General features: G+C 66.4%; 52 protein-coding genes, 1 pseudogene and 1 riboswitch (1 of these 54 cut by a window edge). Of the genes and pseudogenes, 28 read left to right on the top strand and 25 right to left on the bottom strand.

What is annotated here, in order from left to right; all coding sequences use genetic code 11:
- Positions 1-19 precede the first annotated feature (19 nt).
- On the bottom strand, positions 20-910 hold the full coding sequence (gene ypfJ, locus QT382_RS19240) for a KPN_02809 family neutral zinc metallopeptidase (protein ID WP_289255743.1): 891 nt from the start codon (positions 908-910) through the stop codon (positions 20-22).
- A 143-nt stretch (positions 911-1,053) separates the two neighbouring features.
- Between ypfJ and QT382_RS19245 the strand changes: the two genes are divergently transcribed.
- From QT382_RS19245 to QT382_RS19255, 3 genes are all read left to right on the top strand, one after another.
- Positions 1,054-1,863 carry a head GIN domain-containing protein gene (locus tag QT382_RS19245; RefSeq protein ID WP_289255744.1) on the top strand — a complete coding sequence of 270 codons (810 nt, stop codon included), beginning with the start codon at positions 1,054-1,056 and terminating at the stop codon, positions 1,861-1,863.
- Between the two features lie 83 nt (positions 1,864-1,946).
- Complete coding sequence (locus QT382_RS19250; RefSeq protein WP_289255745.1) at positions 1,947-2,597, top strand: DUF2306 domain-containing protein; 651 nt, start codon at positions 1,947-1,949, stop codon at positions 2,595-2,597.
- Positions 2,598-2,632: 35 nt separating this feature from the next.
- Positions 2,633-3,544, top strand: coding sequence for a sensor domain-containing diguanylate cyclase (locus QT382_RS19255; protein WP_289255746.1), 912 nt, complete (start codon positions 2,633-2,635; stop codon positions 3,542-3,544).
- A gap of 13 nt (positions 3,545-3,557) precedes the next feature.
- Here the strand turns inward: QT382_RS19255 and QT382_RS19260 are convergent, their stop codons facing one another.
- The 5 genes from QT382_RS19260 to QT382_RS19280 all read right to left on the bottom strand — a co-directional run bounded on the left by QT382_RS19260 (position 3,558) and on the right by QT382_RS19280 (position 9,711).
- On the bottom strand, positions 3,558-4,040 hold the full coding sequence (locus QT382_RS19260) for a hypothetical protein (RefSeq protein WP_289255747.1): 483 nt from the start codon (positions 4,038-4,040) through the stop codon (positions 3,558-3,560).
- A 64-nt stretch (positions 4,041-4,104) separates the two neighbouring features.
- Positions 4,105-5,823: an alkaline phosphatase family protein gene (locus tag QT382_RS19265; RefSeq protein WP_289255748.1), complete on the bottom strand. Its 1,719-nt coding sequence runs from the start codon at positions 5,821-5,823 to the stop codon at positions 4,105-4,107.
- A gap of 71 nt (positions 5,824-5,894) precedes the next feature.
- Positions 5,895-7,133, bottom strand: a complete 1,239-nt coding sequence (gene glcF / locus QT382_RS19270) for a glycolate oxidase subunit GlcF (protein ID WP_289255749.1) — start codon at positions 7,131-7,133, stop codon at positions 5,895-5,897.
- Entirely contained in the window at positions 7,133-8,215 is a 1,083-nt protein-coding gene (gene glcE / locus QT382_RS19275; protein ID WP_289255750.1) for a glycolate oxidase subunit GlcE, read from the bottom strand. Before glcE ends, glcF begins: the two co-directional genes overlap by 1 nt.
- Positions 8,215-9,711: an FAD-linked oxidase C-terminal domain-containing protein gene (locus QT382_RS19280; protein WP_289255751.1), complete on the bottom strand. Its 1,497-nt coding sequence runs from the start codon at positions 9,709-9,711 to the stop codon at positions 8,215-8,217. The genes glcE and QT382_RS19280 overlap by 1 nt, the downstream gene beginning before the upstream one ends.
- A 56-nt stretch (positions 9,712-9,767) precedes the next feature.
- Between QT382_RS19280 and QT382_RS19285 the strand changes: the two genes are divergently transcribed.
- Complete coding sequence (locus QT382_RS19285; protein ID WP_289255752.1) at positions 9,768-10,658, top strand: transporter substrate-binding domain-containing protein; 891 nt, start codon at positions 9,768-9,770, stop codon at positions 10,656-10,658.
- A 10-nt stretch (positions 10,659-10,668) separates the two neighbouring features.
- Here the strand turns inward: QT382_RS19285 and QT382_RS19290 are convergent, their stop codons facing one another.
- Positions 10,669-11,436: an IclR family transcriptional regulator gene (locus QT382_RS19290; protein WP_289255753.1), complete on the bottom strand. Its 768-nt coding sequence runs from the start codon at positions 11,434-11,436 to the stop codon at positions 10,669-10,671.
- Between the two features lie 75 nt (positions 11,437-11,511).
- Here QT382_RS19290 and QT382_RS19295 point away from each other — a divergent pair, with 75 nt between their 5' ends.
- Genes QT382_RS19295 through QT382_RS19315 form a run of 5 tightly spaced genes read left to right on the top strand, consistent with a single transcriptional unit; the run spans position 11,512 to position 16,456 of the window.
- Positions 11,512-12,345, top strand: a complete 834-nt coding sequence (locus QT382_RS19295) for an SDR family oxidoreductase (protein ID WP_289255754.1) — start codon at positions 11,512-11,514, stop codon at positions 12,343-12,345.
- Positions 12,338-13,666, top strand: coding sequence for a flavin-containing monooxygenase (locus QT382_RS19300; RefSeq protein ID WP_289255755.1), 1,329 nt, complete (start codon positions 12,338-12,340; stop codon positions 13,664-13,666). The genes QT382_RS19295 and QT382_RS19300 overlap by 8 nt, the downstream gene beginning before the upstream one ends.
- On the top strand, positions 13,666-14,592 hold the full coding sequence (locus QT382_RS19305) for a bile acid:sodium symporter family protein (protein ID WP_289255756.1): 927 nt from the start codon (positions 13,666-13,668) through the stop codon (positions 14,590-14,592). Before QT382_RS19300 ends, QT382_RS19305 begins: the two co-directional genes overlap by 1 nt.
- Entirely contained in the window at positions 14,589-15,557 is a 969-nt protein-coding gene (locus QT382_RS19310) for an SDR family oxidoreductase (protein ID WP_289255757.1), read from the top strand. Before QT382_RS19305 ends, QT382_RS19310 begins: the two co-directional genes overlap by 4 nt.
- A complete protein-coding gene (locus tag QT382_RS19315; RefSeq protein WP_289255758.1) occupies positions 15,554-16,456 on the top strand; it encodes an EamA family transporter in 903 nt (300 codons plus the stop codon). Before QT382_RS19310 ends, QT382_RS19315 begins: the two co-directional genes overlap by 4 nt.
- Here the strand turns inward: QT382_RS19315 and QT382_RS19320 are convergent.
- The 5 genes from QT382_RS19320 to QT382_RS19340 are packed head-to-tail and all read right to left on the bottom strand — an operon-like array spanning position 16,453 to position 20,640.
- Entirely contained in the window at positions 16,453-17,289 is an 837-nt protein-coding gene (locus tag QT382_RS19320; protein ID WP_289255759.1) for a transporter substrate-binding domain-containing protein, read from the bottom strand. The two genes, QT382_RS19315 and QT382_RS19320, sit on opposite strands and share 4 nt — an antisense overlap.
- Positions 17,290-17,303: 14 nt before the next feature.
- Complete coding sequence (locus QT382_RS19325) at positions 17,304-18,455, bottom strand: FIST signal transduction protein (RefSeq protein WP_289255760.1); 1,152 nt, start codon at positions 18,453-18,455, stop codon at positions 17,304-17,306.
- A gap of 23 nt (positions 18,456-18,478) precedes the next feature.
- Positions 18,479-19,156: a PhaM family polyhydroxyalkanoate granule multifunctional regulatory protein gene (locus QT382_RS19330; protein ID WP_289255761.1), complete on the bottom strand. Its 678-nt coding sequence runs from the start codon at positions 19,154-19,156 to the stop codon at positions 18,479-18,481.
- Between the two features lie 45 nt (positions 19,157-19,201).
- The gene (locus QT382_RS19335) at positions 19,202-20,137 is read right to left on the bottom strand and encodes a TraB/GumN family protein (protein ID WP_289255762.1); all 936 of its coding nucleotides are present in this window, start codon (positions 20,135-20,137) and stop codon (positions 19,202-19,204) included.
- Complete coding sequence (locus QT382_RS19340; RefSeq protein WP_289255763.1) at positions 20,134-20,640, bottom strand: retropepsin-like aspartic protease family protein; 507 nt, start codon at positions 20,638-20,640, stop codon at positions 20,134-20,136. Before QT382_RS19340 ends, QT382_RS19335 begins: the two co-directional genes overlap by 4 nt.
- Positions 20,641-20,725: 85 nt before the next feature.
- On the opposite strand from QT382_RS19340, the gene QT382_RS19345 reads away from it, so the two are divergent.
- The gene (locus QT382_RS19345) at positions 20,726-22,873 is read left to right on the top strand and encodes a M3 family metallopeptidase (RefSeq protein WP_289255764.1); all 2,148 of its coding nucleotides are present in this window, start codon (positions 20,726-20,728) and stop codon (positions 22,871-22,873) included.
- Between the two features lie 6 nt (positions 22,874-22,879).
- Here QT382_RS19345 and QT382_RS19350 read toward each other — a convergent pair whose 3' ends face one another.
- The 4 genes from QT382_RS19350 to QT382_RS19365 form a co-directional block, all read right to left on the bottom strand.
- Entirely contained in the window at positions 22,880-23,635 is a 756-nt protein-coding gene (locus QT382_RS19350) for a substrate-binding periplasmic protein (protein WP_289255765.1), read from the bottom strand.
- Between the two features lie 67 nt (positions 23,636-23,702).
- The gene (locus tag QT382_RS19355; RefSeq protein ID WP_289255766.1) at positions 23,703-26,003 is read right to left on the bottom strand and encodes an ATP-binding protein; all 2,301 of its coding nucleotides are present in this window, start codon (positions 26,001-26,003) and stop codon (positions 23,703-23,705) included.
- Between the two features lie 116 nt (positions 26,004-26,119).
- Positions 26,120-26,401 carry a BTH_I0359 family protein gene (locus tag QT382_RS19360; RefSeq protein WP_289255767.1) on the bottom strand — a complete coding sequence of 94 codons (282 nt, stop codon included), beginning with the start codon at positions 26,399-26,401 and terminating at the stop codon, positions 26,120-26,122.
- A 154-nt stretch (positions 26,402-26,555) separates the two neighbouring features.
- On the bottom strand, positions 26,556-27,503 hold the full coding sequence (locus QT382_RS19365) for a DUF3108 domain-containing protein (protein ID WP_289255768.1): 948 nt from the start codon (positions 27,501-27,503) through the stop codon (positions 26,556-26,558).
- A 27-nt stretch (positions 27,504-27,530) separates the two neighbouring features.
- Between QT382_RS19365 and QT382_RS19370 the strand changes: the two genes are divergently transcribed.
- From QT382_RS19370 to QT382_RS19385, 4 genes are read left to right on the top strand one after another with little or no spacing between them, the layout of a single operon-like run.
- A complete protein-coding gene (locus QT382_RS19370) occupies positions 27,531-28,532 on the top strand; it encodes a fumarylacetoacetate hydrolase family protein (protein ID WP_289255769.1) in 1,002 nt (333 codons plus the stop codon).
- The gene (locus QT382_RS19375; protein ID WP_289255770.1) at positions 28,529-29,464 is read left to right on the top strand and encodes a nucleoside hydrolase; all 936 of its coding nucleotides are present in this window, start codon (positions 28,529-28,531) and stop codon (positions 29,462-29,464) included. The genes QT382_RS19370 and QT382_RS19375 overlap by 4 nt, the downstream gene beginning before the upstream one ends.
- On the top strand, positions 29,461-30,138 hold the full coding sequence (locus QT382_RS19380; RefSeq protein ID WP_289255771.1) for a DUF4197 domain-containing protein: 678 nt from the start codon (positions 29,461-29,463) through the stop codon (positions 30,136-30,138). Before QT382_RS19375 ends, QT382_RS19380 begins: the two co-directional genes overlap by 4 nt.
- Positions 30,135-30,788 carry an MSMEG_1061 family FMN-dependent PPOX-type flavoprotein gene (locus QT382_RS19385; RefSeq protein WP_502929927.1) on the top strand — a complete coding sequence of 218 codons (654 nt, stop codon included), beginning with the start codon at positions 30,135-30,137 and terminating at the stop codon, positions 30,786-30,788. Before QT382_RS19380 ends, QT382_RS19385 begins: the two co-directional genes overlap by 4 nt.
- Here QT382_RS19385 and QT382_RS19390 read toward each other — a convergent pair.
- Both QT382_RS19390 and QT382_RS19395 read right to left on the bottom strand, forming a co-directional pair.
- Positions 30,782-31,597 carry an alpha/beta hydrolase gene (locus QT382_RS19390; RefSeq protein WP_289255772.1) on the bottom strand — a complete coding sequence of 272 codons (816 nt, stop codon included), beginning with the start codon at positions 31,595-31,597 and terminating at the stop codon, positions 30,782-30,784. The genes QT382_RS19385 and QT382_RS19390 overlap by 7 nt on opposite strands.
- Entirely contained in the window at positions 31,594-32,439 is an 846-nt protein-coding gene (locus QT382_RS19395; protein WP_289255773.1) for a prohibitin family protein, read from the bottom strand. The genes QT382_RS19390 and QT382_RS19395 overlap by 4 nt, the downstream gene beginning before the upstream one ends.
- A gap of 163 nt (positions 32,440-32,602) precedes the next feature.
- Between QT382_RS19395 and QT382_RS19400 the strand changes: the two genes are divergently transcribed.
- On the top strand, positions 32,603-33,280 hold the full coding sequence (locus tag QT382_RS19400) for a ProQ/FINO family protein (protein ID WP_289255774.1): 678 nt from the start codon (positions 32,603-32,605) through the stop codon (positions 33,278-33,280).
- On the opposite strand, the gene QT382_RS19405 is transcribed toward QT382_RS19400, so the two are convergent.
- Complete coding sequence (locus QT382_RS19405) at positions 33,237-33,632, bottom strand: rhodanese-like domain-containing protein (RefSeq protein WP_289255775.1); 396 nt, start codon at positions 33,630-33,632, stop codon at positions 33,237-33,239. The two genes, QT382_RS19400 and QT382_RS19405, sit on opposite strands and share 44 nt — an antisense overlap.
- A gap of 45 nt (positions 33,633-33,677) precedes the next feature.
- Between QT382_RS19405 and QT382_RS19410 the strand changes: the two genes are divergently transcribed.
- The gene (locus QT382_RS19410) at positions 33,678-34,739 is read left to right on the top strand and encodes a homocysteine S-methyltransferase family protein (protein WP_289255776.1); all 1,062 of its coding nucleotides are present in this window, start codon (positions 33,678-33,680) and stop codon (positions 34,737-34,739) included.
- On the opposite strand, the gene QT382_RS19415 is transcribed toward QT382_RS19410, so the two are convergent.
- On the bottom strand, positions 34,736-35,938 hold the full coding sequence (locus QT382_RS19415; protein ID WP_289255777.1) for an HD-GYP domain-containing protein: 1,203 nt from the start codon (positions 35,936-35,938) through the stop codon (positions 34,736-34,738). The genes QT382_RS19410 and QT382_RS19415 overlap by 4 nt on opposite strands.
- Positions 35,939-36,016: 78 nt before the next feature.
- Positions 36,017-36,103, top strand: a riboswitch (S-adenosyl-L-homocysteine riboswitch).
- Between the two features lie 53 nt (positions 36,104-36,156).
- Between QT382_RS19415 and metH the strand changes: the two genes are divergently transcribed.
- From metH to QT382_RS19430, 3 genes are all read left to right on the top strand, one after another.
- Positions 36,157-38,889, top strand: coding sequence for a methionine synthase (metH, locus tag QT382_RS19420; RefSeq protein WP_289255778.1), 2,733 nt, complete (start codon positions 36,157-36,159; stop codon positions 38,887-38,889).
- A gap of 108 nt (positions 38,890-38,997) precedes the next feature.
- Positions 38,998-39,522 carry a glycine zipper 2TM domain-containing protein gene (locus QT382_RS19425; protein WP_289255779.1) on the top strand — a complete coding sequence of 175 codons (525 nt, stop codon included), beginning with the start codon at positions 38,998-39,000 and terminating at the stop codon, positions 39,520-39,522.
- 197 nt (positions 39,523-39,719) lie between these two features.
- Positions 39,720-42,614: an MORN repeat-containing protein gene (locus tag QT382_RS19430; protein ID WP_289255780.1), complete on the top strand. Its 2,895-nt coding sequence runs from the start codon at positions 39,720-39,722 to the stop codon at positions 42,612-42,614.
- Between the two features lie 64 nt (positions 42,615-42,678).
- Here the strand turns inward: QT382_RS19430 and QT382_RS19435 are convergent, their stop codons facing one another.
- Complete coding sequence (locus QT382_RS19435; protein ID WP_502929928.1) at positions 42,679-44,058, bottom strand: YifB family Mg chelatase-like AAA ATPase; 1,380 nt, start codon at positions 44,056-44,058, stop codon at positions 42,679-42,681.
- A 25-nt stretch (positions 44,059-44,083) separates the two neighbouring features.
- Here QT382_RS19435 and QT382_RS19440 point away from each other — a divergent pair, with 25 nt between their 5' ends.
- The 5 genes and pseudogenes from QT382_RS19440 to QT382_RS19460 form a co-directional block, all read left to right on the top strand.
- Positions 44,084-45,937, top strand: coding sequence for a hypothetical protein (locus tag QT382_RS19440; protein ID WP_289255781.1), 1,854 nt, complete (start codon positions 44,084-44,086; stop codon positions 45,935-45,937).
- A 92-nt stretch (positions 45,938-46,029) separates the two neighbouring features.
- A complete protein-coding gene (locus QT382_RS19445) occupies positions 46,030-48,252 on the top strand; it encodes a site-specific integrase (RefSeq protein WP_289255782.1) in 2,223 nt (740 codons plus the stop codon).
- A complete protein-coding gene (locus QT382_RS19450; protein WP_289255783.1) occupies positions 48,242-48,898 on the top strand; it encodes a hypothetical protein in 657 nt (218 codons plus the stop codon). The genes QT382_RS19445 and QT382_RS19450 overlap by 11 nt, the downstream gene beginning before the upstream one ends.
- A gap of 6 nt (positions 48,899-48,904) precedes the next feature.
- The gene (locus QT382_RS19455; RefSeq protein WP_289255784.1) at positions 48,905-50,092 is read left to right on the top strand and encodes a site-specific integrase; all 1,188 of its coding nucleotides are present in this window, start codon (positions 48,905-48,907) and stop codon (positions 50,090-50,092) included.
- Positions 50,093-50,277: 185 nt separating this feature from the next.
- Positions 50,278-50,557 (top strand): annotated as a pseudogene (locus tag QT382_RS19460) (IS66 family transposase); the annotation flags it as partial.
- Here the strand turns inward: QT382_RS19460 and QT382_RS19465 are convergent.
- Complete coding sequence (locus tag QT382_RS19465) at positions 50,540-51,064, bottom strand: hypothetical protein (protein WP_289255785.1); 525 nt, start codon at positions 51,062-51,064, stop codon at positions 50,540-50,542. The pseudogene QT382_RS19460 and the gene QT382_RS19465 overlap by 18 nt on opposite strands.
- A gap of 220 nt (positions 51,065-51,284) precedes the next feature.
- Between QT382_RS19465 and QT382_RS19470 the strand changes: the two genes are divergently transcribed.
- Complete coding sequence (locus tag QT382_RS19470) at positions 51,285-51,584, top strand: hypothetical protein (RefSeq protein WP_289255786.1); 300 nt, start codon at positions 51,285-51,287, stop codon at positions 51,582-51,584.
- A 77-nt stretch (positions 51,585-51,661) separates the two neighbouring features.
- Positions 51,662-52,453, top strand: coding sequence for a hypothetical protein (locus QT382_RS19475; RefSeq protein WP_289255787.1), 792 nt, complete (start codon positions 51,662-51,664; stop codon positions 52,451-52,453).
- A gap of 878 nt (positions 52,454-53,331) precedes the next feature.
- Here QT382_RS19475 and QT382_RS19480 read toward each other — a convergent pair.
- From QT382_RS19480 to QT382_RS19490, 3 genes are read right to left on the bottom strand one after another with little or no spacing between them, the layout of a single operon-like run.
- Positions 53,332-54,090, bottom strand: a complete 759-nt coding sequence (locus QT382_RS19480) for a toxin (RefSeq protein WP_289255788.1) — start codon at positions 54,088-54,090, stop codon at positions 53,332-53,334.
- Positions 54,087-54,446, bottom strand: a complete 360-nt coding sequence (locus QT382_RS19485; RefSeq protein WP_289255789.1) for a hypothetical protein — start codon at positions 54,444-54,446, stop codon at positions 54,087-54,089. Before QT382_RS19485 ends, QT382_RS19480 begins: the two co-directional genes overlap by 4 nt.
- 58 nt (positions 54,447-54,504) lie before the next feature.
- A complete protein-coding gene (locus QT382_RS19490; RefSeq protein WP_289255790.1) occupies positions 54,505-54,711 on the bottom strand; it encodes a ribbon-helix-helix protein, CopG family in 207 nt (68 codons plus the stop codon).
- Positions 54,712-54,798: 87 nt separating this feature from the next.
- Here QT382_RS19490 and QT382_RS19495 point away from each other — a divergent pair, with 87 nt between their 5' ends.
- Together QT382_RS19495 and QT382_RS19500 are read left to right on the top strand one after the other, a co-directional pair.
- Positions 54,799-55,092, top strand: a complete 294-nt coding sequence (locus QT382_RS19495) for a multiubiquitin domain-containing protein (RefSeq protein ID WP_289255791.1) — start codon at positions 54,799-54,801, stop codon at positions 55,090-55,092.
- 11 nt (positions 55,093-55,103) lie between these two features.
- A protein-coding gene (locus tag QT382_RS19500; protein WP_289255792.1) for an E2/UBC family protein crosses the window boundary here: on the top strand, positions 55,104-55,363 show its 5' portion. The gene runs 136 nt beyond the window's last position; only the first 260 of its 396 coding nucleotides appear in the window; the start codon lies at positions 55,104-55,106; its stop codon lies beyond the right edge, outside the window.

The following is a 55,363-nucleotide window of genomic DNA, read 5'->3' on the forward strand; positions in this document are numbered from 1 at the left end:
ACAAGGGGGTTTTAGGGCCTCAGACCGCCCCGGACTTGAAACTGTCACAGGTCTTGATCTCGCCGGATTGCAGCCCGCGTTTGAACCAGCCCACCCGCTGGGCGCTGCTGCCGTGGGTGAAGCTCTCGGGCACGACCGAGCGGCCGGCCTCGCGCTGCAAGGTGTCGTCGCCGATGCGGGACGCGGCGTTCAGCCCCTCCTCCAGGTCGCCCTGCTCCAGCCAGCCCTTGCCGCGCTGCGAGTGGAAGGCCCAGACGCCGGCCAGGCAGTCGGCCTGCAGTTCCAGACGCACGCTCAGCGCGTTGTAGTCGCGCTCCGACAGCCGCTGGCGGGCCGCCTCCATCCTGGCGCTGGTGCCCAGCAGGTTCTGGATATGGTGGCCCACCTCGTGGGCGATCACATAGGCCTGGGCAAAGTCGCCAGGCGCGCCCAGGCGCTGGCTCAGCGTCTCGTTGAAGCTCAGGTCCAGGTAGACCTTGCGGTCGCCCGGGCAATAGAACGGGCCCATGGCCGACACGCCCTGCCCACAGGCCGTGGCCTCGCGGCCGCTGTAGAGGACCAGCGTCGGCGGCTCGTAGCGGCGCTGGGCCCGTTCGAAATAGGCGCCCCAGACATCCTCGGTATCGGCCAGCACCACCTTGGCGAAGCGGGTGGCAGGGTCATTGGCGGTCTCGCCCGCCGGTTGCCGAACTGCCGGTGCCTGGGCCAGGCCGCCGCCACCATCCATCGCCCCCAGCAAGCTCATGGGGTTGACCCCCAGGAACCAGGACAGCAGCAGCACGACGACGATGCCGCCCACACCCAGGCCACGCCCGCCTAGGGCCCCGAGGCCGGGCAGGCCGCCCCCACCACCACCGTTACCGCGGTGGTCCTCGACGTTCTCGCTCTCGCGCTGGCCTTCCCACTTCATGCTGAGCTGCTCCTGATGCTGCTGGCGGCCCATCGTAGCGGGATGCGTCCTGTCCGGGCCATCCCGCAATCCGTCGACCCGGCGCTTGGCCCGACCGGGCACCGGGCGCACACTGCGCGGCACTCGAAATCAGGAGCCCCGCCATGCCCCGCATCCGCCATGTCCTCGCCCTCCCCTTCGCCCTGCTGCTGGCCACCCAGGCCGCCACCGCCGGCAACGACAACGACTGGCGGCTGCGCATCAAGAAAGACGTCAACGGCTGGTCCGCCAGCCTCAGCGGCCCCAGCGAATACGGTCCCTCGAACCGCCGCACCAAGGGCTCGGGCCATGTGGTCGAGAAGGCCCGCGCCATCGCTCCGTTCACCAAGTTGCGCCTGGAAGGCCCCATCGACGTGCGCCTGAACCAGGCCGGCAGCGAGTCGCTGAAGATCACGGCCGACGACAACATCGAGCCGCTGATCGAGTCCAAGGTCGAGGGCGACACCCTGGTGCTGCGCGTGCAGCAGGGCGCCGGCTACAGCACCCGCCACTCGCCGGTGGCCTGGCTGGACTTCAAGCAACTGCAGGCGCTGACCATCAGCGGCTCGGGCGATGCCACGCTTGACCGGCTCAAGGGCGACAGCCTGGCCCTGACGCTGTCGGGCTCGGGCGATCTGCGCATCGGCCTGCTGGAGGTCAAGCAGCTGAGCGCCACCTTGTCCGGCTCGGGCGACCTCAGCCTGGCCGGCAAGGCCGATCAGCAGACCTGGGCCTTGCACGGCTCGGGCGATGTCGATGCCCGCAGCCTGGTCGGCAATTCCTGCAAGGCCCAGCTGAGCGGCTCGGGCGATCTGGAGCTGGGCGTGGTCGAGCTGCTGGACGTCAGCCTCAGCGGTTCGGGCGACCTGAGCTATGCCGGCCGGCCCAAGCTGACGCAGCGCGTCAGCGGCTCGGGCGAGGTCAGCGCGCGCTGACCGTAGAAATGGCGGCAATCAGGGGCAGGCAAAGATCCGCCCCGGGGCCGCGGCGATAGAGATTCAGACGGAGAGGAGGAGACATGGAGCGCTTGCACCTGGCTTCGCTGGCTGTGCACATAGCCGCAGGCAGCATGGCCATGCTGATTGGCTTCGTCATGCTGGCCCGGACCAAGGGCACGGCCAGGCACCGCGCCTGGGGCCGCGTTTTTGGCGCCCTGGTCCTGGTGGTCTGCTTCACGGCCACGCTGGGCACGCTGCTGTTCCGACCCCAGCCCTTGCTGGCCGTGCTGACCGCCACCGTGCTGTACCAGCTGGTCGGTGGCTGGCGCGCTGTCTACACGCGGGAGCGCGGACCCAACACGCTGGATGCGCTCTGGACGCTGCTAGGCCTGGCCGCCAGCGTGGGCCTGCTGGCCTGGCTGCCGGACGCACCCGGCACACGCGCCAATCCCACGGTCAGCTACTCGACGCTGGCGGCCCTGATGAGCCTGGTCGCCTACGACCTGGCCCGCTGGCGGTTCCCGCCACGCTGGCATGCCACGCTCTGGCGCTACGAGCATGCCTACAAGCTGATCGCGGCCCAGTTCGCCATGCTGTCGGCACTGACCGGCAATCTGATGCGCTTCTGGTATCCCTGGCCGCAGCTGCTGCCTTCCCTGCTCGGCTTGCTGGCGATCGCCTGGACCTTCTGGCGCCTCTCCCGGCCCGGGCTGGCGCTGCGGCCCCAATAGTTCAGAATGCCGCCGGAGGAGTCCCGCCCCGGCCCATGAGCGAATCCCCCTTGCCGCAGACCCTGCTGGCCTTGCACGAGGCCGGCCCCAATCCCGCGGCCCTGTTCGATGTGAACGATGTGCTGCGCTGGGCCAACAAGGCCTTCTGCGAGGCCTTCAAGGTGCAGCCGGACGGCCGGCTGGGCTGGGCCGACATGGTGCGCGCCAACCATGCCAGCGGCCAGGGCGCAGTGATCGAGACCGACGACATCGAGGCCTGGCTGGCCGCCACCGGCACGCGCCGCGGCAAGCTGCCCTACCGGGCCTTCGAATCCGACCTGGCCGATGGCCGCTGGCTGTGGGTCAGCGAAACCCTGCTGCCGGACGGCTGGATGCTGCTGCTGGCCATGGACATCACCGCCCTGCGCCAGGACGCCCGTTCGCTGCGCCAGGCCCATGTCAAGGCGCTGCGCGCCGCCGAAACCGACTCGCTCACCGGCCTGGCCAACCGGCGCCAGGGCATGAAGCTGCTGCAGCAGGCGCTGGGCGCGGCCGACCAATGGCCGCTCAGCATCGCCATGCTGGACCTGGACCATTTCAAGCAGGTCAACGACCAGCTGGGCCATGCGGCCGGCGACCAGGTGCTGGTCGACTTCGCCCGCCAGCTGCTGGCCGGCACCCGGCGCGAGGACGGCTGCGTGCGCCTGGGCGGCGAGGAGTTCCTGCTGATCTTGCCGGCCGCGGCCCTGGGCCAGGCCGGCGTCATCGTCGAACGGCTGCTGGCCAAGGTCAGGCTGAGCCGGCCCCTGGCCGAGCAGCCGGAGTTCGGCTACCGCTGCTCGGGCGGACTGGTCGAGGCGCGCTGGGGCGAATCCGCCGAGGCCTTGCTGAAGCGGGCCGACGAGGCGCTGTACCGCGCCAAGGCCCAGGGCCGCGACCGGGTCGAGCGCGACGACGCGCCGGCATAGCCGGCCTAGCGGCTCACTGCGGAGCGCTCAGGCGCTCGCGCACCCAGGCCTCGGCCTCGGCCATGGTCTCGAAGGCGGCGAACTGCCGGCCATGCTGGTCGTAGAGGCGCTGCAGCAAGGGCAGCACCAGGCTGCGGCCCTCGACCTCGGCCGCCACCACATAGGCCACGGCCCGGGGCGCCGACTTGTTGGCGCTCATCAGGGCCAGGAACTGGCCGAAGGCATCCAGCGCCTCGGGCGAGATCATGATGCTGTGGCGGATCTCCAGGATGTCGGCAAAGACCGGCCCCAGCGAGGTGGAAGCGAACAGCTCGCGCATCGCCAGGCCCACGGCCTCGAAGGCCTCGCGGTTGAACGGGCCCTGTGCCTCGATACGGACCACCGGCCCTTCGGTCCAGAACTCGATCTGGCCATGCGGCTTGAAGGCGCCGCTGGCATAGGCGCGGATATTGCGCTTTCGCGGCTTGGCGGCGTGGGTCTTGGAGGGCGCGGACACGCAGCCATACTAGGCCGCCGCCCCCTGCCGCTTCAATGGGGATAGTTCACATCCGGCGCTGCGATCAGCGCGGCAGCGGCAAGGGCTTTCCCTGAGACTGGCGCGGCACGGGAATCTGGAACACGCCGGACAGCGTGGACGCAATGTCGGCCACCTCGACCCACTGCCTCACCTCGCCCTGGCCCACCCAGGCCGGGCCCCAGGCAAGGATCGGCACGTGGTGGTCGTAGGCATAGGGTGTGCCGTGCGAGCTGCCACTGGTACGGGTGCTGTAGAGCCGGCCCTGCTTGGGGATGACTTGCACAGGCGCGGCCCGGTCCGGATGCCAGGACTTGCGCATCGCCGCCAGGTAGGGCGTGCTCTCGTCGTTCGAACGCAGCTGGTCGGGCGTGAACACGGCCGCCACCTCGGGATGAGTCAGCAGCACCTGCTTGGCCGCCTGGTAGACGTCCTCACTCTTGAGGCCGCGCTGGGCGATCAGCTGCTCGTCGAACAACAGGCCCATGGCCGAGGTGGCCGTGGCCCACTTGCCTTCGCCGAAGCGCTGCACCAGGCCGGCATTGGTGTACTCAAGCATCTGCTTGCTGGACGCGCGCTTGGCATCGCGGCCCAGCGACTTGGCCCATTCCGGCGTGTCGGCAAAACCATGGTCGGCGGTCAGCATCAGCAGGTAGTTGCCCTTGCCGACGCGCTGGTCCAGGTACTGGAAGAAAGCCTGCAGGTGCAGGTCCAGCTGCAGCATGTGGTCGTGCGAGAGCTTGGACTCGGGACCGAAGGCATGGTTGACGTAGTCGTGGCTGGACAGGCTGACCGTCAGGATGTCGGGATGCTCGTCCAGGCCCAGCTGCTCGCCCTCGACGGCGGCGCGGGCAAAGGCCAGGGTCAGCTCGTCGCCATAGGGGCTGGGCAGGATGAGCTTGTAGAACTCGGCGCCCGGGCCGGACAGCTTGCCGCCGATCACCGCCGGCAGGGTGTTGCCGTTGACGCTCTTCTCGGTGCTCTGGAAGTCCTGGCCGTCGGCAGCCGAGCGGGCATAGGCGCCGCAGGCGTAGAGCGGCGCGCCGGGCGAGGCCTGCTGCGAAGTCTTGCCGTCCGCGCACTTGTCGGGCAGCAGCGGCGTCCAGACCTTGCCGTACAGCGCATCGGCCGGCTTGGCCGCATTGAAGGCCTCGGCCCAGGCCGGATGCTTGTCCATGTAATAGGTGCTGGACGCGAACTGGCCGGTGGCGCCCATGAACATATAGGCCTGGCCCTTGTGGCCGGCCGGCAGGATGGCGCCGCGGTCCTTGCCCGAGACGCCTATCACCTTGGATAGCGGATCCGCCGTGCGCAGCACGTCGCCCACGGTCTCGGCCTGCAGCATGCGTGGGCTGGTGCCGGCCATGCTGTCGGTCTTGTTGCCGATGTACTGGTAGTCCTTGTCCTGGGTGTTGTAGACCTCCTTGCGGGTCTGCGGATCCACCCATTCATTGCCGATGATGCCGGTGCGCTGCGGATGGGCGCCGGTCAGCATCACCGAATGGCCGGCGGCGGTCACCGTGTGGGCATGGCTGTAATGGGCCTCCAGGTAGGTGGCGCCTCGATCCAGGAAGCGGCGGAAGCCGTCCGGCGCGAACTGGTCGCGGTAGCCAGTCACCTGGCGCATCGGCAGGCCGTCGATCACGATGAAGACCAGCAGCTTGGGCTTGGTCGGCGCCACGGGCTTGGGCGGCTCGCTGGCGCAGCCGGCCAGCAGGGCCGCGGCCAGGGTGCTCAGGATCACGAGAGGACGGCTTGCTTTCATGGACTTCTTGTCAGTACGGCAGACGACGACTCTAACCGCCGTCTGTAAAGAAATGACAAGCCAGGCTCAGACTAGCTGGCCAGATGGCGGTCCAGCAGCTCGACCCAGTGCTGCACCGGCACGGCCGTGCCCGACTGCAGCTGCTGGATGCAGCCTATGTTGCCCGACAGGATGGTCTCGGCCTGCAGCGGCTCCAGCGCGCGCAGCTTGCGGTCGCGCAGCTGCTTGGACAGCTCGGGCTGCAGCACCGAGTAGGTGCCGGCCGAGCCGCAGCACAGATGGTTCTCGCCACCGGCGGTCTCCACGCTGAAGCCCAGTTCGCGCAAGGCCGACTCGACGCCGCCGCGCAGCTGCTGGCCATGCTGCAGGGTGCAGGGTGGGTGGTAGGCCACGGTGCCGCCGCTGCGCTTGCCGAGCCTGGACTTCAGCGCCGGCAGCATCGAGGGCAGCAGCTCGCTCAGGTCCCGCGTCAGGGCCGAGATGCGCGCCGCCTTGTCGGCGTACTCGCGGTCATGCTTCAGCGCCTGGCCGTATTCCTTGACGGTGACGCCGCAGCCCGAGGCGTTCATCACGATGGCCTCGATCTCCGGATGGGCCTTGACCACCGGCCACCAGGCGTCGATGTTGCGGCGCATGTCGGCCAGGCCGCCTTCGTGGTCATTGAGGTGGCTGCGGATCGCGCCGCAGCAGCCGGCGTCGTCGGCCACCAGGGTCTGGATGCCGGCGGCATCGAGCACCCGCGCCGTGGCCGAGTTGATGTTGGGCGCCAGCGTGGGCTGCACGCAGCCCAGCAGCATCAGCACCTTGCGCTTGTGGACCCGGGTCGGCCACTGGTGGGCACGCTTGTCGGCACGCGGCGGAATCTTGTCCTTGAGCGCCGCCGGCACAAAAGGCCGGAACCACTGGCCCAGCTTGATCGCTGGCGCAAAGGCGCGCGAGGTCAGGCCCTCCTTCAAGAGCCAGCGCTGGCGCGCCTCGGCCTTGGGCCGCGGCACCTTGGCCTCGACGATGTTGCGGCCGATTTCCAGCAGCTGGCCGTACTGCACGCCCGAGGGACAGGTGCTTTCGCAGTTGCGGCAGGTCAGGCAGCGATCCAGGTGCAGCTGGGTGGCACGCGTGGGCTGCTCGCCTTCCAGCACCTGCTTCATCAGGTAGATGCGGCCGCGCGGGCCGTCCAGCTCGTCGCCCAGCAGCTGGTAGGTCGGGCAGGTGGCGGTGCAGAAGCCGCAGTGCACGCAGCGGCGCAGGATCTCCTCGGCGGTCTTGCCTTCGGTCGTGCCTTGGAATTCGGGGGCCAGTTTCGTCTGCATCAAAGATCCGGGTAGAGCCGGCCGGGGCTGAACAGGCCCCTGGGATCGAAGGCCAGCTTGAGCTGCTTGTGGATGCGCGCCAGCGGCGGCGACAGCGGGGCGAACACGCCGGGGCTCTTGTCCAGCGAGCGGTAGAGCGTGGCATGGCCGCCGACCGAGGCCGCAGCCTCGCGCAGCTGGCCGGCCGGCGCCGTGGTCGTGACCCAGCGCTGGGCGCCGCCCCATTCGATCAGCTGTTCGCCGCTCAGGCTGAGCACCGGCGCGGTCTGCGGCACCGAGAGCCGCCACAGCCGCGCGCCGGCGGCCACGGCTCGTTCGGCGCCGACAAAGAATTCGTCGCGCTGATCGCGCAGCCCCTGCCAGAACGGCTGGGCCAGGCTGTCGGGAATCAACTCGCCGCCCAGCTTGTGGAAGGCGCTGCGCACCGCACCCTCGCTGCCGGCCAGGCGCAGCACCAGGGCACCGTCCCACCAGGCACTGGCGCTGAGAGGCAGCGGCTGACCGCCCCAGCGGTTGAGTTGTTCCAGCGCCTTGGCCTGGTCCATCTCGAAGCGCAGCGTGGCCTGCACCCGCGGCAGCGGCAGCACCTTCAGCGAAACCTCGACGATCAGGCCCAGCACGCCCAGCGAGCCGGCCAGCAGGCGCGAGACGTCGTAGCCGGCCACGTTCTTCATCACCGTGCCGCCGAAGCTCATCAGCTCGCCCTTGCCGTTCAGGAGCGTGGCGCCGAGCACATGCTCGCGCACGCCGCCGGCATTGGCCCGCGAAGGGCCGGCCAGGCCCGCCGCCACCATGCCGCCCACCGTGCCGCGGCCCTCGAAGCGCGGCGGCTCGAAGGCCAGCTGCTGGCCCTGGCTGGCCAGCAGCATCTCCAGATCGACCAGCGGCGTGCCGGCCAGTGCCGTGACGACCAGTTCACTGGGCTCGTAGCTGACCAGGCCGTTCAGGCCCTCGGTACTCATCAGCTCGCCGCCGGGCGAGCCACCGTAGAAGCGCTTGCTGCCGTGGCCGGTGATCTCGAACGGCCCGCTGGCCGCGAGCACCCGCTGCTGCAATTGCTGGATCGCCTCGGTCTGCGTCATCAGAAACGCTCCAGCTCGGAGAAGGCGAGCAAGCCGCGCTTCACATGCATGCGGCCGTATTCGGCGCAGCGCTGCAGGGTCGGGATCACCTTGCCCGGGTTCAGGCCCTCGGTCGGATCGAAGGCGCGCTTGAGCGCCAGCATCTGGTTGCGTTCCTCGCTGGAGAACTGCACGCACATGGAGTTCAGCTTCTCTATGCCCACACCATGCTCGCCGGTGACCGTGCCGCCCATGGCCACGCTGGTCTCCAGGATCTCGGCGCCGAATTCCTCGCAGCGGCGCAGCTGGTCGGCGTCGTTGGCATCGAACAGGATCAGCGGATGCAGGTTGCCGTCGCCGGCATGGAAGACATTGGCGCAGCGCAGGCCGTACTTCTGCTCCATCTGCTGGATGGCCAGCAGGATGTCGGCCAGGCGTTTGCGCGGAATGGTCGAGTCCATGCACATGTAGTCGGGGCTGATGCGGCCCGAGGCCGGGAAAGCGTTCTTGCGGCCGCTCCAGAAGCGCAGGCGCTGGGCCTCGTCCTCGCTGACCGCGATCTGCGTGGCGCCGCTGGCGCGCAGCACCTCGCTCATGCGCGCGATCTCGTCCGCCACCTCCTCGGGCGTGCCGTCGCTCTCGCACAAGAGGATGGCCTCGGCCGTCAGGTCGTAGCCGGCATGGACGAAGTCCTCCACCGCGGCCGTCATCGGCTTGTCCATCATCTCCAGGCCCGCCGGGATGATGCCGGCGGCGATCACCGCCGCCACCGCCTCGCCGGCTTTTCGGATGTCGTCGAAGCTGGCCATGATGCACCGCGCCAGTTGGGGCTTGGGCGTCAGCTTGACCGTGACCTCGGTGATCACGGCCAGCATGCCTTCGCTGCCGACGATCAGGCTCATCAGATCGAGGCCGGCGGCGTCCAGCGCCTCGGAGCCGAATTCCACCGGCTCGCCCTCGACCGTGAAGCCCTTGACCCGCAGCACGTTGTGCAAGGTCAGGCCGTACTTGAGGCAATGCACGCCGCCCGAGTTCTCGGCCACGTTGCCACCTATCGTGCAGGCGATCTGGCTGCTGGGGTCGGGCGCGTAATAGAGGCCATGGCCGGCCACGGCTTCGGAGATCGCCAGGTTGCGCACACCGCACTGCACGCGCGCCGTACGCGCCAGCGGGTCGATGGCGAGGATCCTGTTGAACTTGGCCAGGGCCAGGGTCAGGCCTTGCTCATGCGGCAAGGCGCCGCCCGAAAGTCCGGTGCCGGCGCCGCGTGCCACCACCGGCACCTGCAGCTCATGGCAGACCTTGAGCACGGCCCCGACCTGCTGCTCGTTCTCGGGCAGGGCCACGGCCAGCGGACGCGTGCGGTAGGCGGTCAGGCCGTCGCATTCATAGGGCGTCGTGTCTTCCGATCGCCACAGCAAGGCGTGCGCAGGCAGCACATCCAGCAAGGCATCGACCAGGCGCGCTTGCGATGGGCGGCGCTGGGGCGAACTCTGGACGTCGGGGGCGTTGGACAACAGGCTTCTCCGAGGCAAGCCACGACTGTAGCGGTTCGATGGGCTCTAATCAGCGCATGCACCCCTGGCCTGCCCTGCCCCTGCGTTCGCTGATCGCCAGCCTGACGCTCGTCGCGGGGAGCCTGACGGTCCAGGCCGCCGAGCTGGTACTCACGCTGCGATCGCCCGAGGGCCTGCAGGACCAGCGCCAGACCTACGTCAACGCCGCCGTGAAGCTCGCGCTGGACAAGACCCTGGCCAGCCACGGCCCCTACAAGCTGCAGAGCGCGGCGCCCATGAACAAGCAGCGCGCCCTGCTCAGCGCGGGACGCAAGGCCTACGTCAATTTCGTCACCATCGCCGGACATTCCGAGACCAGGACGGCGCCCGAGCTGCGGCCGGTGCGCTTCCCGCTGATGCTGGGCATCACCGGCTACCGCGTCTGCTTCGTCGCGCCCGAGTCGCAGCAGAAGGTGGAACAGGTCCGCTCGCTGGACGAGCTGCGCCGGCAGTTCAGCGTGGTCCAGGGCGTGGGCTGGGCCGACGTGCCCATCCTGCGTGCCAACGGCTTCCACGTGATCGAGGCCGCCAGCTACGACGCGCTGTTCCGCATGGTCAGCAAGAACCGGGCGGACCTGTTCTGCCGCAGCATCCTCGAGGTGCTGCAGGAAGCCCAGCAGCATCCCGAGCTGCTGCTGGACCGCAGCTTCGCCCTGGCCTACGACATGCCGCAATTCCTCTACACCCACCGCGACAACCAGGCCGTGATCGAACGCCTGACCCTGGGCCTGCAGCAGGCTCATGCGGACGGCTCGCTGCAGGCGCTGATGATGAACTACCTGCAACCCGCCCTGCGCTTCGTGGGGCTGGGCAAGCGCCGGCTCCATCAGCTGCAAAGCCCGCAGGCCGACGACCTGGGCTTCGACTATCGCAGCTTCAAGCTGGATCCGTTCGTCGAGCTGCGCTGAACCCCGTTGATCAGAGGCTGCGCGCCAAAGCGGCCGCCGCCTCGCGCAAGCGCCCCACCAGGCCCAGGGCCTGAGCCAGCGGCAAGCGCGCGCTGGGCGCCTGCAAGGCCACGGCGCAGCGCACGGCGGCGGTCTTGCCACCGCCGGGTTCTCGCACCGGCACCGCCACGCAGTTCAGGCCTTCGACGAATTCCTGGTCGTCCACCGCCAGGTCTTCATGGCGGATGCGGGCCAGCTCGGCCTCCAGGCGCTCGCGGCTGTCGAGGGTCTGGGCCGTGTGGCGGGTCAGCCGCAGGCCGTCCAGCAGCTGGCGGCGCTGGCGGGCCGGCGCAAAGGCCAGGAACAGCTTGCCGCTGGCCGAGCAGTGCAGCGGCACGCGGGTGCCGGCGCGCAGCTCCAGGCGCAGCGGGAAGGCGGTCTCAACCCGGTCCAGGTAGATCACCTCGGCGCCCGACAGGGCCGTGAGATTGCAGCTCTCGCCAATGTCGGCCACCAGGGCGCGCAGCACCGCATGGCGCACGCCGGCCTGGGCGCTGCCCGACAGCGTGGCCTCGGCCAGCGCGCGGGCGCGGCCGGCCAGCACGTAGCGACGGCCGTCGGGCTCGCGCTGCAGCCAGCCGCCGGCCTCCAGTTGCTGCAACATGCGGTGCAAGGTCGGCTTGGGCCAGGGGCTCTGCGGCAAGAGCTCGGCCAGGCTCTGCGGCAGGCCGGCGCGGGCCAGCAGTTCCAGCAGCTCCAGCAGGCGCAGGCCCGGGGTCTCGTTGTCGGCGCTCGTCATCAAGAAATCTCGGAATCCGGGACGAATCGGCAAAAGAATCCGAGACGATTCTGACCGCTGGCTAAGCTCGCGGCCATGGCAATCACCCCTGCTCCGTTCGCCAACGCGGTCGTTACCGGCGCCTGCGGCGGCCTGGGCCAGGCCCTGGCTCGGCAGCTGCTGGCGAGCGGCGCGGCCGTGGCCCTGGTCGGCCTGGACCGCCAGCGCCTGCAGGCGCTGCAAGACCTGGCCCCCGAGCGCGCCCTCATCTACACGCCCGAGGTCAGCGACGGCGCCGCGATACGCGCCATGGCGCTGGACTGGATCAGCCGCCACGGCACGCCCGACCTGGTGATCGCCAACGCCGGCGTGGCCGGCGGCTTCGACACCGCCAAGGCCGAAGACCTGGCCGTGATGCAGCGCATGCTGGAGATCAACCTGCTGGGCGTTGCCGCCACTTTCCAGCCCTTCGTCGCCGCGATGCGCGAGCAGCGCCGCGGCGCCCTGGTCGGCATCGCCAGCCTGGCCGGACGCCGCGGACTGCCGGGCAACGGCGCCTACTGCGCCAGCAAGGCCGGCCTGATCGTCTACCTGCAAAGCTTGCGCGCCGAGCTGCGCGATGCCGGCCTGCAGGTCACGACGGTGAGCCCCGGCTACCTGCGCACCGCGCTGACCGCCGGCAACCGCTTTGCGATGCCCGGCCTGCTGGAACCGGACCAGGCCGCGGCCCGCATCCTGGCCGGCGTGGCCAGTGGCCGCGAGGACATCGTGCTGCCGCGCCGCCTCGGCTGGCTCTCCAAGGCCCTGGCCCTGCTGCCCGAACGCCTGCATGAACGCATCCTGCTGGGCCAGCCGCGCAAGCCGCGCGTCGGCGAGGCAGGCGCCACCGCCATTCCCGGATTGATGCCCAAGAAGACAAACGATGAGTAACGAGACCCGCCAGCAAATCGCCCTGATAGGCGCCGGCCCCTCGGGCCTGGCCGCCGCCCGCAACCTGCAGAAGGCCGGCCTGGCCTTCCAGGGCTTCGAGGCCTACAACGACGTGGGCGGGCTGTGGAACATCGCCAACCCGCGCAGCACGGTTTACGAGTCGGCCCACCTGATCTCGAGCAAGCGCATGACCGAGTTCGCCGAGTTCCCCATGGACGAGGACGTGGCCGACTACCCGAGCCACAAGGAACTGCAGCGCTACTTCGCCGCGTTCGCGGACCGCTTCGAGCTGCGCCAGCACTACCGGTTCGGCTGCCGCGTGCAGGCCGTGGAGCCGGTGGGCGATGGCCCTGCGCCGCTGTGGCGCGTCACCTGGCTCGACTCCGCCGGCAGCACGCACAGCGCCGAGTACAAGGCCGTGGTGATTGCCAACGGCACGCTGGCCGAGCCGAACATGCCGCGCTTCGAAGGCAGCTTCACAGGCGAAATGCTGCACACCAGCCACTACAAGAGCGCCGAGGTCTTCAAGGACAAGCGGGTGCTGATCATCGGTGCCGGCAACTCGGGCTGCGACATCGCCGTCGATGCTGTGCACTACGCCCAGGGCGTGGACATCTCGGTGCGCCGCGGCTACTACTTCGTGCCCAAGTACGTGTTCGGCAAGCCGGCCGACACCATTGGCGGCAAGCTCACGCTGCCGCCCTGGCTGAAGCAGAAGATAGACAGCCGCATCCTGCAGTGGTTCACCGGCGACCCGGTGCGCTTCGGCTTCCCCAAGCCCGAGTACAAGATGTACGAGTCGCATCCGGTGGTGAATTCGCTGATCCTTCACCATATCGGCCATGGCGACGTGAAGGTGCGGCCCGACATCGCCCGCTTCGAGGGCAAGACCGTGCACTTCAGGGACGGCAGCCAACGCGACTACGACCTGGTGATGGCGGCCACCGGCTACCAGCTGCACTACCCCTTCATTGCCCGTGAGCTGCTCAACTGGCAGGGCATGGCGCCCCAGCTCTACCTGAACATCTTTGCGCCGCGTTTCACCAACCTGGCCGTGATCGGCATGGTCGAGGCCAGCGGCCTGGGCTGGCAGGGCCGCTACGAGCAAGCCGAACTGGTGGCCCGACTGCTCAAGGCCCAGAGCGACGAGCCGGCGCGTGCCGCCGCCTTCGCTGCGAAGTTCAAGGGACCCATGCCCGACCTGAGCGGCGGCTACCGCTACCTGAAGCTGGAGCGCATGGCCTACTACGTCAACAAGGATGTCTACCGCCGCACGGTGCGCGAGGCTTCCGCCAGCCTGATGATTCCGGGAGGTCGCTGATGCTGCCCATCGACGAGGTCCGACTCAATTTCAGCCCCGCCTCGCTGCAGGCGCTCAATGCCGTGCTGGCCTTCCTGATGTTCGGCATCGCGCTGGACACCAGGCTGGAAGACTTCCGCCGCGTGGCCCGCATGCCCCTGGCCATGGGCGTGGCCATCGCGGCGCAGTTCCTGCTGCTGCCGGCCATCACCTTCGGCCTGACGCTGGCGATCAAGCCCACGCCCAGCATCGCCCTGGGCATGATCCTGGTGGCCTGCTGCCCGCCCGGCAATATCTCCAACATCATCACGCACCGGGCCGGCGGCAACGTCGCGCTGTCGGTCTCGATGACCGCGGTGTCCAACGCCCTGTCCATCCTGCTGATGCCGCTGAACGTGGCCTTCTGGGGCGGCCTGCATCCGCAGGCGGCGCCGCTCCTGCGGGCGATCTCGCTGGACCCGCTGGAGATGGGCCTGCACATCATCGCCATCATCGGCATCCCCTTCGTGCTGGGCATGGCCTGCGCGCGCTCGTTCCCGGCCCTCACCGACAAGGTCAAGAAGCCGGCGCGCATCCTCAGCTTCCTCTGCCTTGTGGTCTTCATCGTCGCCGCCATCGCCGGCAACTGGCGCTACTTCCTCGACTACCTGGGCCTGGTGCTGGGCGCGGTCATCGTGCATGACGCCCTGGCCTACGGCCTCGGCTATGGCTGCGCCGCGCTGGCGGGCCTGGCCGAGTACGAGCGGCGGGCCATGTCGGTCGAGGTCGGCATCCGCAATGCCGGCCTGGGCCTGGTGCTGATCTTTGGCTTCTTCGGCGGCCTGGGCGGCATGGCCGTGGTGGCCGGTGCCTGGGGTTTCCTGGACATCATCATCGGCATGGCCCTGGCCTTCTGGTGGGCCAGGCGGCCGGCAGCGCGGACGCGCTTCAAGGGCGAAGCTGCATGAGAGTGCTTGTCACGGGGGCTGACGGCTTTCTCGGCCGCTCCCTGGTCCAGGCCCTGGCCGCCACCGGCGAGGCCGAGCTGCTGGTCGCTCAGGATGTGCGCGAAGTGCCGCAGGAACGGCGCCTGAGCGGCGTGGTCTACGAGAAGCAGGACGTGCGTGACGCCAGCCTGGTCCATGCGCTGCAAGGCCATCGCATTGATACCGTGGTCCACCTGGCCTCCATAGTCACGCCGGGCCGCGACTCGAACCGCGAGCTGGAGTATTCGGTCGACGTGCTGGGCAGCAAGAACCTGCTCGATGCCTGCGTGGCCACCGGCGTGCGCCAGTTGCTGGTCAGCTCAAGCGGCGCGGCCTACGGCTACCACGCCGACAACCCAGACTGGATAGCCGAAGACCAGCCGGTGCGCGGCAATCAGGCCTTTGCCTACAGCCACCACAAGAAGCTGGTCGAGCAGATGCTGGCCGAGTACCGGCAAAGGCATCCGGCCCTGCAGCAGACCGTGTTCCGCATAGGCACCATCCTCGGTGAACGGGTGGACAACCAGATCACCGCCCTGTTCGAGAAGCGCCGTCTGCTGGCCATCCGCGGCAGCGCCAGTCCCTTCGTCTTCATCTGGGACGAGGATGTCTGCGGCGCCTTCCTGCATGCGCTGCGCCAGGGCCGCGCCGGCGTCTACAACCTGGCCGGTGACGGCGCCCTGCCTATCCGCGAGATCGCATCTCGGCTGGGCAAGCCGGTGCTGGAACTGCCGGCCGGCCTGCTACGCAGCGCCCTGGCGATTGGCTCGGCCTTGGGGATCAGCCGCTACGGCCCCGAGCAGCTGGACTTTCTGCGCTACCGGCCGGTGCTCCTGAACACCAGGCTGAAGAACGAGCTGGGCTTCGTCCCGGCCAAGACCAGCGCCCAGGCCTTCGAGGCTTTCGTCGCCGCCCGCGCGGCCCAAGGCCGGCCCCTCAAGCGATGAGCACAAGCACGCTGTCCCGCGGCGATGCGCTGCGTATCGCCGCCGTGGTCCTGATCTGGGGCCTGAACTTCGTCGTCATGAAGCTGGGCCTCAAGGGTCTCTCGCCCATGCTGCTGGGCGCGCTGCGCTTCTGCGTGGCGGCAGCACCGCTGCTGCTGCTGTGGCGAGGGCCGCCGCTGCCCTGGCGCTATCTGGCGGCCTATGGCCTGGCCCAGGGCCTGGGCCAGTTCGGCCTGCTGTTCACCGGCCTGCAGCTGGGCATGACGGCGGGCATGGCCTCGGTGGTGATGCAGACGCAGGCCTTCTTCACCCTCTTGCTGGCCGCGCCGCTGCTGGGTGAGAAGGCCCGCCCTGCCCAGTGGCTGGGCCTGAGTGTGGCGCTGGCCGGCCTGCTGGCGATAGCCCTGGCCCATGGCGAGGGCCCGGGCCAGATGACCCTGATCGGCTTCGCGCTGACGGTGGGCGCGGCCTTCATGTGGGCGGTGTCCAACCTGGTCGGCCGCATCGCCGCGCGGCATTCGGACTACGACCCGCTGGCCTTCATCGCCTGGAGCAGCCTGGTGCCCATAGGTCCGTTCTTCGCCCTCGCCTTCTGGCAGCAGGGCCATGACGCGATCCGCCACCAGATCCATGCGCTGCAGGGGCCGGCCCTGCTGGCCGTGCTCTACCTGGGCCTGCTGGCCACGCTGCTAGCCTACAGCCTCTGGACCCAGTTGCTGAAGCGCCATGCGCCCTCGCGGGTCGTGCCCTGGTCGCTGCTGGTGCCGGTGGTGGGCCTGTTGGCCGCCGCCGTGGCCTTCGACGAGCAGCCCAGCCCGCTGCAGTGGGCCGGCACCGGCGCCGTGCTGCTGGGCCTGGTCGTCAACCAGGGCCTGCTGAAGCTGGGGCGGCGCGGCTAGATCCCGAACCAGAGGTTCTTGCGCGCCAGCGGCGCGCTGGCCGGCAGCAGGGGATTGCGCAGGCTCAGCAGGCGGCGCGAACGCAGCTGGTAGCGCTCGATCACGTCGCCGAACTGGGCCAGCCAGAGCTTCTCCAGCATGCCGTCATGGACCAGCGACTCCAGCCCGGCCGTCAGGTCGGCTGCCAGCTGCGGCTTGGCCGGTGCCACGAAGAAATACATGGCCGCCGGGTAGTGCAGCAGCAGATGCGGCTCGATCACCAGGCCGCGCACGGCGTTGTCCAGCGCCTCCAGGCCGACCTCCAGCACCGAGCGCGGGAAGTAGTCAAAACGGCCCTCGGCCAGCCAGCGGAACAGGGTCTCGAAATGGGTGCCGGTCTGCACCTGCAGGCCGTTGGTCCGCATGATGGCGGTGTCCGGCCAGTCCGACATCGCTCCGGCCTTCAGCGCCGCCAGCTGCTCCAGCGTCTGCACGCCGGCCCAGCGCTCCAGCTCGGCAGCGCGCACCAGCAGCAGGCGCCAGCCCAGCAAGCCACGGTCCAGCGGAATGCGCACCGGCAGCAGGTCGCGTTCGCGCTCCGGGTTGGTCATGGTCCAGAACACGTCCAGCGACGGTTTGGCGCCGCCCAGCTCCAGCAGCGCGCGGCTCTGCACCATCACGTTCTTGCTCTGCTCCAGCTGCACCGTGTAGCCACTGCGTTCCAGACTCGTCCGCAACAGCAGCAGCACATAGCGGATCTGCGGGTCCTGCAGAGCCTCGTGGCGGGCCACCCGCACGGTCACGGTCTTGGCAGAAGCCGCGCCGGCGAGCAGCGCGGCGGAAAGGGCGAGCAAGGGGCGGCGCTGGATCATGAGCCTACGAAGACCGACAGCACGCCGGTATAGCCATAGAGTTGGTCGTGGGCGATCTCGCCACCCGCGAAAAATCCCACCAGCGGCACCTCGCCCAGCGCATGGCGGACGATGCGGGCCTCGGCCGAGGGGCTGCCGAAATGCGGTCCGCCGCGACCGGCGCAGCTCACATAGATCGCCCCCTGCATGGGCCGCTCGCCGGCCGCCTCGCGCAGCTCGCTGCAGATGCGCACCAGGTCGCGGCGCGCGGCCTCGCGGTTGCGCTGGCAGAAGCTCAGGTGGTCGCCCCGGCGCAGGCCCTCGCCTACGGCCACGCCATGGCGGGCCGGGTCGATACCGACCAGATGACGCACCATCACCTCGTCGCCAAAAGCATGGGGACGCGGCGTGCCGGACAGCGGAGCGCGGCGCAGCCCGGCCAGGGCCTGGCGCAGCCGAGGCAGCGCCTCGCGCCATTCCGAGGCCTCGGTCAGCACCGGCAGGGCCAGGTCCTGCAGCAGCAGGTCCAGCGCCGGCTCGCCATCCAGGCCCAGCAGCAGATTGCCCTCGCAGTCGCTGACCTCGCGTTCGCGACCCAGCGGCTGGCAACCCTGGCTGACACGCGACAGGATCTCGATGCCGGGCCCGAAGCCCACGCCCGACAGGCCGCCGCTCCACACGCCCTCGGCGATCTGCACGCCCCGCTCCGGCCGCACGCTGCTGGGCAGGCCGCCGAACAGATAGCCGTCGGCGGTCTTGCCGGCCAGCTCGCCCAGCAGCTCGACCAGGTCGGGCTGGGCCGCATCCGCATGGACCTGCGCCATCTGTGCCGGCCAGCGGCCCAGCGGCGCGGCACCGGAGAACACGCGGAATTGGTCAGTCGGCAATTCGGCCAGCAGCAGGGCCACGGCCGGTTCGCCGAAGTACTCGGCGTCTTCGGCGATCAGGCCCACGGCGCTGCAACCCACCCAGGCCACGCCGGGCCAGCGCTGGCGCGCCTCGTCGAGCAGAGCCTCGGCCGCGGGCGCGAAGGCGTCGCTCAGATAGAGCCAGCCCAGCGTCGGCCGCAGGCCGCTGCTGGCCCGCTGCGCATCGATCTGCGCAGCCGCCAGGGCCAGGGCCATCTGCGGCTGCGGATGGGTGGCATGGGCGGTGGCAAAGGGCTTCATGGCGGAGCGCCGGGCTTGGGTCCTCAGCGCTTGCGGGTTGTGGTCTTGGCGGCGGCCTTGGCGGTCGGCCTGGAGGCCGGCTTGGTGGCCAGGCCCTTGGCCACGCTGCTGGCCACGGCGCCGGGCATGGAGGCGGCCTTGCGCAGGGTCTCGCCGGCGGCATCGAAGCTCTGCTTGACCATGGCACCGGCCAGGTTCTTGGCAGCGTCGGTAGCCTGGTCCTTCATGGCATTGGCGGCCAGCTGGGTGAACTGCTGGCTGAGCGCGCCCCACCACTGCATCGGATCGACCGGCGGTGCCTTGGCCTCGGCCGCTTCCTCCTTGGCTGCGGGCTTGGCAGCGGTCTTGCGCGCCGGCTTCGGCTTGGGCATGCCCGGTACGCCGGGGAAGGTCGGCATCTGCGGCTCGGGCATCTTGAGGCTGTCGCGCAGCTCGGTCAGCGGCACGTTCATGGTCTTGAGCGTGGACAGCGTCATCCGCTGCACCTCCAGCGCCTGGATGGTGGCGTTGAGCATGCGGGCGTTCTGCTCCAGCCAGAACTGCACGGTGCGCAGCTCCTCGATGCGCTTCTCCAGCTCCTCGGGGTTCAGCGTGGGCGCCACCCACTGGCCGATGCCGGGCAGGGCCGCGCCGGCGTTCTTGACCAGGCCTTGCAGGAAGTCGAAGCCGGGGACGAACTTGGTGAAGCTGTTGTCGGCCATGCGCTGGGTCTCCGCTTTTGGGTGGGTGGGGGATGGGCCATCCTATTACGGCTGGCGCGGCTTGGGCAGCAGGGCCTCGACCTCGAAACCCTGCTGCCGGAGCAAATCAGGCAGCGCCTTGGACCCGCTCATGTGCAGTGCGCCCACGGCCACGAAGGCGCGCTTGCCCGAGGCATGCAGCTCGGCAATGCGCCGGGCCAGGGCGTCGTTGCGGCCTTCGTTGAGGCGCTGCAGCTGGAGCTTCTCGACCTCGTCGTCCGCGCAGCGGCAGGGCGGCTCCAGCCGCGTCAGGGCCGCCAGGTCGCCACGCTCCCAGGCCTCGGCCAGGCCCAGCAGCAGCGGCCGTACCCGACCCTTCTCCAGCTGATCCAGGCCCAGGGCCAGCTCGCGCCTGGCCGTGGCCTCGTCGGCCGGAACCAGGGCCGCCATCTGCTCGGCGGCCGATTCCAGCGCATGGACGGCGCGCCCCTCGCCGCGGGCACGGCCCAGCAGGGCCATCTCCTGGGAATAGCCCGGATCCAGCCCGTCGCCGCGGCCGGACAGGCTGGCCAGCGTCGCCAGCTTCAGCAGGGGGTGCAGGCCGGCGAGCTGCTGTTCGGTCAGGCAGGCCGCCTGGATCTGGGCCTGCAGCCGGCGCTCGTTGCGCAGGTCCAGGGCCAGGTCGGGCAGCGAGCGCAGCGCCTGCAGCGTCTGCGGATCGAACGGATCCAGCTCCAGGGCCAGCACCTCGGTGCGGGCCCAGGCCTCGCGCAGCGCCGGGCCCGGGAACAGCCAGGCCGGGCGGCCGATGTGGATGCTGCCGTACAGGTAGGACTCGTGGCCGTCGCGGCGGATGCGCCAGAGCATGCCGCGGTCGGTGGCCTCGGCCTCCAGCTTCTTGAGCTGGGCGCTGCCGGGCAGGGGAACACTGGGGCAGTCCTGCGCTGCGGCGACGCCGGCCCAGAACAGCAGGCCGGCAAACAGGGCAGCGAGGCGCCTCATCGGGGTCCTTTCAGGCGCAGCTCGTTGCCGTTCATCTGCATCTGCATGCGCGAGAGCATGTCCATGCCGAGCAGCGGCGCATCGAGATTGGGGAGCACGGTGACCGGCAGCCTTTGCGCCTCGACGCCGCCCTGCAGCTGCAGGTCGGCCCGCGCCAGCCAGCCGGTACTGAGGCCGCCCGCCGTGTTGGAGCGGACCTCGCCCAGCGCTTGCAGGCCGGCCCGCCGGGCCAGGGCTTCGGGCAGGGCGGTCGAAGTGGCCCCGGTATCGACCATGAACTCGACCTCGACGTTGCCCAGCTTGCCGGGCCAATGGAAATGCCCGTCCGCACCGCGTCTGAGCACGATTTCGCCGCCGGTCTCGACCCGGAAACGGCTGCTGCGCTGGTCGCGCTCCCAGGCCTTGAAGCCCAGGAACACCACCACCGTGACCAGCAGCCAGATGGTGACCAGCTTGAAGGTGTGCGGCAGCTCCCGGTTGCCGCCTTGCGCTCGGTTCGTCATGCCTCAACCATGCCATGGATTGGGGCCTTGGCGGATCGGTTAGCCTCCGCGCTTCGTTTTCGTCTTCTTCTTTCTGGAGCATCCCATGAGGATTTCCCGCGCGCTCGCCGCGTCGGCCACCCTGGCCGCGGCCTCGCTGACGCTGGCCCAACCGGCCGCCGATGCCGTCGGCAACCCGCTGCTCAAGCCCAGCACGCTGCCGCTGCAGTACCCGGCCTTCGACAAGATCCAGGACGCCCATTTCGGCCCAGCCCTGGACGCCGGCATGGCCGAGCAGCTGGTCGAGGTGGAGGCGATCGCCAACAACCCGGCGGCCGCCAGCTTCGAGAACACCATCGTCGCTATGGAACGCAGCGGCAGGACGCTCAGCCGCGCCAGCACCGTGCTGTTCTCGCTGCTGGGCGCCGACACCAACCCGGCGCGCCAGAAGCTGCAGGCCGAGTACGCCACCAAGCTCGCCGCCCACAGCGATGCGATCTCGCTGAACGCCAAGCTGTTCGCCCGCATCCAGTCGCTGCACGCCCAGCGCGACAAGCTCGGCCTGGACACCGAGTCGGTGCGCCTGATCGAGCGCTACCAGCGCAACTTCGTCCGCGCCGGCGCGCTGCTGGACGAGGCACAGAAGACCCGCATCAAGGCCATCAATGCCGAGATGGCCCAGCTCTCGACCCGCTTCAACCAGAACGTGCTGGCCGAGGTGAACGACTCGGCCCTGGTCGTCGACAAGGCCGAGCAGCTCGACGGTTTGAGCCCCGACCAGATCGCCGGCGCCGCCGCCGCCGCCAAGGCCCGCAACCTGGAGGGCAAGTACGTCATCGCCCTGCTGAACACCACGGGCCAGCCCTACCTGAACCAGCTGACCGACCGCGGCCTGCGCGAGCGCCTGTTCAAGGCCTCGGTGGCTCGTGGCAGCCGTGGCAACCAGTACGACAACACCGCCATCGTGTCGCGCGTCGCCACCTTGCGTGCCGAGCGCGCCGCACTGCTGGGCTATGCCACGCATGCGGACTTCGTGCTGCAGGTGGAAACCGCCAAGACCCCGCAGGCCGTGAACGAAATGCTGGCCAAGCTGGCCCCCGCCGCCGTGGCCTCGGCCAAGCGCGAAGCCGCCGAGCTGCAAGCCATCATCGACAAGGAGCAGGCCGCCAAGCAGCAGCCGACGTTCAAGCTCGAGGCCTGGGACTGGAGCCTGTACAGCGAGAAGCTGCGCGCCGCCAAGTACGGCTTCGACGAGTCGCAGCTCAAGCCCTATCTGGAGCTGAAGCACGTGCTGGAGAACGGCGTGTTCTACGCCGCCGGCCAGCTCTACGGCCTGAAGTTCAAGCAGCGCAGCGACCTGCCGGTCTACCACCCCAGCGTGACCGTCTACGACGTCTACAACGCCGATGGTTCGCAGCTGGCGATCTTCATCGCCGACATGTACTCGCGCCCCAGCAAGCGCGGCGGTGCCTGGATGAATGCCTATGTGCAGCAGAACAAGCTGCAGGGCACGCTGCCGGTTGTGGCCAACCACCTGAACATTCCGCCGCCGGCCGCCGGCCAGCCGACGCTGCTGACCTGGGACGAGGTGACCACGCTGTTCCATGAGTTCGGACACGCCATCCACGGCATGTTCTCGAACGTGATGTTCCCCAGCTTTGCCGGCACCAGCGTGCCGCGCGACTTCGTCGAATACCCCTCGCAGGTCAACGAAATGTGGGCCACCTGGCCCAGCGTGCTGGCCAACTACGCCAAGCACCACAAGACCGGCGAGCCCATGCCCAAGGCGCTGCTGGACAAGATGGCCGCGGCCAAGAAGTTCAACCAGGGCTTTGCCACGACCGAGTACCTGGCCGCCTCGCTGCTGGACCAGCGCTGGCACCAGCTGAAGGCCGCCGACGTGCCTGCCGCCGACCAGGTGATGGCCTTCGAAGCCAAGGCGCTGAAGGACGTCGGCGTCGACTTCGCGCCGGTGCCGCCGCGCTACCGCACGCCCTACTTCAGCCACATCATGGGCGGCTACTCGGCCGGCTACTACGCCTACATCTGGAGCGAGGTGCTGGACGCCAACACCGTGGCCTGGTTTCACGCCAACGGCGGCCTGAAGCGCGAGAACGGCGACAAGTTCCGCGCCACGCTGCTCTCGCGCGGCGGCTCTGAGGATGCGATGGTGCTGTTCAACAAGCTGACCGGCCACGCACCCAGGATCGAGCCGCTGCTGGAGAAGCGCGGCCTGGTGCCAGGCAAGAACTGAGCCCTACTAGGGCTTCCAGTCCTTCAAGCCGTAGCGGGCCAGGACCTTGGCCAGCTGCCCGCTCTCGCGCAGCCGGCTGATGCCCTGGTCCAGGGCCTTGCCTATCAGGCGGGACCGCTGTTCGTCCCGCCTGGTCAGGCCTACCGCCAGCTTCTCGGTGTCCAGGCAACCCACGGCCCGGAAGTTCGGGCCTATGTCGCCCCGGCTCTGGCCGTAGTCGAAGACGTCAGTGGTCAGGACGACCGCATCGGCGCGCTTCATGCCCAGGAAGCGGAACAGCTGCTTGGCGAAGTCGTGCGGTGCCGTGATCTGGGTGACGGTGACCGACGAGCGGTGAGTCCGGATGTAGTCGTCCACCGCCCCGAGGCCGGAATCCGCCAGCATCGCGATGTGGCGGTTCTGCAGGTCCTCGGGCTTGCTGTAGCGCCATGGGCTGGCCTTGTCGGCATAGAAGCAATACTGCTGGTAGCCCACGGCCTGGGCGTGGAAAAGGTACTGCGGAAAGCCGGGAACGGTTGGCGTCAGCAGGCCATCGGCCTCGCCGCGTTCGACCATGCGCATGGCGCGAGGCCAGGGAAAGTAGCGCAGGCTGAACGGCACGCCCTGCGATTGCAGGGCCTGGGTCACGATGTCGACGATGTAGCCGGGCTCCGTCTTGCTGGCTTCGCAGTGCTGCGGACACCAGTCGTTGGCCACCAGCGCCACCGGCTTCTTCTGCAGCTCCGGCCAAGGTTCGGTCGCACCGGCGGCTTGCAGCGCCATCAGGCCCATGAGGCCCAACAGCCATGTTCCAGCTCTTGCGCTGCGACCCGGTGCGCCTGCCATCGGTTCAGCGGAATCCCATGCTGCGCCGCTGCCGGACCTCTGGCTTGACCCGGTGCTCGGCTTCCAGCTGCGCCAGGTACTCATCCGGTGTGAACTGCTCACCGAGGATGGCCACCTGCTCGCTGACCGCAGCGAAGTCGCCATGGGTCAGTTGGTCGAGTGCCGCAAGGCGCTCGCGCTGCTCGCCCGAAAGCGGCGCGCCCTCCCCACCCAGGGCCTCGCGCGCGAACATGCGCTCGCGCTGCGTGGCCTTCAGCGGATGGAAGCGGATCTTGAAGGCGAAGCGGCGCAGCGCCGCCTCGTCCAGCTCGTCGAAAAGATTGGTGGTGCAGATGAAGAGCCCGTCGAAGCGCTCCATGCCGGCCAGCATCTCGTTGACTTCGGACACCTCGTAGTTGCGCTCGGCCATGCGGCGGCTGCGCAGGAAGCTGTCGGCTTCGTCCAGCAGCAGCACGGCGCCTTCGTGGTTGGCGGCCTCGAACATGCGGGCCATGTTCTGCTCGGTCTCGCCGACGAACTTGCTGACCAGGTCGCTGGCCAGCCTCACCATCAGCGGCCGATGCAGCTCGCGGGCGATGTGCTCGCCGAGCGCCGTCTTGCCGCTGCCCGGCGGGCCGTAGAAGCAGAGGTTGCCGCGGCCCCGGCGGCGCAGGGCCTCGACGATGCGCGGAATCTCGAAGCGCGATTCGCAGTTGAGGAGGTCCAGCTCGTACTGCGTGCTGGCCGGCCGGGCCTTGCGCTCGCCGCCGGCCGCGCCCAGGGCCTTGTCTGCGTTCAGCAGCTGCCGCTCTATCAGCGCCTCGGCATTGCTGCCGTCGCCGGCCAGCTGGGCGAAGCGCACCGCGGTGCGGATCTGGGCCGGCGTCAGCGCACGCCGCTCGGCCAGGCGCTCGGCAAAGCCCTCGGCCACCGGCACCTCGGCCAGGGCCCGCTGCACCAGGCCCAGGCGGGCGCCGGGCGGCGGTGATTTCAGCTCCAGGTGGTACTGGAAGCGGCGACGGAAGGCCGGGTCGATCTGCTCGATGCGGTTGGTGATCCAGACCACCGGCACCGGGTTGGTCTCCAGGATCTGGTTGACCCAGGCCTTGCCGCTGACCGAGGCCGAATGCGGCGCCTCCAGCGCCGAGTCGAGCCGGGCCATCAGCTGCATGGTGTCGGTGGACAGCGGCGGGAACACGTCCTCGACCTCGTCGAACAGCAGGGCCACGTTCTCGCTGGCCTTGAGGAACTGCTGGCTGATCTGCAAGGAGCGGTAGCGGTCGCGGCCGGTCAGCGAATTGCCGTCGCGGTCGGCGTACTCGACCTCGTAGAGATCCAGGCCCGCCTCCTGCGCCGCCACCTTGGCCAGCTCGGTCTTGCCCGTTCCTGGTGGCCCATAGAGCAGCACGTTGACGCCGGGCTCGCGCCGCTCGACCGCCTGGCGCAAGAGCGTGCCCAGCACCTGCAGGTCGTCGGCCACGAACTGGAAGTCGCTGCCGCATAGCGTGCTCTTGACCACCGGCCGCGTGAACACGGCCATCAGGTCATGCGGGCCCTGGTACTCGCGCATCAGCACCGGCGGCAATTGGTCGCTGACCTTCATCAGGTCGGCCAGGTCGGTGATGTTGTGCTCCGAGATCAGGTTCTCGACCATGCCTATGCGCTCCAGCCGCGAACCGGCGCGCAGGGCCTCGGCCACCTCGCGCTCGTCCACGCCGGCCACGGCCGCGATCGCGGCAAAGGCTTCCTGGGCGTTGTTGACCTTGAACTCGACCAGGGCGCCACGCAGCTCGCGCTGATAGCGGGCCAGCGTGCCGTACAGCAACAGGGCGCGCTCGGCCGGATTGAGCTGCAGGAGATTGCCCAGCGCAGCGATGTTCTTCTCGACCAGGGTGTGCTCGCGCTTGAGCTGGCGGTCCAGGTAGTCGCAGGTGGTGGCCAGCACGGCCAGCACGTCCTTGGGCGCGTCCTTGACGTATTCGTCCAGATAGAAGAACAGCGTGGCCTCGGCGAAGGGGCCGCTCCACACGCCGTAGCGATCCAGGAAGGCCGCGTCGTCGAGCGCCGAGTGGCCGGTCCACAGCTCGTTGCCCTGCACCCGCCGACCGAGGAACTCGCGCAGCCGCGCCAGCACGCGCACCGGCCAGACCAGGTGGCGGCCGGTGAAGGACAGCAAACCATTGAAGTCGCGGCGCAGATTGAAGCGGCCGGCATGCTTGACCGTCAGGGTCAGCACGAAATGCGAGCACATGCGGTCCAGCACCGGGGCTGCGTTCAGCCCGGGCGAAGGCAGCACACGCTGCTGCTCTGCCAGACGCTTGACCATGGGCGACTCCTCGCTCGTGACCTGCGCCGCACCTGGACGGGGCGGCGTGGACCGATCTTGGCGCAGCCCGGCGCCAAGAACAAGGGGCCCCGCGGGGCCCCTGTCTGTTCGGTCGTTCAGTGCATCACGACCGGCTGCTGCCCCATGTTGGCGTAGCGCTCGATGAAGTCGTCGAGTTCATCCTCGGAGGGCTCGCCGTCGCCGATCAGGGCTTCGACGCCTTCCTGGAACTGCTGGGCCATGGCGCCCTCGATGAAGATCTCGCGGCGGGCGAACTTGTCGACGATCTCGAAGCCGCCGCGGCTCAGGCAGTGCGAGGCGTCCTCGGGGGCGCCCGCATCGACCGGCACTTCGAACTGGACCACGATGTAGCTGGGGGAGTTGTAAAGCATGTGCATGTGAAAACTCCTTTGGGCCGGTAGCTGGATCCAGACTAAGCGCATTCAAGGGGCGCCTGGGGCAAATACTCCTATAAAGTCCCGCATTTCGGGGGAATCCCTGTGACCGGCCTGTGGCAGATGCGGCACAAGTTCACGACTGGCCGGGCGGGCTTCATTCGATTGCATGAAGCGGCTGGGACAGCAGCAGCTCCCAGCGCACCACCTCGCCAACGCTGTGGCGGACCCGCACCGGCAGGTGGTGACGGGCCGGGTCCAGCCAGACCTCGATACGGCCGTCCCAGCTGCCGAGCGGGTCGCGCTCCAGGTGCAGCGCGCCCTCGACCACGCCGGCCGGCAGCTCCAGCCGCTCGGCGCCGCGCACCACGAAGCGCCAGTTCGGCAGCTCGCCGCGCAGGCCGGCCACCGGCATCAGCAGCTCGGTGCCGGCGGCGTAGCGGCGCGGTTCGGCATCGACCAGGGCGGCCAGCTGCAACCACCAGCTGATGCGGTCCTGGCTGCCGGGCAGCAGCGGCCGCAGCGCCGGACTGGCCGAGAAGCTGACCAGGCCCTCGTCACGGCGGAAGTTGGTGGCCTGGCGGTCGCGCTCCCTCAGCCGCTGGGCGAAGCGCCGCGGCGCCAGGCCGCCCGAGGCATCCAGCTCGCCGAGACTGCGCCAGGCCGGCAAGGCCCGGCCCTCCAGTTCGCGCTCCAGCACCAGCTCGTAGCCGGCCTCCAGCGGCTGCCAGCTGAGCCGGGCCGAGCCCTGCTTGCCGCCCTGCAGCAGCTGGTACCGCCAGCTGAAGCCCTCGGCCGGGCGTGGGGTGGGTGCGGCCAGCACCGGCTCGGCGGCTGGAGGGGCGTTCGGGCGGGTGATCGGACCGGGCGCCGGAGCCGGCTTGTCCTCGCTCTGCACGGCCGGAGGCGCGGCCAGGCGCACGCTGGCGACCTGGAGGCGCCCCGGCTCGGCGACGCTCAGCGGCAGGGGCCGCGTCCGCAGCAGGCTCCAACCCAGCAGCCCATGCAAGGCCAGGGCGGCCGCCAGCGCCATCAGCCAGCGGCGGGGCGGCGTGGGAGCGAGGGTCAACGAAAGCACGCGCGGCATGTGGACAATGGTAGACATCGCGCCCAGGACGCCTCCAACCCACCCATGAAACTTGCTACCTACAACGACGGATCGCGGGACGGCCAGCTGGTCGTCGTCTCGCGCGACCTCAGCCAGGCCCATTACGCCAGCGGCGTGGCCACGCGGATGCAGCAGCTGCTGGACGACTGGAACTTCGTCGCGCCACAGCTGGAGGACCTGAGCCAGACCCTGAACCACGGCAAGGCCCGCCACGCCTTCCCATTCGAGCCGCAGCGTTGCATGGCGCCGCTGCCCCGGGCCTATCAGTGGGCCGATGGCTCGGCCTACATCAACCATGTGGAACTGGTGCGCAAGGCCCGCGGCGCCGAGGTGCCGGAGAGCTTCTACACCGACCCCTTGATGTACCAGGGCGGCAGCGACGACTTCCTCGGCCCCTGCCAGGGCGCCCGTTTCGTCTCAGAGGCCATGGGCATCGACTTCGAGGCCGAGATCGCCGTCATCACCGGCGACCTGCCCATGGGCACCGGCGCGGACGAGGCGCTGGAAGGCATACGCCTCGTGATGCTGGCCAATGACTGGAGCCTGCGCAACCTCATTCCCAATGAGCTGGCCAAGGGCTTCGGCTTCTTCCAGAGCAAGCCGGCCACAGCGTTCAGCCCGGTGGCCGTGACGCCCGACGAGCTGGGCGACGCCTGGAAGAAGGGCCGCCTCCATCTGACACTCCAGACCATGTGGAACGGTCGCAAGGTCGGCCAATGCGAAGCCGGGCCGGAGATGACGTTCCATTTCGGCCAGCTGATCGCCCACATCGCCAAGACGCGCAATGTGCGGGCCGGCTCCATCGTCGGTTCGGGCACGGTCTCCAACAAGGACTGGGCCAAGGGCTACAGCTGCATCGCCGAGAAGCGCGCCATCGAGATGATCGAGAACAACGGCGAAGCCAAGACCGAGTTCATGAAGTTCGGCGACACGGTGCGCATAGAGATGAAGGGCAAGGACGGGCAGAGCCTGTTCGGGGCGATCGAGCAGGATGTTCTTCCGCTGCACGATGAAGTTGCGAAATGAAGCCAAGGCCGATATTGATCGACACCGACCCCGGCCAGGATGACGCCATCGCCATCCTGCTGGCCCTGGCCAGCCCGGAGCTGGAGTTGCTGGGCCTGACCTGCGTGGCCGGCAACGTGCCGCTGGCGCTGACCAGCCGGAACGCCCGCATCATTTGCGAGCTGGCGAATCGCAGCGACATCCCGGTCTATGCCGGCGCAGCCAAGCCCTTGCAGCGCGAGCTGGTGACGGCCGAGTTCGTCCACGGCAAGAGCGGCCTCGACGGCATCGAATTGCCTGAGCCGACCATGCCGCTGCGCGAGGGCCATGCGGTCGACTTCATCGTCGAGACGCTGATGCAGCGCGAGGGCGTCACCGCCTGCGCCCTGGGGCCGCTGACCAATATCGCGCTGGCGCTGGAACGCGAGCCGCGCATCGCCAAGCGCATCGAGCAGATCGTGCTGATGGGCGGTGGCTACTTCGAGGGCGGCAACATCACGCCGGCCGCCGAATTCAACTTCTATGTGGACCCGCAGGCCGCGGCCGCCGTGTTCGCCTCGGGCATCCCTATCACCATGGCGCCGCTGGACGTAACCCACCAGGCCCTGACCACCCGGCCGCGCATCGCCGCCCTGCGCGGTCTGGGCAACCGGGTCGGCGAGGTGGCCGCCCGCTGGATGGAGTTCTTCGAGCGCTTCGACGAACAGAAGTACGGCCAGGAAGGCGGCCCGCTGCACGACCCCTGCGTGATCGCCTGGCTGCTGAAGCCCGAGCTGTTCACGGGCCGCTCCTGCAATGTCGAGATCGAGACCCACAGCGAGCTGACCCTGGGCATGAGTGTGGTCGACTGGTGGGGCGTCACGCCGCGGCCGCAGAATGCGTGGGTGCTGGGCGGCGTCGATGCCGACGGCTACTTCAAGCTGATCACCGAGAGACTGGGGAGATTGCCATGAAGCGTAGACACCTGATCCTGGCGGCCGGTCCGGCCCTGTGGCTGCCCACCGCCCATGCCCAGCTGAGCGAGACCGATGCCGCCAGCGGCATTCGCGCGGCGCTGGAGCGCGGCGCCTCGTCGGCCGTTTCGCTGCTGGGCAAGAATGACGGCTTCTTCGCCAACCCGCTGGTGCGCATCGAGCTGCCCGACAAGCTCAAGAGCGCGGTCAAGCTGCTCAAGGCCACGGGCCAGGGCCAGAAGGTCGAGGACCTGCTGCTGGCCATGAACCGCGCCGCCGAGGCGGCCGTGCCGGCGGCCAAGCCGCTGCTGGTCAAGGCGGTCAAGGACATCAGCGTCGAGGACGCGCTCAAGCTGGTCCGCGGCGGCAACGACAAGGCGGTCACCGAGTTCTTCGCCGGCAAGACCCGGGCGCCGCTGCACGATCAGTTCCTGCCCATCGTCACGCGCGCCACCGAGAAGGTGGCCCTGGCCGACAAGTACAACGCCGTGGCCGGCAAGGCCGCGGGCCTGGGCCTGCTCAAGGGCGACGATGCCAATATCCAACAGTACGTCACCGGCAGGGCCCTGGACGGCCTGTTCCTGATGATCGGCGAGGAAGAAAAGAAGATCCGCCAGGACCCGATAGGCACGGGCAGCGCCCTCTTGAAGAAGGTGTTCGGGGGCAAGCCTTGAGCGAAGCCCTGGCCTGGACCAACCGTGAGCACGACCTGGACAGCGTGTCGGCGCTGCGCCGCACCTACCCGGCACCGGACGCTCCGGCCACGCTGGACAAGGAATGCGACCACGTCCATCCGCTGTACCGACCCTTCATCGACGCCGCCACTTTCTGCGTGCTGGCCACGCAGGCGGCCGACGGCCGGCTGGACACATCGCCGCGCGGCGATGCCCGCGGCCAGCTGGTCGAGGTGGTCGATGAAGGCCGCACCCTGCTGATGCCGGACCGGCGCGGCAACAACCGCATTGACAGCCTGCGCAACATCGTCCACGAACCGCAGGTGGCCTTGCTGTTCCTGATCCCCGGCATAGGCGAGGCCATCCGCGTGATGGGCCGGGCCCGCATCAGCGCTGCGCCAGCCCTGCTGCAGCGCTTCGCCGTCGATGGCGACAAGCTGCCCCGCTCGGTGCTGGTGGTCGAGGTGGACAAGGTGTTCTTCCAATGCGCCCGCGCCGTCAAGCGCTCGGGCCTGTGGGACCCGGCGGCGCAGATCGAGCGCAGCAGCCTGCCCTCGACCGGCTCGGTGCTGGCCGGGCTCAGTGCCGGTTTCGACGGGGCCGCCTACGACGAGGCGCTGCCGGCCCGGCAGCAGGCCACGCTCTATTGAGCTGACTGCACGAAGCGGCGAATCGCCTCGACCATCTCGGCGTCCTGGCCGAAGAAGCCATGCGGCGAGCGGCCTTCGCAGGCATCGCCGCTGGCGCCAGGACCGCCGGTGATCCGCTGCGCCTGCTTGCGCTGGGCCCCCAGGCGGCGCAGCACCTCTTCCATCTGTCCCGGCGGCGAGCGCAGGCAGGCATCGTCGGCATGGCCCAGCAGCAGCACCGGCTGACGGATGGTGGACAGGTCCAGGTCAAAGACCGATTGCGAGGTCCAGCCCTTGCGGCCCAGGGCCGTGCCGACGCTGACGATGGAACTCAGCACCAGACCGTCCGGCGCGGCCGGCCCCTGCAGGCGCGACGCCGCATTGGCGGCCGAGATCGTGCCGCGGCTGGTGCCCAGCAGCCAGACGGCGCCTCCATGGGCCTGGCGCAGGCTGGCTATCAGCTGGCCCAGGTCGGCCGCGTGGCGCGGATCGGTGCGAAAGCCGGCGAGACCGTCCTCGCCCGACTGCTGGTCTGAAGGCGCATCGACCAGCACGGTGCCGAAGCCCAGCTCGCGCAGGAGAGGCTGGGCCCGGACCAGGGAGTTGCCCTTCAGCGCCGTGGCGCAGCCCTGGCCATCCAGCTTCAGATGCCCGCTGCCACCGGCCAGCAGGACCAGGGTGACGGCCGGCTCGCGGCTGGGCGCCGCGACCGAGTACGCAAGGCTGGCGCCACGGACCGGCAGGCTGCGCGGCTCGCCGCAGCCCGCGGCCTGCGCTGCCGGCAAGGCCGCCAGCCAGAGGATCGCCGCCAGCCGCCAGCCCAACATCACTGCTTGCCCGCGCCACTGTTCATCTGGATGAAGGGCGTGCCGGCGCCGGTGTACTGCGGCAGGCGGCCATCCCATTTCTTGATCGCATCGGCCTCGTTCTCCAGCTGCTTCAGGCGCAAGAGCTCCGGCGTGATCTCAAGGCGCTTGGCCTTCAGCGACTCGGCCTCGCCGCGCGCCTTGGCCAGGGCCTGCTCGGCCTCGACCTTGATGCGCTCCAGGTCGCGCTCGGCCGTGAGCTTCTTCTGCTCGGCCTCGACCTTGGCCTCGATGGCCTTGTCGAACACGGCCGAGAAGTCGTAGTTGACCGCGGCCAGCGAATCGACGATCACGCCATGGCGCTTGAGCCGCTGCTCCAGCGCATCGCGGATCTTGGTGCTGACCTCGGTGCGCTTGGTCACCAGCTCCTCGGCCGTGTACTGGGCGGCGATGGCCTTGGTCGATTCCTGGGCGGCGGGCTCGATGACCCGCACCGCCACCGCATGCTCGTTGCCTATGCTCTGGTAGGTCTGGGCTACCAGGGCCGGGTCGAGGCGCCAGTTCAATGCCGCCGAGACGCTGACCTGCTGCAGGTCGCGCGAGGCGGCCACGCCCTTGCCCTCGTTCTTCTGCAGGCGCACGTCGATCATGTGGACCCGGTTGACCATGGGGATCACGAAGTGCAGGCCCTCGCCCAGCGGCTCCGGATCGACCTTGCCGAAGGTGGTGATCACCCCCCGGGTGCCCGACTGCACCACCCGCACCGGATTGATCAGGCTGATCAGCACGATCACCGCGACGGTGCCGAGCGCGAATTTGGGCAGGGCGCCCAGGCGTGACGACGACGAAGAAGCACTGTTGAACATGATGTCCTCATTCCCTTTCTTGTCTGGAGGAGCCGGCAGCGTAGCGATGCCATCGGGGCGAATCCGGGTCGCCGCGATGAACGCACGCTGGAACGACATGAATAGAGTGCACGACAATACGCCCCTTTCCCGATCCGCCAGGCGCTGAGCGCCGCTTGCATCCATGACCGAGACCACCCCCACGCCCGCGGCCCCCGAGAACGAGGAGGCTCAGCCGAAGCAAGGCGCCAGCGCCGAAGCCTCGCTGAGCCCGACCGAGGTGGCCGCCCAGCTCAAGGCCCTGTTCCCGGCCCTGTTCACCGGCATGCAGAAGCCGCTGAAGCTGCGCATCCAGGCCGACATCCAGGAGCGGGCGCCGGGCAAGTTCACGAAGGCCCAGCTGTCGGCCTTCCTGCGCCGCCATACCGGCAGCACCGGCTACCTGATCGGCCTGTCCAAGGCCACGCACCGCCATGACCTGGACGGCAATCCGGTCGAGGAGCTGTCGGACGAGCACCGCCAGGCCGCCAAGGCCGAGGTCAAGCGCCGCCGCGAAATGCAGAACGAGCGCGAAGCCCTGGCCGAACAGCAGCGCTTCAACCGCGCCCAGCTGCTGCGCGACTACCAGCGCAACAAGCTGTCCGAAGCCAATTTCTGCACCCTCAAGGGCATAGACCCGGCCGAGCTGCCCGGCCTGCTGGAACTGGCCAAAAAGGAAGCCGCCGAGCGGCCGGCCCAGCCCGAGCAGCGCAGCGACGCACCGCGCCGCGATGCGCGTCCGCCGCGCCGCGACGGTGATCGCAAGCCCGGTGGAGCGCCTACATCTGCTCCCAAGGCAGGCCGTCGAAACGCCAGCCGTTGAGGCGACCGCGCTGGAAGTTGGCATCGAGGTCGCCCTCGAAGCCGTGCAGCACATTGACCACCTCGGTGAAGCCGGCGGCCTCCAGGGCCTCGCCGGCCTTGACCGTGCGCTGGCCTGAGCGGCAGATCAGCACCACCGGCCGGTTCAGCTGATCCTCGGCCTCGCGCCGCACCTGGGCCACGAAGCCCGCCTCGTCGGCCTGCATCTCGGGGTATTCGTACCAGGCCACGTGAACGACCCCGGGCGGATGGCCCACATAGAGGTATTCCAGCTCCATGCGGATGTCCAGGAACAGGGCCTCGGGCCGCTGCTGCAGATAGGCCTGGGTCTCCTTGGGGCTGAGGTGCTTCATAGCGACTGCTTCATGGGGAATTGGCGGCCTTCCTACAATGCGGCCATGAACATCGACGCCTCCACCCGCTACACGCGCGGCGCCCAGCTGCCGGACATTCTGCAACATCGGATCGCCATCCTCGACGGCGCCATGGGCACGATGATCCAGCGCTACAAGCTGCAGGAGGCCGATTACCGCGGCGCGCGCTTCGCCGAGCATGGCAAGGATCTCAAGGGCAACAACGACCTGCTGGTGCTGACCAAGCCCGAGGTGATCACCGAGATCCACGAGCAATACCTGGCAGCCGGCGCCGACATCATCGAGACCAACACCTTCGGCACCACCTCGGTCGCCCAGGAAGACTATGCGCTGGGCGAGCATGCCTACGAGATGAACGTGGCCGCCGCCAGGCTGGCCCGCGCGGCCTGCGACAAGTACTCGACGCCGGACAAGCCCCGCTTCGCCGCCGGCGCCCTGGGCCCGACGCCGCGCACCGCCTCGATCAGCCCCGACGTCAACGACCCCGGCGCCCGCAACATCGACTTCGAGACGCTGCGCGCGGCCTACTACGAGCAGGCCAAGGGCCTGCTGGAGGGCGGGGTCGACCTGTTCCTGGTCGAGACCATCTTCGACACGCTGAACGCCAAGGCGGCGATCTTCGCGCTGGACGAGCTGATGGACGACACCGGCGAGCGCCTGCCGGTGATCATCTCGGGCACGGTGACCGATGCCTCGGGCCGCATCCTCTCGGGCCAGACCGTGACCGCCTTCTGGCATTCGGTGCGCCATGCCAAGCCGCTGGCCATAGGCCTGAACTGCGCACTGGGTGCCACGCTGATGCGTCCCTACATCGAGGAGCTGGCCAAGGTGGCCGGCGCCACGGCGGTCAGCTGCTATCCGAACGCCGGCCTGCCCAACCCGATGAGCGACACCGGCTTCGACGAGACGCCCGACGTCACCGGCCGCCTGATGGAGGAGTTCGCGCGCAGCGGCTTCCTCAACATCGCCGGCGGCTGCTGCGGCACGACGCCGGCCCATATCGCGGCCATCGCCGGTCAGGTCTCGAAGTACCAGCCGCGGCTCAGCGGCCAGAAGTTCTTCAGCCAGCTCGTCGAAGCCGCCTAATAAAGGCGGAGCACCTTCTCCATATTGACCAGCACCCGCAGCTCATGCGGGGCCAGGCTGGCGGCCACGGCCTGGGCGGCCAAGCGGGTGTCGCGCGGCACGGGCTCGGACAGCGGATTGCCGCTCTTGCCTATCAAGGCCGCCACCAATGGTTCGTTCGCGCTGTGGCCTCGCTTGAGCACCACGCAATGCTCGCTGTTGGCCAGGCGCACCAGGCTGCCCGGCGGATACAGGCCCACGGCCTTGATCAGGGCGGCCCCGGCCTCGTCGGGCTGGCCCAGTTCGTCCAGGTAGGCGGCCCGCGCGGCGGCCGTGGCCGACATGGCCTTGCGCGAGCGCCGTGGCGACAGCCGGGCCGCGAAGATGTTGACCCGCCGCAGCAGGCGCGCCATCTGCTCGGCCGGACCGCGGCCGGCCATCGGGCCTGGTCCGGCTTCCTGTCGCAGCATCAGGATCTGCAGCCACAACTCGTCCTTCACGCCCAGCTCGCGCAGCAGCTGCGGCGCGTGGTCGATGCGCTGGCGGATCTCGGCGCGCTGGCTGTCACTGAGCTCCTCGTCGCGGGCGCAGAGCCGGTCCTGCAGCTCGCTGATCGCGATGTTCATGCTGAGGGCCGCGCGTATCAGCGAGACCCGCCACTCCTCGCTCCAGCCCAGCTGGCGGGCGCAGAGTTCGGCCACCAGCAGGCACAGCAGGCCATGCTTGGCGCTGTACTGCTGGTAGTCGTGGCTGGCGTCGTAGACCAGCATCATCAGCATCGCGTCGGCGTTCTGCTGGACCCGGGTCATCACCTCCTGCAGGTATTGCTCGAAGCGCGGCAGGAAGTCCTCGGCCCTGGGCTCGCGCAGCAGGGTGTGCACATGCAGCAGCAGGTCGGTCCAGGCCGCCTGGTCGGCGAAGCGGATGCTGTGCTTCTTGAGCAGCGACTCCGGCCGGTAGTCGGCCTTGGCGTCGGCGATGGAGCCCAGGGTGGCACCCTGGTGCATCATGGTGTCGACCTTGTGGGCCAGGGCCTTCTGGTATTCCTTGGTCTCGTGGGCCAGCACGAAGGCGCCGCGCTGGATCAGCGCATGGACCTGCGGCGTGTTGGGCAGCACCTGGCCGGAGGCGAACAGCAGCTTGCCGCGGGCATCCCGGATCGAGAAGCCCAGCACCTGTCCGATATGCAGCGAATGAGGGGGCAGCGGAATCAGGTCCACGGTGGGGTTAGAAGCTCTGCTGCCCGGATTGTCGGCCGAGCCGGCCGCCGGCTGAAGCCCTCAGCGTAAAATCCCGCACGGTCCGAGGAGCGTTGCGACGAGGGGCTTCCCTAGGGAGGCAGCTCGCCAGGCTTGGACAAGTTCCCACAACGACGCTCACCGACCCCTGATCCCAGGGCCGCGGTGAGTGCGCGGCCCGCCCTGACGTCGAGGCCGCCATGAGTTCCATCCCCGCCCATCCTCCCGCCATGAAGCTGTCCGGCCTGGAGCCGGTCTCCATCGGCGAGGGCAGCCTGTTCGTCAACATCGGCGAGCGCACCAACGTCACCGGCTCCAAGGCCTTCGCCCGCATGATCCTGGCCGGCCAGTTCGAGCAGGCCCTGGCCGTCGCCCGCCAGCAGGTCGAGAACGGCGCCCAGGTGATCGACATCAACATGGACGAGGCCATGCTGGACAGCAAGGCGGCCATGGTGCGCTTCCTGAACCTGATCGCCTCCGAGCCGGAGATCGCCCGCGTGCCCATCATGATCGACTCCTCCAAGTGGGAGGTGATCGAGGCCGGGCTCCGCTGCATCCAGGGCAAGGGCATCGTCAACTCGATCTCGCTGAAGGAAGGCGCGGACGAGTTCAAGCGCCAGGCCAAGCTGGTGCGCCGCTACGGCGCCGCTGCCGTGGTGATGGCCTTCGACGAAGTGGGCCAGGCCGACACCTTCCAGCGCAAGATCGAGATCTGCCAGCGGGCCTACCACGTGCTGGTGGACGAGGTCGGCTTCGACCCCGAAGACATCATCTTCGACCCCAACATCTTCGCCATCGCCACCGGCATCGAGGAGCACGACAACTACGCGGTCGACTTCATCGAGGCCACGCGCTGGATCAAGCAGAACCTGCCCGGCGCCAAGGTCTCGGGCGGCGTCTCCAACGTCTCTTTCAGCTTCCGCGGCAACGACCCGGTGCGCGAGGCCATCCACACGGTCTTCCTGTACCACGCGATCCAGGCCGGCATGGACATGGGCATCGTCAACGCCGGCATGGTGGGCGTCTACGACGACCTGGAGCCCGAGCTGCGCGAGCGGGTGGAGGACGTGGTGCTGAACCGCCGCAAGGATGCCGGCGAGCGCCTGATCGAGGTGGCGGCAGCGGCCCAAGGGCGCGCCAAGGACGACTCGGCGCGGCTGGCCTGGCGCGCCGGCAACGTCAACGAGCGGCTCTCGCATGCGCTGGTGCACGGCATCACGGACTTCATCGTGGAAGACACCGAGGAATGCTGGCAGGCCATCTCGGCCAGCGGTGGCCGGCCGCTGCACGTGATCGAAGGCCCGCTGATGGCCGGCATGAACATCGTGGGCGACCTGTTCGGCCAGGGCAAGATGTTCCTGCCCCAGGTGGTCAAGAGCGCCCGCGTGATGAAGGCCGCCGTGGCCCACCTGGTGCCCTACATCGAGGAAGAGAAGCGCCAGCTGGCCGCAGCCGGTGGCGACGTCAAGCCCAAGGGCAAGATCGTCATCGCCACCGTCAAGGGCGACGTGCACGACATAGGCAAGAACATCGTCACCGTGGTCCTGCAGTGCAACAACTACGAGGTGGTCAACATGGGGGTGATGGTCCCCTGCCAGGACATCCTGGCCAAGGCCAAGGTCGAGGGCGCCGACATCATCGGCCTGTCGGGCCTGATCACGCCCAGCCTCGAGGAGATGCAGCATGTGGCGGCCGAGATGCAGCGCGACGACTACTTCCGCGTGAAGAAGATTCCGCTGCTGATTGGCGGCGCCACCACCAGCCGCGTGCACACGGCGGTCAAGATCTCGCCGCACTACGAAGGCCCGGTGGTCTACGTGCCGGATGCCTCGCGCTCGGTGGGCGTCTGCTCGGACCTGCTGTCCGACGAGCGCGCCACGCGCTTCATCGACGAGCTCAAGGCCGACTACGACAAGGTCCGCGAGCTGCATGCCAACAAGAAGCAGACGCCGCTGGTGACCCTGGCCCAGGCCCGCGCCAACAAGCAGGCGCTGGACTGGGCCGCCTACGCGCCGCCGGCGCCCCAATTCACGGGCCGCCGCATCTTCCGCAACTACGACCTGGCCGAGCTGGCCGACTGCATTGACTGGGGTCCGTTCTTCCAGACTTGGGACCTGGCCGGTCCCTTCCCCGCCATCCTCAAGGACGAGGTCGTGGGCCACGAGGCCCAGCGCGTGTTCAGCGACGGCAAGCGCATGCTGCAGCGCCTGATCGAAGGCCGCTGGCTGACCGCCAATGCAGTGTTCGGCCTCTACCCGGCGGCCCAGGTCAACGACGACGACATCGAAATCTACAGCGACGAGTCGCGCAGCCAGGTCTTGATGACCTGGCGCGGCCTGCGCATGCAGTCGGAGCGCCCGATCGTCGATGGCGAGCAGAGGCCCAACCGCTGCCTCGCGGACTACATCGCGCCCAAGGGATCGGTGCCGGACTACATCGGCCTGTTCGCGGTCACCGCCGGCATCGGCTGCGACAAGAAGGAAGCCCAGTTCCTGGCCGACCACGACGATTACTCGGCCATCATGCTCAAGGCCCTGGCCGACCGCCTGGCCGAGGCCCTGGCCGAGCGCTTGCACCAGCGGGTGCGCACCGAGTTCTGGGCCTATGCGGCCGACGAGTCGCTGTCCAACGAAGAACTGATCGCCGAAAGCTACCGCGGCATCCGCCCGGCGCCGGGCTACCCGGCCTGCCCCGACCACCTGGTCAAGCGCGAGCTGTTCCGCGTGCTGGCGCCGGAAGACATCGGCATGGGCCTGACCGATGCCATGGCGATGACGCCGGCCGCCAGCGTCTCGGGCTTCTATCTTTCCCATCCCGAGGCCCGCTATTTCAACGTGGGCAGGATTGGCGAGGACCAGTTGCATGACTGGGCGGCCCGCATGGCGCTGGACGAAAGAGCCGCCCAACGGGCGCTCGCTCCCTTGCTGGGCTGATTGCGGCCCCGACATTCACATCCGCTTGCATTTCAACAAGGCGATATCTGGAATCGTCGGCTTGGCGATGCCAAGCTTTCGCATGTCGATTGCTTTCCTTGAATGCCCATGAAGTTCCCGCTCAACGCCAGCCAGACCATCGCCGCCACCGCCATCGCCGCCTGCCTTCTGGGAGGCGCCTTTGCGCTCGGCAAGATGAACAACGGCAAGGACGGTGCCGAGGCCGGCCGTGAGGCCGTCGAGGCCACGACACCCAAGTCGGGCCAGACCCTGGCCAAGGCCGACAGCAAGCCCATCCTGTGCAAGGGCTGCTGGCAGGTGGCCTCGGTCCACACCGAGGAGCGCGCCGGCAAGGGCAGCGGCGTGGGTGCCGTGGGCGGCGCGGTCGTCGGCGCCCTGATAGGCAACCAGATCGGCGGCGGCAACGGCAAGAAGATCGCCACCGTCGGTGGTGCCATGGCCGGCGGCTATGCCGGCAACGAGATCGAGAAGGACCGCAACGCCCGCAAGGTCTGGATCGTCAAGCTGGACGACGGCCAGGGCCACCTGCGCAACCACGAGCAGGCCAGCAATCCCAACCTGCAGGTCGGCGACAGCGTGGAGCTGCGCGATGGCCTGCTGGTGCGCCGCTAAGGCTCATCAGGCGCGGCTGCTCAGGCTGTGCGAGTAGCGACCATCGCTACCAGATTCTGGGGACGCCTCCTCGACTGAATGGGGGGGCGTGCTGACGCGCCCATGGGAACATCGCCGGTCCAGAACCCGACTAGGCTCTGCCCATGACCGATCGCGCCCGCCGTCGCAGCCCGTGCTCTTTTCGTCTCGGCCCCCTGGTGGGTGCAGTCGTTTCACTGCTGGCAGCGGCCAGCGTCCAGGCCGCGGACCGCTGGCTGTCCGTAGACAAGGCGGCCGGCACCGGCGTCTATGTCTGGGACTCCGGCATGCGCTACGAAGGCGGCCATCTGCAGGGCAAGCGCAACGGCCGCGGCGTGCTGACCTGGCCCGACGGCAAGCGCTTCGAGGGCGTGTTCCTGAACAACGAGATCAGCATGGGGCGCATGAGCTACCCCGGCGGCGTGGTCTATGACGGCGACTTCAAGGATGGCAGGCGCCATGGCCGCGGCGTGCAGACCGAGGCCGACGGCTCGCGCTTCGAAGGCCAGTTCGTCAGCGATGTACCCGAGAAAGGCCAGCGCAGCCTGGCCAACGGCAAGCGTTTCGAGGTCGACATCAGCATGCTCAGCGGGCGCCGCAGCGGGCCCGGCGTGCTGATCAGCTTTGGCGGTGACCGCTTTGAGGGCGAGTTCGTGAACGGTCAGCTCCATGGCCAGGGCAGCACCACCACGGCGGACGGCTATCGCTATGTCGGCGGGTTCCAGAATGGCCGGTCCAGCGGCAAGGGCGTCTACACCTGGCCCAGCGGCCAGCGCTACGAAGGCGACTGGGAAGCCGGCCGCCAACACGGCACCGGCACCTTGGTCACGGCCGACGGCAGACGCTTCGAAGGTCAGTTCTTCGAAGGCCAGCCTAGCAAGGGTGTCATGCACAGGGCCAACGGCAAGCGCATCGAGGTCGACCATCTGATGGTCGTGACCAAGGCCACCGGCAAGGGAATCACGGTGGACAACAACGGTCTTCGCTACGAGGGCGACTTCGTGGCCGGCCAACGCGAAGGCCAGGGGACGCTGGCCTGGCCCGACGGCGACCGCTTCGAAGGCCTGTTCGCTCAGGACAAGCCGGTGCAGGGACGCATGCAGTACGCGGGCGGCCAATCCTATGAAGGCAGCATCAGCAGCAACTTCCAGCAGGAAGGCCGTGGCGTCTACCGTACGCCCGCCGGCCTGGTCTACGAGGGCGAGTTCTCGGCAGGAAAGTACAACGGCCAGGGCCGGCTGAAGTCGCCGGACGGCAGCCTGTTCGAGGGACGCTACCTCAACAATGTGGCGGTCAAGGGCGTGCGAACCTTGGCCGATGGCAAGCGTATCGAGGTCGATACCGAATTCGCCGCCGACAAGAGAACCGGGCGCGGCGCGACCGTTGCCATGAGCGGCGAACGCTACGAAGGCGAATTCGTCAACGGCAAGCGCCATGGCAAGGGCTTGCTGGTCATGGCCGATGGCGATGTCTTCGAGGGCGAGTTCGTCGACGATCTGCGGCTGCGCGGTCTGGTGAAGTTTGGCAATGGCCATACCTACAACGGCGGCTTCGACGCCAAGGGCCTGCGCTCGGGTACGGGCACCTACACCTGGCCTACAGGTGAGCGCTACGACGGTGAATGGCTTGCCAATCGGTACGGCGGACGCGGCAAGCTGGTCCTGGCGAACGGCAGCCAGTACGAAGGCGAATTCCTGAATGACAAATACAACGGCAAGGGTGCGTACATCTTTGCCGATGGTGGTCGTTACGAGGGCGAATTCCTGGACGGCAAATTCAATGGCCGAGGCGTGTTCGCCTACGCCAGCGGGGCTCGCTACGAAGGTGAGTTTGCCGATGATTCACGCAATGGCCAGGGGGTGATGGTCGAGGCCGATGGCAGGCGCTACGAAGGCGGCTTCCTGGATGGCAAGCGCTCGGGCCTGGGGCGGGAGCGATATTCAACCGGGCAGACCTACGAAGGCGGCTATTTGGAGGGCCTGCGCTCGGGCCAGGGTGTCTTCACCTGGCCCAGTGGCCAGCGCTATGACGGCACCTGGCTCAAGGGCGAGCAGGAAGGCTATGGCGTGATGGTCTACGCCAACGGCGACCGCTATGCCGGCAAATGGGTGAATGGTCAGGCCCAGGGGCAGACCGAGCGGGCGCAACAGGCCGCCCAGAACACCTCATCGGACAACGGCAAGTGGGTCGTGGGCCTGCTCGGCGCCGCCCTGATCGGCAAGGCGCCGGGCCTGAGCTCCGTCGAGAAGGCACGCATGGCCACCGGCTTCATCCAGGACGTGGCCGGCGACGGCCAGGGCCGGGGCCTCCAGGCCGCCGGCGCCGACATCCAGGCCGCCCGCAACCAGAGCGCCCAGGTCCAGCAGGCGATCCAGGAACAGCAGCGCCGGGCCGCGGAGCAGCAGCAGGCCAGGGCCCGTGCAGAAGCCGAGCGCCGTGAAGCTCAGGATGCCCAGCGGCGCATCGCCGCCGCAGGCGCCGCCAATGCCGGTGCCACCCAGACGTCGGCTACACCCACGGCTGGCGGCAGTCAGTCCGCACAGGCCCAACAACAGCTGGCACTTGCCGCCCAGCAGCAGCGCGAGCAAGAAGCGCTACGCCAGAAGCTGGCTCAGGACAGGCTGGCTGTCGAGCGCGCCGCACAGGACAAGCTGGCCGCCGACAAGGCCGCCCAAGACAGGGCTGCGCGCGAAGCCGCCCGCAAGGCCGAGCAGGAAGCGGCGCGCCTGGCCAAGGAAAAGGCCGAGGCCGACGAAGTCCAGGCCCGCGGCGAGTACCTGCTGCAGCTGGGCCGTGGGGCCAAGCTGCTGGCGCGCCATTGCCCGGACGGCAAGGGCAAGTATTTCGTGGTCGGCAAGTTCCCGGACATCAAACCCAAGAAGGCCGCCTGCGTCGACCTGCACTACGAGGCCCTGTGCCCCGGCTCGGTCGTCGGCAGCCGCGGCGTGGGCAAGAACTTCGTCGGCTTCGCGACCGACTGCTATTTCGGCGACGCAGTCGAAATCTCGCCGACCCCGGCCTGCAAGGCCGAGGAGGTCAGGGTCGAGGTCCGGGAGATACGCGTCTGCGAATGACCCGCCGGGCTTCGGTTCGACGGCGGGAACAAAGGGGCCGAACTCGTTCATGCCGGCACTGTACTCAGACCGCCGTAGGAAAGCCGCGACGCAGCTGCACGGCCTCGGCGACATGGCTGGTTGTGATTGCCTCGCTGCCAGCCAGGTCGGCAATCGTGCGGGCCACGCGCAGCACCCGGTGGTAGCTGCGCGCCGACCAGCCCAGGCTGGCCGCAGCCTTGGTGAGGAAGCGCGCCTCGCTGGCGCCCAGCCCGGCGTGACGGTCCAGCAGCTTGGCTTCCAACCTGGCATTGCTGCATCCCTGCCTTGCTAGGGCGAGCTGGCGAGCTTGAGCGACCCGAGCCGCGACCACGGCGCTGCCCTCGCCATCGCCCGGATACGCCAGCTCGGCCGGCGGCACTGCCGGCACTTCGACGCGCAGGTCGATGCGATCCAGCAGCGGGCCGCTGAGCCGGTTCTGATAACGCATCACCTGCTCGGGGCTGCAGCGGCAGGCTTGCACCAGGCTGCCGTGATGGCCGCAGGGACAGGGGTTCATCGCCGCCACCAGTTGGAAGCGCGCCGGGAATTCGGCCTGTCGCGCCGCCCGGGAGATCAGGATGCGCCCGCTCTCCAGCGGCTCGCGCAAGGCCTCAAGGGCGGGGCGCTGGAACTCGGGCAGCTCGTCGACGAACAGGACGCCATGCTGGGCCAGCGAGATCTCGCCCGGCCGCGGTGGCGAACCGCCGCCGACCAGGGCCACGCCCGAGCAGCTGTGATGAGGCGATCGAAAGGGTCGCTGTCCCCAGCGCCCGCTGTCGAAGGAGCCAGCCAGGCTCAGCACGGCCGCGGACTCCAGCGCCTCCTCGTCGTCCAGTGGCGGCAACAGGCCTGGCAGTCGCTGGGCCAGCATGGACTTGCCACTGCCGGGCGGGCCTATCAGCAGCAGGCTCAACTCGCCCGCCGCGGCGATCTCGAGCGCCCGCTTGGGGCCGGCCTGGCCGCGGATGTCGAGCAGGTCCGGCAGCTGCGGCGGCGCCGCACGAGCAGCGGCCCGTGCTCGCTCCAGGCCTTGCTCGGACTGCGGCAGCAGGCTGGCCACCAGGTCCAGCAAGTGGCCGGCCTGGCGCACGTCCACGCCCTCCACCAGGGTGGCCTCGGCCGCACTGTCCTCGGGCAGCAGGAGCTGGCGCGACGAAGCCTCGCGGCGCAGCGCCAGGGCCATGGCCAGCGCCCCACGCACCGGTCTCAGCTGGCCGGCCAATGAAAGCTCGCCGGCACATTCGAAGCCATCGAGCCGCGCCGGGTCGATCTGCTCGCTGGCCGCCAGGATGCCGAGGGCGATGGGCAGGTCGAAGCGGGCGCCCTCCTTGGGCAGGTCGGCTGGCGCCAGGTTGACAGTACTGGTCGAAGTACTATGAATTTGTGAGAAGAGTACAAGATACCTAGACAAAGCAGAACTCACTCTACCTTGCTCAAGCAGAGTAATCATGAGTACACCTGTAAGCATCTCGGCGGTCTTCAAGCTCCATCAGCGGGCCTACGAAAGAGAACACCCCCTTGTACAAGGCGCCTTCGGGTTAATCGAAGGGTCTTGGATATGGGAAGCGCTGCTTCATGCATCAAGGACATCAAAGCTGAAGGCAAAGTCGAGCAGCGACATCCGGCAGCTGCTAGCGCTACTCGAATGCCTAGCTGAAGACCAAGCTTGGTTGGACCTCGCCAATCTTGAAACCGGCAAGTTGACGCTTGAGGACATCGTTGCAGCATTTGGCGCTTTGGAGGTCGAGATTCAGCGCCAGAAATCTTGGGGAGCGTCTACCCGACACCGCTCGTCTCTCATCGCTCGCAATGTCCTAACGCAGTCGCTCATTTCTGTAGGGTTCCCAAAGGCAGAGGGGCTCCACAACTTCTTTCGCACCCAGTTGCCGCAAGCCCGTTTCAATCGGAGGCAACTTATCAGCGACCAACCTGTCCACATCGAAGGCAAGCCTCAATGGCCCGTAGGCGCGATTCCGCACGAGACGGTTGAGCAACTTCAGCGGGAGACTGCTCTCGCACTTGCAAGCGTAATAGACAAGATAGGTGGTGTCTGCACCCGCATCTTGGATCAGATTGACCTTGCGACGGTCAGATTGCGTGAGCTTTCCAGCCTGGATATCTCTCAGAGCTACATCCACGACATCCTTGTGCATCAACGACGAGATCACGCGCCGCCTTGGATCGAGCATGTGCCAATCAGAGTGCTTGCAGCGGTTTATGTGCAAGTCGTACATGAACATCTCGATGAGGTCGCAGGGCGCAAACCAAAGGAGTTCAACCATTTCGCCCTACAGAGCTATCTCAGCGAGCTCTACGGGCTGCCGAAATCCACACTAGGCCTGACTTTCTTCCCGCTTGGCGTCGGGATGGAGGTCATGGTGGCTTGTTTGCTGGTACTTCAGATTCACACAGCATGGAATGTCAACACCGTACTTGAACTGACCACCGACGGGATCTCTGGGCGCCAAGCACCGTTCCAGATTCAAGGCTTCAAGACTCGCGTGGGCAAATCTTCACCCATCGTCGCAGTCGAACGGAGCGACATAGACGTCATTCGTGCCATCGACTTCCTGATGTGGCGACTGGCCGTGCTGAAGCACCTAGGGTGGGTGAGCCCTGACGAAACTCGCCTTTGGATCTCCGACTCGGTCAAAGACCACCGCCCATTCGTAGGTTGGACGCCTGCACTTTCGGTCTTCCAGAAGAAGCATGGTCTCCCGCACTTCAGTTGGGAACAAGTTCGAATCCAGGTGCTCTGTCTTAGGGGACAGACCGGCGGATTGGAAGCAATGCGGCAGATGGCCCACCACAAGAGCATTCGCACGACAGGTGGATATGCATTTCAATTGATGCTTTACCGCAAGAACGAAGCAATCAACCTAGAGTTTCAGCGGCGACTTGAACGCGAAGTCATCTTCACATTTGAAGGTGGCAAAGATCCAAGAACCGCACTCTTGTGGCCCATTGGCGATGGCACTTCTTGTACTGACCCCACAGCTCCACCTTTCGATGACTACATCGAGGCTGGTGCGTGCTCCGCGAGACAGTGCCACAAAGGAGATGGGTGCATCAACAGACGAGTTGTCATCGATCGAGACCGACTTGAAGAGGCACTTCGCGTCGAGCAGTACTACGAATCAAATTGGGCTCGACTTCTTGGCCAAAACAGGGACGCTTTCGAGGCGTATCACCTGCCCTCAATGATCTTCAATCGCGCCCTGATTCGATTTGTTGAGTCAGGTCGATACGCACACATCGTCCGCGAAGTACGTGGAGCGATCGAGTTGGAGGCAACTCAATGACAAGGCCATTGGAAGCAATAGAGAGCCCCCTTGACGGAACGCGTCCCCCGGCAATCTCGACACGCTCCGATCCCCATCATTCAATCCAAATTGTGGGTGACCAGATCCTGTTGGCGAACCATGCAGCACGTGAAGATGAAGCAGCCAAGTTTGTCCGCTACAAGCTCTCTCACATGATGCTGCCCCCCGTGCCAACGACAGGCGCGCCGGTATCCATTTTGCACAGACCTGATCTGCTTCACGCGCTAGTGGCGTCCTTGCGGGCGTGCGCACAGCGTTCGACACCTGGCAAGTCGACACATCTGCGGCTCACGGCAACTCTTCGCACGCTGATGAAGGTATTTGAGTTCGGATGGCTGCGCGGTCTGTACGCGCTTGGAGACTGGAGCCAAGCAGACTTCGATGAGTTGGCAAGCGAACTCAGCAAAGGAGGATGGACCCGCGCGTTGAACATCGAGGACCGCGCAATCGAGTACTGCAATCGTCACCCACGGGCGGAGGTCGAGGCTCAGATCAGACCCTCACATGCGAGCTCTGGCGGCTACTCCATTAGAGATTCGTTCGCCATTGCAATAGGTACGAACTGTGCTCATCAAGAGCTCGCCGTCGCGAAGGAGATCTTGGTCAAACACTTGGGCCTCCCCCCAAGGTCCAGACAGACTAACAACGTCAAACGGGCAAAGCAGCGCAGCGACATAGCAGGAATTTCGCAGACACACATTCGGCAGGAGATGTCCGCAATGAACTTGCTTGGAGAGTGTCTGGGGAGGTCAGAGGGCCTGTCGTTCATCCCTTTTCCAAACACTGTTCAAGCTTCCAAATTCTACGGTCGAGCAGGCAATCGAACAGGGAATCTTGAACCTCAAATCGTAGCGTCGCTGCTCAGGGAGTCGTTCTGGTGGATTGGTGAAATCTCTGGACTTGTCATCGACCTTTTCAAGGAGCTAATAGGCGAGCTTGAGGCTGCACGCAAATCAGGGACCGACCTCACGACACAACGGATATCCCAGATCATCCAGCACTCTTCATTTACAAGAGCCATTGAAGCGCTCCTTGGTGTTCCCATTGAAACCGTTGGGCTGCGTCATCGCAAAGAGTCTTGGTCGCTATCCAGGGTTCTCTACACGTTGTACTCAGCCTGCTTTGTTGTGATTGCATTCCTCAATGCACGACGTAAAGACGAAATCGAACATCGGAAGATTGGCTTGCACCGACACGCGTTGAAATTGGTGGACAAGAATCTCCGACTGTACGAATGTGAGTTCTACATCGAGAAGACCTACAAGAGCTACACCACCTTCTACGTCGGCAATGCCACACGCGCCGCGATTGAGGTTCTGGAAGTGATGAGCGACCTCGCAAGGGCAATTGATGGTGTGCGGGCTAAGGACCGCACCGTCGTTTCCGATCCTCGCGAGGACAAGCTTTTCCAGCTACCGCGCCCGCTTGTTGGAAATGTCAACGGGGCTCAATGGTTCTCGTTCAATGCAAGTTCGAATGGCTTCGCCAGAGATCTGATCGAGCGAGCGCTTGGGGGTGATTCTGAGCTGCCTGTCCATCCTCACATGTTTCGCAGGGCATATGCATTGATTTACCACTTTCGATTCGAGCTCGGTGACCTGCTCGGCCTAGGACAGCAACTTGGTCACGACGATCTTGAGACAACGCTTGGATATGTGACTGATACGCCTGGCGGCCCACTGACGGAAGCCACAGCCGCTAGCTATGCCCGGAAGCCTCTGCCGCCTTCAGAGATAAGGAAGCAGGAGATTGGCGAAATTGAAGCAGAGATTCAGAGCGTTGGGATCGACCGGGTACGGATCCTCGCCAAAGAAGTGGTTGACGGCACCTTCACAGGCTTCGGGGGATTCGCACGCGTCGTAAGGCGCTTTCACCAAGTCATGAGTCGCAGGATTGACTACGCCGGCCTGGATCGCGAGCGTCAGGCCCAAGTGCTCAGCGAACCGTTTGTCAATCAAGGTCACCTCTTCCGACCAATGAAACATGCGAACTGCGTCGCGTCAGCGATCCGCAAGAGCCGTAGCGCCAATTGCTACAACGTTCGCCTTGAACGCAACGCTCCAGAAAGCGCAAGCGCTACGACATGTGCCGGTTGCGCATTCAGCCACTTCACCAGCGCACACATGAAACTTTGGGAAGATGACGCCAGAGAGTTGGAGGCCGATGCCGCTCGTCTCGGCGAGCACAGCGTGGTCGGCCAGTACTCAAGAAAGCAGTCGACGAACATTCGGCGCGTTCTTGAACTTGCGACAGCTCGTACTGGTGTCTCGGTTGGGCCAGCAAATGCCAAGTAAATCCAGTCGGACACGGTCTGTAGGCTTCAAGCCGGTTGTCGCATTTGCCAACGAGCTTGCTGCGTCCGCCAACATTGAAACCAAGCTTGACACGCTGGAGCAGCTCATTCTTTTGGCCGCGGGATCAGGGGGCCTGAACGCGATTGGCGCGGCGCCGGGAAGCTCTGTACTCAAACTTCTACCTAGATCACTGCGGCAGTTCAATTTGTGGGAATCCAGTGACCTTGCCTCCCTTGGACTATCGGAGCAATGTGAGTTTCATAGCAACGCACAAATAACTTTAAAGCGAAGCGGCCACGTTGGTCGCCTTTCGGCAGCTCTTGATGCGCTGAACAAGGTCCTTGATGTGCCTCCGGCCATTGTCCGACGAGAAGAATCCCTTGCGTCTGTCCGGCGACGGTTGGTCATATCCAACAAGCTCAGAACCATCGCGGAGAAAGAGTTGATCGCATCCAAGAAGTTGAACATCAATCTTCAATCAAAGATTGAGTCCTTCAAGAAGAAGTTGGATGCGTCGGAACGCGAAGCTGCCTCGGCGCGCGAGGCAGCGTCAGCTCGGATCAAGGAGTTGGAGGGGCGAATTCGTGCTCTTGGCAAAGGGCGTGTGATCCCGTTTGGTCGCAAGAGCAAGGACCTCAAGGACTGATCCGGCATGGCTACCGCTCGCGTCCACGTGTCGATCATCCCTGACAAGGGCGGCATAGTCGTCTATGACCTCCACGCTGGACGGATTCTCCATTCGATCACCGACTACTTGGTCTTCCTCTCATACAAGCTGGCCAAGAATTGGTCAACGGTAGAGCAGGCTGGCTGGCGCATTTCGAGGTTCTACTCATTCCTCTTGCTAAATGGTCAGAGCATCTTGGACATCGACGACGCCACTCTTGTGGAGTACCGAAGCCGCGAACTGACATTGGTAAAGAAGGACAGGAGTTTCAGAGGAAGCGATCGGGCTGTCCGAAGTACGGTAAACCAAAAGCTAAGTGCCATCCTGAACTGGATCGCCTGGATGCAATCGCTTGGGCTCGTCTCACAATTCACCATTGGCCCTAGCAACGCGCGTGTCACGGCGTCTTCAGTAGGTCGCCATCGAATGGGACTAGCCCCAATTCCCGGTGACGCGATTAGCTCACCGCTCTATCTGAGTGGGGCGGGCGACGCTGGCTCTGGTCCGTTCGTCTCTGAGAGTATCTACAGAGCGGCTCTGGAACACATTGTTAGGACCGCAAAAAGCGACTACAAGGCTCAGCGCGACTCCCTGTTTTTGGACGTCTCCAGATACGCAGGGTTCCGCCGCGGCTCAACCCACTCTTTGACTATCGATCAGTTCTGCCAAGATCTGCTACTTCGTTGGCAAGAGGACACTTTTTCCGTGACTCCCAAGGTGCAGAAGCTGGGCTACGAGAACTCGTTCGAGATTCCTACCGATTTGGCGCTACGAGTTTCTGATTTCATTGAAGGTCCGCGCAGGGCACTGGTCAAGAGACTAGGCGTTGGGGTCAGCATCACCCGCGATCAAGTCTTCTTGTCTATGCGCACTGGTCGACCCGTTTCCGCTAGATCGATGACGAGCGCATTGCGCCCCGCAATGCGCGCCGCTGGTGGCAAAAAGGGAAAGGTCATCCACGCGATCAGAGGGCTCTTCGCATCGAATGTGGTGCTGGACGAGGCGATTCACCGGAGGGATGCCGGCCTCGATACTTCGACAGTGAGCATTGCGCTGGCAACAGCCTGGAAGCTAGGCCAGAAGGATCCGGATTCGATGGTGCCCTATGTCGCACAGGAGCTATCAAACATTGCTCGCAGGAGCCTTGCAAAGAGGCGGCGCGACGAAGAGTAGGAGCTGCCATCAAGACCATATATCGCGCATTGCGGAGTATGCGTCCGGCCAACCCACCTTGAACCGCCGGTCGACGACGGCCAACATGGTGTCCACCAATCAATGTAGGTGGACACCATGTCAGACGCCAAGTCGGCCGGTCGCCGACGACACGATGCAGACCTGAAGCGCCAAGTCATCGTCGCAGCACGCCCGCGACCTCCTCGGACTACAGCCTCAAGCGCTGGTCGGCACTGACGCGCTACCTCGATGACGGTGGCTTGCCCATCGACAACAACTGGGTGGAGGACCGCATCCGGCCCATTGCGCTTGGCCGGCCGCTTGCGTGCCGGCAAGCGGGCTACGGCCGTAATGAGTCTGGTGCATTCGGCGCGCCTCAACGGACTCGACCCCTACGTCTATCTGAGGGGGCTCTTCAAGAAGAACGCAGTTGTAGCCCGCGCTTGGCTAATGACGAATCGTTAGATCGTCCTTCATCAACATAGTCAGGACACGCATCCTGTCCGTGGCCCTTCCTTCGAGACGTGTGAGAAATTCAAGAGCGTCCTTAATTGGATCGGGCTCTTCATCAATAGCCATTTCCTGAACCCTCAGATCTCTGAGGGCATCGTTCTGAAGCACCTTCAGAAAGTCGACAACAGGCTGCTTGAAAAGCCATCGCGCATTGGCAACGGCCTTCAGAAAGGCCGCAACATCATCTGCCGTTAGGTTCTGGGTACCCTTCAAGATCAACGATACAGCCGCGTCATGCACTGCCAACCGCCTCTCGAACAAGTCCAGCTTGAGCTTGTTCTGCGCTGTCCGCCACTGTCGATATGCGAAGTACCCAGCAATGGCGGCCGCCAAGAGCGCAGCGGAGGGAGTACCGAGTGCCTTCACATATTCGACCCAGATTGGAAGCTCGCCAGCCATAGATACACCACCCACTGAAGTTGTAGGAGCATTCTCGGCGAGACATTTGGCCGTCATCACCTTATGCGTCCTCCAGCTCCTATGAGGCGCGGCGCCCTAGCCTCAACAATGGCACTCACGGCAGCTTGTTGGGGCGAAGAGCATGTACTCAACGCGCACGCCTCGCTCAGTACCAGTGCGGGTTCGCCCGACACCCCATATAAGATGGGTTTCGCAACGGCATCGCCACGCTCCCTGGGCCTGATCCGCTGCCGACTGGACTACCGTGGAAGGAGCTTCGATGTCGCACCTCAGTGCTGAACGTTGGGCCTGTGCCCTCATTCTTGCCCTGGTCTATGGGATGCCCGTACTGGCCAGCGGCCTGGGCGTCGGCCTGCTGCTAAATGGAGAAGTGGTGCGTGGTGCGGTGTCGGTGGCCATTCCCCCTGTTTTTGGGGCGTGGTATCTCTGGGATTCGCGTCACAGCTGGGAGCGGCCCAGCGAGCTGCTTTGGCCGATGACCAAAGCCTGGCTTTGCGGCCTCCCGGTCGGCTTGGTGGCCTGGGGCTTGGCACGACTCGCCCGGACCCTGTGGGCCTAGCGCTAGAGCCTCTCAGGCCGACGGTGCAGTTCGCCAATTCTTCGAGGTGATCCTGCCCGCTCGTAGCAAGGACTGAAGTGGCCTCCGATCAAATCGCTGATTCACTGCTGCAGCAACCGCCAGCCAGCATCAGGCAAGCGGCCCAGTTGTTGCGCGGACTTGGATTCGCATTGCCGGCTATCGAACTGTTGGTCGGCGCTGCGCTCAAGAACTTGCCCGCCCTCGCCCAATCGCTGCGTGGCTTCAACGAGCGGGTCCAGGCGTTCCCCGAAGCGGTGCGAGAAGGAAGCATCGGGCTGGCCAAGCTGGGTTGGTACTACGACCTCGACATCCCTGCTCGCGACTTCTGGGACATCCGCGCCTGGGTCACCGAGGGCAATTCAGAGGCAATTACGCAATACCTGGTCGAGCACTTTGAGCGGCGAGCACCGGACATCGAAGCCGCACTGCTGAGCGCTCATCCGGTGCGCGCCGAGCCCTTGCGCCAGGCGTTCATCGCGGCCGGACAGAATCTGTTTTTTGTGGCAATTCCGACGCTGCTTGCGCAGGCGGATGGCCTGTCGCTGGAAATCCTGGGGGGCAAGCTGTTCAAGAGCGCAAACAAGCAGCCCGAGGCGGCTAAAGGGCTGGCGGACATGGCTCTGGACGATGCATCGCTGAAGTTCTTGGCAACGCTTCAGCAGAACAGCGGCTTCAACGCCGCTGAGCAGTACGCGCACGAGTTCCCAGAGTCACCGAATCGCCATGCGATCTTGCATGGCCGTGACCCTGCATACGGGACTCGTATCAACTATCTGAAGAGCCTTTCGCTGCTGGCCTTCGTTGGCCTTCATGTGCCCAGTGTGCTCAGCGAATCTCGGCAGGCTTGAGGCCCGCGGAGCTCCCTCCGACTGTCTTGCCGGTTGTACCTATTTGGCCGTACGACGTTCGAATCGCAGGTTTCACGCGCACCGGCACGTTCACTTGACGCCATGTAGAAGTCGCAAAAAGGGCCCCGACTGGAGCCCTTGGTCATTCAGTGGTGGCAGAGTCTTTGTGGAGGCGCATGGCTCCACTCCACGTTGGGCAGCCGGCATCGCCCGTCCGGCGGCCTGGAACCTGCGCGGCAGCCCTTGCGCACAGGCAGCACGGCATCCCGCTCATGCACTACCTGGACATCCAGGTCAGGCCGATCTGCCCATTCAAACACCGGCGCGGCGGTGAGCTCAGCTTCCGCCGAGTTCAAGGACCTGCCGCGCGACAAGATGCGCCCCACGGCGCTGAGATAGGGATTCTCAGCGTCATTGGAGGGCGCCAACCCATCTAACCAAACCAGCATCAATGCCTCCAAACGTACACGACCGTCGCAACAAAGAACGTGACGAGGATCGCGCCAAGCGGGTGCTGTTCGACAGCTTCAAGGAGTTCCTTGACCTTCTTGGCATTCGGGAGAGGTAGCTTCATTTTTCGCTCCGCCACCGCGCCGCCGCCGCCCAACCGAAGGTAGCGGCGCGCGGGGTAGGAGGATTGTCACAGCGAACGGGGGATCGATCGCCACCGAAAGTCTTGATTGAGTCACCGACGCCTCCCGTCACAGGCACGGTAGGGCCGGCATGCTTTGCAAAACCAGAATATCCGTCGGCTTTCGCTCAATTGGCATGGGTCGACCGAGGTGCCGAGCTTCTGCGAAAGTTGACTACGGATACGACTTCGCGCATGGCAAATGCCTGAGCCCTCAAACCAGGTCTCTGCTTGAGCCCACGAATCACTAGGCTGCAGGCCAGTCTCCGGACACCTTAGGAAGCCACGTCATGGCGACATTCTTGAGGTCGTCGGGCACGTCGTATTCCTCGTTACGGCAGTCAAACAACACTTTGTCCTTCTGCTGAACTCGTACGAGTGAGAACGCTTCCTCTGGCTTGCGGCTGTTGTCGAAGAAGATCGCCATGTCGGCCAGGGGAGCGGCGTGGCGGATTGCCAGTTGAGTACGGGGAAATCTGCTGACAAGCTTTTCAACGGGCACCGCATGTCCGCCTTGCTGCCGTCTGGTTTGAACGCGTGCCGTCGAAAGACCCGCAGTGGCGAGGCCCACGAACAACAGCACAACGAAGTAGCCTGCCTCTTGCAGCTCAACGATGTCATCTGCCTTGGATTCGTACGTGCCGTCGCCCTTGTCAACCCAATGGGAGAACACTGTCTCAAATGCAAACGGGATCTGCTTTGCCATCACGAGCCGTTTGAACGCTTTGACCCCTTGCTGAGAGAGTTCGTGCCATCTCCCGTCTTCGTCACGTAGACGTTGCGCCCAAGCAGGGAGGCCCTCCTCCCCTCGTTCAGGAAGAATGGACGTTGTCAGGCGGTCCGCATTTATCAGCGGCATCTGCAACCCGTTGACCAGCCGGTCGTACCAGAGCGTCGATTTGCCCGAGCCGTTATGCCCGGCGAGAACAAAGGCCGCAGGGCGGCCCGCAGCTTGCACTGCGCCTTTCAGGAGAACGTCAAGTCCTGGCGCACGTCGACGCTTCACATCGCCTTCCGGGAAATGCGAAAGCGGCCGTCAGCACCAAACTTTCCGACCTCTTGAGTGCCGTCTTCAGCTTCTCGGATCAACATGCTCGAGTCTGCAGGGTGAGCTGAATATGCAAACACCCTCTTCTGATGCGCTGCAGCGTTGCGAAACACGCTGGTTCTCGCAATGCCCGGAGACCGTAGCGCAACGGCTGCCTTGCTGACCAGCGTCGGAGCTTCATCCCCAGGCCGTACCTGCGCTTCCTCGCCCTCATTGAGCATCAGCAAAACGAACCCATCACCAATAGGCAATTTCTTGGCATCGCGGAACTGCGCCACGGAGAGCGACTGCTTCCCTGCCTTAGGTTTATTCATAGCCATATTCAACGGAGTTCTAAATGTTTGAAGCCGCGACAGTGCGCGGACCTCCATCCTACTTCTGCAGCAATCGCTGTGCTCGGACGATGCGATCTCGCAAGCTGGACTGGAATTCCGGATCTTGCTTCCGCTGTTCCACGTGACTAGCAATCGCTGCGCGGATGATTTCTGAGACAGGGCGGTTCTCGACGGTCGCCACTGTTTCCAGCTCCTCCGCTTGCTCTTCCGAGAGGCGGATGGTCATTGCTTTGGGGCTTTTCATAGGAGCAATTCTTGTTGCCGACACCTCGGTTGTCAAGTTGCTTGGTATCTTGGTATCATGCAACCGTGACTTCATGAGGAGACTCACATGGCTACTGAAGAAGTGATGGCCTCCGACAAGGCCCAAGAACACCCGATCCGAATTCAGATCGACCGTGTGCACTACGAAGTGTCAGCATTGGCGATGACGGGCGCTCAACTGCGTGCAGTCCCGCAACCCCCTCAAGGGCCGATCGGCGTAGATCGCGACCTGTTCCTGGTGATTCCAGGCGGAACGGACAACAAGATCGCAGACGACGAAGTGGTGAAGCTCCACAACGGCATGCGATTCTTTACGGCGCCGGCGCAAATCAATCCTGGTCATTTCGACGCAGCGCTCTGAGGAGTTCGGTCATGGCTCTACCCCAGCCCGATGTCGAGTTCCTAGATGCTCGAGGCCTTCCGTATACCGTGACGGAGGAGGCGAACATGACTTGCTTGGTCTTTCACGGCTATGCACTGCCCAAGGGATACAACATCGCTCAGTCCGACCTGCTGATTCGACTCAGCCCAGGGTTCCCTGACGTTCCTCCAGACATGTGGTGGTTCAGCCCTGCGATAGCCCGCGACGACGGCCAAGCCATTCCTGCCACTGAACATGTCGAGAACCATCT

The sequence above is a fragment of the Pelomonas sp. SE-A7 genome (genome assembly GCF_030345705.1).
Taxonomy (GTDB): domain Bacteria; phylum Pseudomonadota; class Gammaproteobacteria; order Burkholderiales; family Burkholderiaceae_C; genus JAUASW01.

Bases quoted from the DNA above. Each gene is read 5' to 3' on its own strand.
- ypfJ (WP_289255743.1), bottom strand. From the start codon at position 910: ATGAAGTGGGAAGGCCAGCGCGAGAGCGAGAACGTCGAGGACCACCGC.
- QT382_RS19245 (WP_289255744.1), top strand. From the start codon at position 1,054: ATGCCCCGCATCCGCCATGTCCTCGCCCTCCCCTTCGCCCTGCTGCTG.
- QT382_RS19250 (WP_289255745.1), top strand. From the start codon at position 1,947: ATGGAGCGCTTGCACCTGGCTTCGCTGGCTGTGCACATAGCCGCAGGC.
- QT382_RS19255 (WP_289255746.1), top strand. From the start codon at position 2,633: ATGAGCGAATCCCCCTTGCCGCAGACCCTGCTGGCCTTGCACGAGGCC.
- QT382_RS19265 (WP_289255748.1), bottom strand. From the start codon at position 5,823: ATGAAAGCAAGCCGTCCTCTCGTGATCCTGAGCACCCTGGCCGCGGCC.
- glcF (WP_289255749.1), bottom strand. From the start codon at position 7,133: ATGCAGACGAAACTGGCCCCCGAATTCCAAGGCACGACCGAAGGCAAG.
- glcE (WP_289255750.1), bottom strand. From the start codon at position 8,215: ATGACGCAGACCGAGGCGATCCAGCAATTGCAGCAGCGGGTGCTCGCG.
- QT382_RS19285 (WP_289255752.1), top strand. From the start codon at position 9,768: ATGCACCCCTGGCCTGCCCTGCCCCTGCGTTCGCTGATCGCCAGCCTG.
- QT382_RS19290 (WP_289255753.1), bottom strand. From the start codon at position 11,436: ATGACGAGCGCCGACAACGAGACCCCGGGCCTGCGCCTGCTGGAGCTG.
- QT382_RS19295 (WP_289255754.1), top strand. From the start codon at position 11,512: ATGGCAATCACCCCTGCTCCGTTCGCCAACGCGGTCGTTACCGGCGCC.
- QT382_RS19300 (WP_289255755.1), top strand. From the start codon at position 12,338: ATGAGTAACGAGACCCGCCAGCAAATCGCCCTGATAGGCGCCGGCCCC.
- QT382_RS19305 (WP_289255756.1), top strand. From the start codon at position 13,666: ATGCTGCCCATCGACGAGGTCCGACTCAATTTCAGCCCCGCCTCGCTG.
- QT382_RS19310 (WP_289255757.1), top strand. From the start codon at position 14,589: ATGAGAGTGCTTGTCACGGGGGCTGACGGCTTTCTCGGCCGCTCCCTG.
- QT382_RS19315 (WP_289255758.1), top strand. From the start codon at position 15,554: ATGAGCACAAGCACGCTGTCCCGCGGCGATGCGCTGCGTATCGCCGCC.
- QT382_RS19325 (WP_289255760.1), bottom strand. From the start codon at position 18,455: ATGAAGCCCTTTGCCACCGCCCATGCCACCCATCCGCAGCCGCAGATG.
- QT382_RS19330 (WP_289255761.1), bottom strand. From the start codon at position 19,156: ATGGCCGACAACAGCTTCACCAAGTTCGTCCCCGGCTTCGACTTCCTG.
- QT382_RS19335 (WP_289255762.1), bottom strand. From the start codon at position 20,137: ATGAGGCGCCTCGCTGCCCTGTTTGCCGGCCTGCTGTTCTGGGCCGGC.
- QT382_RS19340 (WP_289255763.1), bottom strand. From the start codon at position 20,640: ATGACGAACCGAGCGCAAGGCGGCAACCGGGAGCTGCCGCACACCTTC.
- QT382_RS19345 (WP_289255764.1), top strand. From the start codon at position 20,726: ATGAGGATTTCCCGCGCGCTCGCCGCGTCGGCCACCCTGGCCGCGGCC.
- QT382_RS19350 (WP_289255765.1), bottom strand. From the start codon at position 23,635: ATGGCGCTGCAAGCCGCCGGTGCGACCGAACCTTGGCCGGAGCTGCAG.
- QT382_RS19355 (WP_289255766.1), bottom strand. From the start codon at position 26,003: ATGGTCAAGCGTCTGGCAGAGCAGCAGCGTGTGCTGCCTTCGCCCGGG.
- QT382_RS19360 (WP_289255767.1), bottom strand. From the start codon at position 26,401: ATGCACATGCTTTACAACTCCCCCAGCTACATCGTGGTCCAGTTCGAA.
- QT382_RS19365 (WP_289255768.1), bottom strand. From the start codon at position 27,503: ATGTCTACCATTGTCCACATGCCGCGCGTGCTTTCGTTGACCCTCGCT.
- QT382_RS19370 (WP_289255769.1), top strand. From the start codon at position 27,531: ATGAAACTTGCTACCTACAACGACGGATCGCGGGACGGCCAGCTGGTC.
- QT382_RS19375 (WP_289255770.1), top strand. From the start codon at position 28,529: ATGAAGCCAAGGCCGATATTGATCGACACCGACCCCGGCCAGGATGAC.
- QT382_RS19380 (WP_289255771.1), top strand. From the start codon at position 29,461: ATGAAGCGTAGACACCTGATCCTGGCGGCCGGTCCGGCCCTGTGGCTG.
- QT382_RS19395 (WP_289255773.1), bottom strand. From the start codon at position 32,439: ATGTTCAACAGTGCTTCTTCGTCGTCGTCACGCCTGGGCGCCCTGCCC.
- QT382_RS19400 (WP_289255774.1), top strand. From the start codon at position 32,603: ATGACCGAGACCACCCCCACGCCCGCGGCCCCCGAGAACGAGGAGGCT.
- QT382_RS19405 (WP_289255775.1), bottom strand. From the start codon at position 33,632: ATGAAGCACCTCAGCCCCAAGGAGACCCAGGCCTATCTGCAGCAGCGG.
- QT382_RS19410 (WP_289255776.1), top strand. From the start codon at position 33,678: ATGAACATCGACGCCTCCACCCGCTACACGCGCGGCGCCCAGCTGCCG.
- metH (WP_289255778.1), top strand. From the start codon at position 36,157: ATGAGTTCCATCCCCGCCCATCCTCCCGCCATGAAGCTGTCCGGCCTG.
- QT382_RS19425 (WP_289255779.1), top strand. From the start codon at position 38,998: ATGAAGTTCCCGCTCAACGCCAGCCAGACCATCGCCGCCACCGCCATC.
- QT382_RS19440 (WP_289255781.1), top strand. From the start codon at position 44,084: ATGAGTACACCTGTAAGCATCTCGGCGGTCTTCAAGCTCCATCAGCGG.
- QT382_RS19450 (WP_289255783.1), top strand. From the start codon at position 48,242: ATGCCAAGTAAATCCAGTCGGACACGGTCTGTAGGCTTCAAGCCGGTT.
- QT382_RS19455 (WP_289255784.1), top strand. From the start codon at position 48,905: ATGGCTACCGCTCGCGTCCACGTGTCGATCATCCCTGACAAGGGCGGC.
- QT382_RS19470 (WP_289255786.1), top strand. From the start codon at position 51,285: ATGTCGCACCTCAGTGCTGAACGTTGGGCCTGTGCCCTCATTCTTGCC.
- QT382_RS19485 (WP_289255789.1), bottom strand. From the start codon at position 54,446: ATGAATAAACCTAAGGCAGGGAAGCAGTCGCTCTCCGTGGCGCAGTTC.
- QT382_RS19490 (WP_289255790.1), bottom strand. From the start codon at position 54,711: ATGAAAAGCCCCAAAGCAATGACCATCCGCCTCTCGGAAGAGCAAGCG.
- QT382_RS19495 (WP_289255791.1), top strand. From the start codon at position 54,799: ATGGCTACTGAAGAAGTGATGGCCTCCGACAAGGCCCAAGAACACCCG.